Source organism: Candidatus Zixiibacteriota bacterium (assembly GCA_021159005.1).
Taxonomy (GTDB): domain Bacteria; phylum Zixibacteria; class MSB-5A5; order UBA10806; family 4484-95; genus JAGGSN01.
Window position 1 is genome coordinate 1 of sequence record JAGGSN010000085.1, and the last position, 44529, is coordinate 44529.

The following is a 44529-nucleotide window of genomic DNA, read 5'->3' on the forward strand; positions in this document are numbered from 1 at the left end:
CAGCAGCAGCAGCAGCAGCAGCCTAAGAAAGGCGAGATGTCGGAGAAAGAAGCCAAGGAATTATTAGAGGCATTCAAAGAAGATGAAAAAGAGATACAGAAAAACCTTAAAAAAGTTGTCGTCCGTTCCGGCTCGCGCCGCGATTGGTAGTATTGTAATACTACTGCTGGCATCCGGGATAGCCGGCGCGGGCGATATCGATATCAATGCCAGTGTCGATAGGACGGAAATAACGCTTGGGGAATCGATAGAGCTTACTATCTCCGTAGCCGGTCCGGTAAGACATATCGACAAGCCCGAACTGCCCGACCTTTCTAAATTTGACGTGTATTCATCGGGAACATCGTCAAATATTTCAATTGTACCCGGAGCAATAAACTACCAGACCGATTATTCCTATATTCTTATGCCAAGAAAAACCGGCACTTACACAATCCAACCGGCGCGAGTAAAATATAAAGGGAAGCGCTATTCCACAACGCCGATTATTATCAAAGTTACACGTCAGGCACAAGCAAAGCAGGCTGTTCCGTCAAAATCGCAATCAAATGCGAAAACCAGCCAGCGCTCTCAGACAACAAGCGACTTCTTCATCGAACAGGATGTAGACACAAAAAAGCCATATATCGGGCAGCAGGTAACGATGATTTTCAGATTTTATCAGGCTAAGAACTTATATGAACAGCCAACATTGCAATGGCCTGACTACAACGGGTTTTGGGTTGAGGATTTGCCCCCGCAAAAAACATATAATAAAATGATTAACGGTAAAACGTATAGAGTTACCGAAATTCGCAAAGCCCTTTTCGCTACGGTTGCCGGTAAAATTACTATTGAACCGGTAGTATTAACAATTCCCCCAAGCGCGCGTAATTCATTTTTCGACTTTGACCCTTTTAGCATGCATTCTCGTCGAAAACAAAGATCCTCAAGCAAAAACGTTTTACGCAGTAAAAAAATCATCATAGATGTTCAATCTCTGCCAATGGCAAATAAGCCCTCTGATTTTTCAGGCGCAGTCGGTTCATACAGCTGGAAAATCTCAATCGACAAGGACACCGTAGAGGTAGACCAGCCGATTACATTAAAAGCATCCGTAACAGGTTCCGGTAACATCAAAAAACTTCCGGGTGTAGAAATACCCGAATTGGAAAATTTCCGTCTTTATGATTCGGGGAGCAATGAGAATATCTCTAAGAAGAATTACAAAGTATCCGGTTCCAAGTTATTTGAATGGGTCTTAATTCCCACCGCGCCGGGCGAGTATGAACTTCCCGAATTAAGTTTCAACTTTTTTGACCCGTGGTCTAAAAAATACAAAAAACAGTCAAAAAAACCGGGCAAAGTGTATGTCAAGCCATCCTCGGTTAGTTTAATGGCTCTGGGAGACAGGCCGGTTAATGTTATACCAGCCGCTCGAACCAGTTTGAATTATATTGCAACCGAACTCTCAAGCAAATCAATTTCGACGCCGTTTTTCAAGTCTAAGTTAGTATGGATTGTTCAACTAATGCCTGTGCTCTGGCTTATTTTTCTTACTGTTCATATCAACCGACGGAAAAGACTTGAGGGTGATATCGCCTATGCCCGCCGCAAACTGGCCTCAAAAGCCGCTAAGAAAGCATTAAAAGAGGCTTATAACGGTTTGAAAAAACCGGAGTTATTTTACAGCTTAGTTTTTAATGGCATTGTTGGTTTTATATCAGATAAATTAAACGTAAAAGCCGCCGGCCTTACTAATACTCAGATAATTGAAATGCTGAAAAGTACCGGCAAATGTGATAGCATCATTGATGAATTCTCAAGTTTCTTAGATAAGTGTGATATAGGCAGGTTTTCACCGAATAGGCCAACATCCGAACAGGCGCAACAGATTTATAACAAGGCGGAAAACCTGCTGTCGGAGCTGGATAGGAACCTGAAATGAGATTAGCTTCAATACTGTTTATATGCATACTAATGCTTCCGGTTAGTTCTGCAAGCGGTTCCGATCAGGATATCTGGGAACAGGCAAATAATGCGTATGACCAAAATAATTTTAAAGAGGCTTTGGACGGCTATCTATTGCTTCTGGAACATGGGAACCGAAGCCCTTCGGTATATTATAATCTCGGCAGCGCTTATTTTAAAAATAACCAGGTTGGTATGGCAATAGCCGCCTATCGTTTATGCCTCAAGCTCGACCCATCCTTCACTAAGGCGCAAGAAAATCTCGAATATGTGCGCAGATATACTGTCGATAAGGTAGAAAAACCGCCAAAAGGATTTTTGCTGAATCTATGGTCGGGTATGGCAGGGATATTTTCTGCTGAAGAGTATTTTGTGTTTACTATAATTATTTACTGGATTTTAAGCTTGATTATAACTTTAATGATATTGGGAATCGGTAAAAAGGAGTTTTTAAGTTATTTGTTGATATTGCTTGTCGTAGTGTTTATCTTGTCGGGCGTTCAAACTCATTTTGTGATTAACGAAACAATTAATACAAAGTGGGGCGTTCTAACGGCAGCTTCAGCAGAGTTGAGAGAAGGACCGGGTGAGGATTTTGAGAAAATCTTCACTGGCCATGAGGGATTGGAATTTAAGATACTATCCCAAAGGCAAGGCTATTACTTGGTTGAACTTGCCAATGGCTTAAATGGATGGATTAAGGGAGCCACCTTGACGGAGATTTAATTTGGCTCTATTGAAGAGAAAAAGGTTTTGGGGAGCAATACTCGCTTTAATTCTTATAATCTTTTTATTCAGGGATTTTAAGTTTAAAGAAATCTGGAATATTATTATAAGTATAAACTTCTGGTATCTAATCCCGCTTTGTATAGCGGAATTCCTGATTGCTTTTGTTCGCTCTCAGCGATGGAAATATATTATCGATCCGGGCAAAAAGATCAGCTCATTGGATATATTTTCGACATTTTCAATCGGTATGATGATGAACCTTCTATTACCGGCTTTAACCGGTCAGGTTGCGCGTATTTTCCTGTTAGCTAAAAAAGAGTCAATGAAAAAAACATTTGCTTTCACCACAGTCGTTTTAGAGGTCTTATTCGATGCTATCGTGTTGTTTGGGTTATTGCTTTTTGTTTCCACATTTTATGTGTTCCCGGATTATATCAGCGGTTGGTGGCCAATTGGCGGACTGGCTGTTGCAGCGTTAGCCGGCTGGTTATATTGGTTGTCGCGCAATTATAAAGCTGCTGCTGAAAAAATCGAAAACGGCAGTTTCAATGAGGTAAAAGGCTTTGCCGAAAGATTGCTTTATCTTAAGACAACTTTTATCTATGGGCTGCAGATGCTCCACAGTTCCAAACATCTTTTCTTGGTAACCGGCTTTACTATTATTTCCTGGAGCTTTCAGGCAATAATGGTATATCTTTTAATAGGCGCATTTAGCCTTAATATAGACCTCTGGGGCGCAGTTATTATCATGATAATAAATACTATTATGGTATTAATTGTCGTAACTCCGGTCAATATCGGCACCTTTCAGCTTGCCTGTGTTTTCGCTCTTTCATTATTTGGCATAGATAAACATACCGCTCTGAGCTTTTCAATTGTATTGCACGCATTCAACTATATTCCGCCGGTTTTGTTGGGCTGGTTTTTCTCAGTTAAAGAGGGCTTAAGCTTCAAGAAACTCTACAATGAAAGGGCGCAAAAGGATAGTGATGAGATAGAGATTGAAGAAATTAAAATTAGGGAACCCATAAGATAATTAACCGCCGTATAAACCAACAGCGCTGGTGCGCGAGGACGTACACCAGCCGCGTTATAACAAGGACATACACTAACCACGTAATTTAATAACTGCTTACATACGCCAATCAAAATTAATATAATTGTTGAGATAAAAGAAATCCTTCCGATAAAAATAAATGTATAAATATAATTCCCTCTGGTTACCGAGCGGTGCTTGGCAACCAGAGCTAATGCGCTTGTCAGCGTGTTGTTTGTTATTATTTGTAGTTAGTTATACATAATGAATGAGGCAATATGAATCTAATACATCCAACAATTGTTCACCTTGCAATTGCCCTTTTTATAATGTCAATGATTTGCGAAGCGTTAAGTTTGATAACCAGCAAGAAAACCTGGCCGCAATTTGCAAAATACTATATTGGCGCATCGGCAGTAATGTCATTTATTGCCATAATAACCGGCTCAGTAGATTATAGAACTTTATGGATGACCGAGTATGGCTATATTTATCTTCAAACGCACATGATACTTGGAGTACTGGTATTTTTTATTATTCAACTTTTAGCGAATTATCGGATACTATTACAAAAGATGCTGCCAAAATCTGCTTTCACCGCCTATCTGATTCTATGCGGAATTTGTCTTGGGTTGTTATCCGGTACTGCCAGTCTTGGTAAAACCGGCGTTTATAAGTACGGTGCCGGTGTTTCTGCGGCAATGTTGAACCGTTTGGAGACTGAGGAATATCTTAAAAAGCAATACCAACTGGCAGCAATTCCCGCGCTTATCGATAAAGACTCATTAGCGGTTCTATCAGCTAATCTTACCGCCTTTTCTACTGAGGATATCCTGTATGCGCCTTCCGATTCAATGGTTCAAGATGACCGCGAACCCAATTCATCAGAGCTTGAAATGAACGAAAATCATCCCGATTCGCCTGTTATTGACGATGACCATCATGGGCATCATTAGCCGCATTCAGGTGGAAATTGCGGAAATTCTATAGCTGTCAAACAAATATCGCAATTAGTAATTGAGACAGAATATTCGACTTTGGCTTTTCCGGTCATTATTTCACGGTAAAAACACCTGCAATCAGCCGTTTAAGACAGTCATCTTTGTATTAAAACAATAATTTTTCTGGTATTATAGAATATGCTATGCTATTTTACTTTAGCAGTATTGAAATTAACCGATTGGTTAAAGATAAGAAGACAGTATTTTAGTTCAAAGGGTGATTCATGAAGGAAAATTCAAGAACTATAACATTCAAGGATTTTAAACTAACAATCAGAGCGGCAGATAAGCCTGATGCTGTCTTAGTTTTATTTCATGGCGGAACTGATGTAGATGGTTATGGCTGCGAAAGTTCAGCTGGCGACAGGAAGAAGCTTGAGGAAGATTTCAAGTTTATGTTTATACCCGCTGAGGCGCCATCCCGGAAAAAAGGCGAATATATTTTGTATTTCAGACTTCCCGGAAAAGAAGAAAAATTCTTTAACTGGGTCGATAAGCAAAAGAAAATGTATTATGGGATAGAAGATGACAGATGAATACTATTACTAAAACCGCTTTACATTCAATTAGTATTTGGATGTATTAATAATATCATTATAATAGAGAATTAAGGCAGGGATGATTATGGAAACTATAAATGCAAATAATGAAAAAGTAGCTAATATCGATATAAGTAATTTGACAACCGAACCAATTTCAATTCTACCGATACAAACTACCGTTGTATTCCCTTCTCTGGTTATGCCTCTTATGGTAGCAGAAGCGCGGTTCACAAAGCTTGTTGATGAGACATTGATGGATGGCAAGCCGTTGGGGCTTTTTACTCAGAAAGACCCGGGAAAAGAAAATATTAACTCTGATGACATATATAGGGTGGGTGTTGCCGGACATATCTTGAAAATGCTTCGTTTCCCCGATGGTTCTGTTCGTTTTTTAGTTCAGGGTATTTCACGTATCAAGATTAAAAAGTTTGTCGAGACCGAACCGTTTTTAAAAGCCGATGTTGAAGTTCCGAAGGAAATATTCGATGAATCTATTGAAACCGAAGCATTGATGCGAAATGTTTTGGAGCAATTGGCAAATGTTACCAAACTTGCTCCGTATTTGCCGGATGATTTGCAAGTTTCGGCATATAATACAAGCGAACCCTCAAAACTGGCAGATTTAATTGCCTCGAATCTTAACATTAGCATTGCTGAAAAGCAGGAAGTTTTAGAGATATTTGATGTCAAGAAGCGTTTGCTTAAAGTAAACATGATGATAAACAAAGAACTTCAGGTGCTTGAAACATCGCGAAAGATTCAGACTGATGCAGCCTCGGAAATGGGCAAATCTCAGCGCGATTATATTCTTCGCGAACAGCTTAAGGCAATCCAGAAAGAGTTGGGTGAAGCTGATGACCGGATGTTGGAAATCGAGGATATTAAAAAGAAAATCAAGACGGCTAATATGCCCGATGAGGCGCGGGAGGCATCCGAAAAGGAACTTGACAGATTGTCGAAAATGAATCCCTCGGCGGCTGAATATACTGTAAGCCGCACTTATCTCGACTGGCTGGTAAATCTGCCATGGTCGGTTAGCACTGAGGATATTCTCGATATTAAAGCCGCTCAAAAAGTATTGAATGAAGACCATTATGATCTCGATAAAGTCAAAGAACGAATACTCGAGTATTTAGCTGTCAGGAAATTAAACAGCGACTTGAAAGGACCGATACTTTGTTTTGTGGGTCCTCCCGGCGTGGGTAAAACCTCTCTGGGCATGTCTATTGCGAGAGCAATGGGTAGAAAATTTTTCAGGATGTCGTTAGGCGGTGTTCGGGATGAAGCGGAAGTCCGCGGTCATCGGCGAACATATATCGGAGCTTTGCCCGGAAGGATAATTCAGGGTATACGAAAATCAGGTTCAAACAATCCGGTTTTTATGTTGGATGAAGTCGATAAAATCGGCCAGGATTTCCGCGGTGATCCATCCTCGGCATTGCTGGAGGTGCTTGACCCGGAACAGAATTTTAGCTTTGCCGATCATTATCTTGATGTAAACTTCGATTTAACAAAGGTCATGTTTATCACCACTGCTAATATCCTCGAAACTATACCGGCAGTTCTTCTTGATCGTATGGAAGTTATTACCTTGCCCGGATATACTGATCTTGAGAAGCTGGCAATCGCCAAGAAATTTCTTATTCCGAGAAACTTAACCGACCACGGCCTAACATTGAAGAATCTGACTTTTACTGATAAAGCTATTAAAAATGTTGTATCTGATTATACCCGTGAATCCGGTTTACGCAATTTAAATAGAGAACTCGGTACTATCTGCCGCAAAGTTGCCAGAAAAGTAGCGGCTGAAGAAGTAATATACACGAATGTTACTCCAAAATTAGTTCAAGAATTCCTTGGACCAGAAAAGTATTTTCAGGATTTTGCAGAGAAAATTCCCTCAATTGGAGTTGTGCCCGGCCTGGCCTGGACATCAGCCGGCGGTGAAATTCTGTTTATCGAGGCAGCAGCCATGCCCGGCAAAAAAGACCTTAAACTGACAGGTCAGCTTGGCGATGTCATGAAAGAATCCGTGATGACAGCGTTGTCATATTTGAGATCGATTTCGGATCAACTGGGAATCGAGCAATCATATTTCACTACTCATGATTTTCATGTGCATGTACCGGCAGGCGCTACCCCAAAAGACGGACCTTCTGCCGGAGTAACTATGTTCACAGCATTAGCTTCCTTGGCAACCAATACTCCAATCGCTCCTTATATGGCTATGACCGGCGAGATTACGCTGCGCGGCGATGTGCTGCCGATTGGAGGTCTCAAACAAAAAGCATTAGCCGCTTTCAGGGCAGGGATAAAAACAATTCTATTCCCCAAAAAGAATAAGCGGGACTTGATTGAAATTCCTAAGGAGATTACAAACAAGATAACATTCGTGCCAGTAGAGAATATTGATGATATTTTGGAAAACGCGCTGGGGTTGAAATTAAAAAAAGTTGCTTCCAAAGAGAAAAAAATCAAAACAACTTCCAAAAAGCTTAAAAAGAAATCAACAAAAAAGGCGGCTAAGAAAAAACGCTAACCTGCATTTTTCACAAATATTAGCATGTGATGACATGCGCCATAGGCGAATTTTTCTGTTGGAACTGTCGGAAGTAACTTCCGACAGCACAAAAAATGACGAATAAAAGTTTATAAACAATCTAGTTTTAAGTGATAGCCGGTAAATCCTAAACTAACGTACAGCTATTCCTTTTTCTGCTTATCCTGCTTTTTGAGAATCTCAGATAATAATTCCCGTTTTGCCTCTAATCGGATAATCTGAGATTGAAGATGCTGTCGCTTGCTTTCATCTTTAATCTGTTCAAGTTGGTTATTGAGTTCCAAAAGTTCTTTGCCGGTTTTATCATAAGATTCGCGAATATTTTCAATTTTTGCTGCCTGTTCAGCTTTATCGAAAACGATACTTTCCGGTGGCTTGGCGCTGATAGTTTTATCAACTTTACCGCTGACTGCGCTTCTTTTCGGAACATACTGCTTTGTATCGGGATAAGTCCGCGTATTCATCAAAGTCGGGGAGGCTATTTCGATATTAGCCTCGTTAAATATATCTAAAATCATCTCGTTAAGGCGCGACCGGGCAGATATAACCTGCTTGATATCCTCAAGAAATCCTGCCGCGCGGTATGTTGCCGAAAAATCACCAAGTTTAAGAATATAAATGAAAGGGTCCCGTAATTCCGCTTTTTGGGCGGCTTTTAAAAGCAGACTTTCTATTTTCGTTCGGGGGATATCATAGCCAAGCGATACCTGAGCAGTAATAAATGTCCCGGAGGCTCGTACTACTTTCACGGGATTGTTAACAAGGTACAGGTTTGGCAGAGTCATCAAGTCGCTATCCTCGTTTTGAATTTCAATATGGAAAAGCCCTCGTTCGGATACTCGCCCAAAATATTCGCCCACACGAATATAATCACCAGGTTTAAAACTTTGAATAATCCGAAGCATAAAGCCAGCCATTGCATTGCCCAGTATAGTCGTTGATGATAAGGCTATGGCGGCGCTGAGAAGGATACCAAGCAGGCTTAAAAGCTGGCCGCGGGAGCTATCGCTAATCGGCAATGCCATTATAATAACCAGCAAACCGGCAAATACTAATGCCAGCATTATCATCTGGAGATGAAAGCGGCGCCCGGATGATACCGTATAGCGTCTGTTGAGCACATAGTAAGCGGCAAAAAGAAATATAACTACTCCAGCCATAACAGCGGCATTTGGCAAGAATGACAATATATTGTTAATAAAGTTATTCAGCAAATCCATAACAATGATTTCTTAATATAGAAATACTTGATGTGTCAAGTTTTTAGATTATCGATAGTTCCCGAAACACTGCATTTATCGATTGAATGTCCGGCAAGCCAGCCTGTCGAAAACGCCGCCTGCAAATTATAGCCGCCGGTATCGGCATCAATATCGAGCGTCTCGCCGGCAAAATAAAGACCTTTTACCAAACGTGAAGCCATCGTGCGGGGATCAACTTCTCGAGTGCTCACTCCTCCGGCGGTTATAATCGCCTCAGCAAGCGGACGATAGCCGGTTATCTCAAGGCGGAAATCTTTCAGCCAGGTTTTCAATCGCTTTCGTTCGGAAGCCGTAATCTGATTGTTAAGTTTGTCCGGAGCTATGTCCATTAAATTTAAACATACGGGTATCAGCTTGCTGGGAAGCAGTCCCTTAAGAAGCGATTTGAATATTTTCTTTCCATAGGTGTTAATATCACGTATAAGGCGGGCTTCCAGCTTATGCTCATCGAGGGCGGGTTTGAGATCGATAGAGACAGCAACCTTGCCGCCGCGGTTTAGCGCATCGACAACCTGTTTGCTTAATGTCAGGATAATCGGGCCGGAAATGCCAAAATGCGTGAATATCATTTCTCCGAATTCTTCCGCTCGTTTTTTCCTGTCGATAAACACTTTAGCCATTACATTTTTAAGCTGTAGTCCTTGAAGTTTTGGAGCTGTATCACCTGCGGTTTCCAGGGGAATCAAGGCTGGTCTTATTGGCACAATAGTATGTCCGACTGCTTCTGCCAATCGGAAGCCATCTCCTGTCGAACCGGTGCCCGGATATGATGCTCCGCCGGCGGCAATTATCACGGCATCAGCGTTATACTCATGCTTTTTTAAGCGTTTGCTTCCTTTTGTGCTTGTAGACGTTTTTAACGCCTCAACTCCAATTACCTGATTATTCTCTATCAACAATCGTTGTACAGGCGATTTTGTTTGCAGAGCTGCGCCGCACTCGATAGCCCATCGCGTTAAGGCATTAACTATATCATTGGCGTCATCGCTAACCGGAAATACTCGTCCGCCTCGTTCGGTTACAGTTGGAACGCCAAGTTTTTCAAAAAATTCGATAAGCTCAGGTGCGTAAAATCTCGAGAATGCCTGACGGAGAAAATTACCATTGCGCCCGAAACGAGCAATGAATTCGGACTGTTTTGCAATATTGGTAAGATTGCATCGCCCTTTGCCGGTTATACTAAGCTTGCAGCCAGGCGAACCTTTCTTTTCCAAAATAAGCGTTTTAGCTCCGGATAATGCGGACTGTCCGGCGGCCATCAATCCGGCAGCACCGGCTCCGATTACGATTACTCTGTTTTTTATCATAATATGCCGCACTTTATGCTATCGGGCGCTCCTACTCAACAGTATTTGTTCAGCGATGATACGGTGTCAGGTGCAAAGACCTGTCAGCACCTGCAATTATTTACATGCAGATGAATTTGAGGATTTTTTAATGGCAAGTCAACCTTTAAGATATCTATTTAGGAGCGTATAATTATTTCTGCGAAAAGCTATCAGAATTAAATCGCTTTTTTAAATCGCTTGGCAAATATGCAGATTGCAGCGCCTTATTAAAATAAACCATTTGAAAGCGCTTAAATGAAGCCTATAAAGCCAATGAAGTCCATAATAAAGAATTAAAAACATTTTTTATTAATTAATGTTAGTTAACTTTTTAATCTAAAAGACGATACTAATTTTGTAATAACAAAGAAAGGCATCAAACAAAACTTGACACATGTTTAGACTAATAATACAATTAGAAAAGTTGAAAACTAAGTGTAAATATTAAGAGGCAAATATGGCCTTCGGTAAAAAATCAAAACTAGCTGCAGGATTGGATGTAGGCACTAATTCAATTAAGCTGATAAAGCTTAGGAAAAAAGGCGATAGTTACATACTCAAGGCGCTGGCAATCAAAGAGCTTCCTTTGGGTGTTATATCCGATGAAGAAATTAAGGATCGGGATGCTGTAATATTCGATATCCAGAGTTTGGTAGACCAAACAGATCCCAAATTAAAAGAGATTGTTTTATCAATTTCGGGACATGGAGTAATCACCGATAAAATAGTGATTGACAGAAAATCCGGAGCAGAGGCAGAACAGGCGATATTATTTGAGGCGGAACAGCGGTCTCCTTTTGATGTTGAGGATGTTACCTTAGATTATCATATAATCTCAGAGGATGTCGAAACTAACAAGATGGAGGTATTGCTTGTTGCGGCGAGAAATGAATTCTTAAAAAGTTATCTTGATATGATAATCGACGCCGGTTTGAAACCTGTTATAGTAGATACGGATGCTTTTGCTATTTTAAATGCCTATAAAATCAATTACGATATCGACCCCTCGCGAGTTACCGCATTAATCGATATGGGGTTTGATGTAACCAATATGATTTTTCTTAAAGATGGGCTGTATCATTCTACTCGCGATGTCTCAAATGGCGTTAGAATCATTTTTGATGCCATATCGAAAGAGTTTCGCCTTAACCAAGAGTTAACCGCAAAGGCGATTCGCGGAGAGATGGACGGTTCAATCGATCAGGATATGTTTAAGGCCACAATAGTTACCGCATCTGAGGAGCTTGTGGCCGGACTTGAAGTAGCTATATCATATTTTAAAAACTCATCGGGGGCTGAACAGGTAGATTGGATTGTGCTTTCCGGAGGCGGCGCTTTGATTCCGTTTTTGCCGGAAATGCTTCAGGCAAAATTGTCAACCCCGATTGAAATTTGCAATCCATTGCGAAATATCGAATATGACCCGGATATGTTTATTGAATTCCAACCGGAAAAAGTGGCTCCGCTTCTGGCGGTACCGGTAGGGTTAGCGGCAAGGAATATTTAAATGATAGAAATTAATCTTTTACCAAAAATATACCAAAAGAAAAAATTTGGTATAAAACTGGATAAAAACACCCTATACGTAATAGGCGGCGGCATTGGGGTGCTTGTTTTATTATTCGCCTATTCATTAATATTCCAGATAATGCCGGCAAATAGCCTTAGTGAGAAAATCAAAACCGCTCGCATTGAAGCGGCTCAATATGATTCGGAAATCGCTTTGATTAAGGAATTAAAAAGCAAAAAGAACCTGATTCTATCCAGGATTAGCACAATCGAAGTGCTTGATCGCGACCGAGATGCTTGGATAAATGTAATTTCTGATCTTGGTTCTCGGGTGCCAAACTATTTATGGTTAACGGGTTTCGAGCAAGCTTCAGGTGGAACTCAAGAAGGAGAACCTGCAAAAACTACTATTAACGGCAGGTCATTTTCGATAAACAGCCTGGCAACATTCCTTATCAAACTGAAAAAATCTCCTTATCTAAAGAATATTGAAATTTCTACGATTGCATTAGAAGAGGAGATGGATGTTGAATCATATACTTTTACTATTAATTGCGATCTTATGTTAACTGGTTTTGAGGATATGATAGATTCAGAAAAAACCTTAATTGCAGGAAAGCAGGCGGCTGGTTCTGAATTTTAAGCGATACCCATGCAGGCGTCTTTGTGAACCTGCAGGAGGAATATATGGATTTAAGAGACCCTAAAAATCAAATTCTATCTGTAATAGTTGCTGGCTTTATTATTCTATTCTATATCTGGTATTCACAATTCTATTCAGCTTATGAAATTGAATTGAACGAAAAGAAAGCCCAAAATCAACAATTAGAGCAGCAATTATTTTCTGTTAGACAGCAAGCTAAAAGCCTGGATGCATTACAAGAGGAATATAATGAACTACTGAACCGATATGAGAAAGTTAAGCTATGGCTGCCAGAGGTAAAAGAAGATGAGGCTTTCCTGGCTCAGATGCATATAGCCGCCCAACTCGCAAACTCAACTATTATAAGCGTTACGCCGCAGGTAACGGTATCTCATGATTATTATAGCGCTAATTCTTATCTGGTTGAGGTTGAATCAACATATCATAATCTCGGTAGTTTTTATGCTAAGATTGTTAATTTCCCGTTTATAGTAACTATTTCTGATGTGAAATTGAAGAGTATTGAAGAGGGAAAAGGTTTGGATATCGGTAATACGCTAAAACAAAATGACCATACCGTTTCATCAACATTTAAGCTCACATCATACAACTCCAATCAAGGAGGTCAAACGCAATGAGAATATTTATGTGTTTAATCATTGTGTTTATGATATTTTCTACCAGTCAGGCGGAAATATATTTGAAGGATATAAATGTTTCTAAGCATGGTGATTCTGTTTGTGTAGAAATCACAACCTCGAAGCCATGTCTTTATGAACATTTTATGATTAAAAAAGCGCCTGAAAAAATTGTGGTAGATATCCAGGATGTTGTTAATAATTGGCCGCGTAAAAGCTTTGGGAAACTGCCTTTTAAGTCTATCGAAAAAATAAGAACCAGTCAGTTTCAAATAACTCCCAATTTAATAACGCGGGTTGTGCTTGATGTTAATAGACCGATAGGATACAAAGTCGAACAACTGCCGCTGGGTCTCAAAATAACAATACCAGTGATTACAGGTGAACAAGCATTTATACCCTGGAGTGCCAATAAGCAATTACCGGCAATTGCTCAGGCAGTTAAAAAAACTCCGAGCAATAAAACTGCAGCCAAACCGGCAAAAGCAAAAAAGAAAACATCACAAAAAAGGAAATCCGGAATAAAAATTGAGTCATTCCCTAAACGGAAGCTTGTTAAATATAAAGTTGGCAGTCATCGCGACCCATTTAAACCTTTAGTTGGAAACCGCGGAAGTTTAATCGCTGGCGATATGCCAGCTATTGAAAACTTATCATTAGTTGGAGTTTTCGATGAAGAGGCAGGGGAAAAAGCTTTATTTGAAGATACTGAAGGTAATGGCTTTCTTTTCAAGCCCGGCGATAGAGTTCAGAATGGTTATTTAGTTTCCGTACGAAAGAATAAGGCTATTTTCCAGGTAACGGAATATGGATGGACCAGAACCGTAGCCCTTAAACTGCAAATGACTGAGATAAAATAGGAGATTATGTTATGAAAAATATCAGGGTTGTAGCGGCAATTTTATCAGCAGTTTTAGGGATGGGTTTATTCCTGTCCGGAGGCGGTATCCTTCTAAGCCAAGAACCGGACTCGACAGACGCGCTTATTGCTGAAAAACCGCAAATAATTAAAACGATATCTTTGACTAATGCGGACATTAGGTCAGTTATGATGTATTTATCGTCATTTTCTGATGCCAACATCGTGGTTGCCCCTCAAATTGAAGCCGAAATCACGGTAAAATTAAAAAATGTAACTTGGAGACAAGCTCTTGATATTCTCTTGGACACATATGGTCTTGTCGGAGTCGAATCGGATAATTATATCAGAGTTGTTAAAGCTGATGACTATTATGCTGAAAAGAGGGCTTTGGAACAATATAACGCCGAACAGGCAACCTTGAAAAACCTTCGGACGCGAATCATAAAAATCAAATATAATGTCGCCGAAGAGATTACCAAGGCTGTTGTTGGCTTGCTGTCCAAAAGAGGTTCTGTTGCTACTGATGAGAGAACCAATTCGCTGGTGCTCCGCGACCTTCCCGACAACCTCGACAGGATGGAGGAATTGGTTACAGTCCTGGATAAGGAAACAAAACAGGTAAAAATATCAGCCCAACTGCTGGAAATTGAAAGCAGAACTCTTAGAGAAATGGGTTTTGATTTCCAGGCTTTGGATGGCACCGGTATTACCTGGTATGATCCGTATTCTACGGCAGATCCTCCTGAAGTGCTTGATTACTGGCCGCACGGCAATGATCAGATAAATACATCCCAGAATATGGCCACTGATGCAATCGGTGATTTTATATATGCCACCAAAGAAGGCGACTGGGGACTTAAGGCTATGCTAAAAATAGCCGAGTCATCCAATAAAGTCAAAGTCATTGCCCATCCCGAGATAACTACTGTCGATAATGTTGAGGCTTTCATTCAGATGGGACAGAAAATTCCTATCAAACAATTTGATCCCTCAGGCAATACGATTATTACTTTTTATGATGTTGGTGTCCAGCTAAAAGTAACTCCGCATATCACCTCCGAAAACCGGATTTTATTGAAACTGAAACCAGAACGCAGCTCATACCAGTTCGACCCGAATGGCGTTATTATCAATACTCAGAATGCCGAAACTAATGTTGTTGTTGATAATGGCCAAACAACGGTTATCGCCGGATTAACCAAACAGGAAAATTTGAAGCTTCGAGCTGGCATTCCAATCTTGAAAGATATTCCGCTTTTGGGCTATTTATTTAGTTATGATAAAAAAGAAATACAGAGTCAGGATCTGGTAATTTTCGTAACGCCCACTATTATCGATTGAATAATATCTGAATATTAGAATACGTTAAGTCGTCGGGTCGATGTATCCGACGACTTTTTTTGTCCCGGATATCAATATCCTACTGCCTGGCAACCCTAAACAAATGATACGACAGCGCAATAAATATCAGCCCGGCAAATATCATACTGAATATTTCCCCGGATGCAAAACTATCCCAAAAATTACCAAACAAGCCGCGCATTGAATCCAGTAAATATATAGGCTCACCAACGCCGTCTGAGCCGATTTTTATTACCGCTGTCGCCGCCAAAAGTACGCCAACTAAGCCAAAACCGGCTACCAGTCCCGATGAATAGAGCACGCCCTTGTCGGAATCTGATGGCTTTCCATCGGTAAGCTTATCGCGGTAGAAACGCAGCATACCGCCGATAAAAATCGGTGTAGTGGTTTCCAGGGGCAGATAAAGCCCCACTGCTGCCGGTAATGAAGGCACTTTAAAGATTTCAAATATTGCCGCTATCGCCGCGCCTATCCCAACTAATATCCAAGGGATATTCTGATCAATTACGCCCCTAACAACAAAACTCATCAAAGTTGCCTGCGGCGCCGCAAGTTCAGTTTTGCCGTTAAACGGCGATGGCGCCTCGGCAAAGCCATAAGCATTATACAATGCTATCAGCGTAAAACCCAATACTGCCGCTGATGATAACACTCCGATAAACTCCCCGATTTGCTGCTTGCGCGGCGTTGCGCCAATCAGGAAACCGGTTTTTAAATCCTGTGAGGTATCGCCGGATGTGCAAGCCGCCATACACACTACCGCGCCTATGGTCAAGGCTGTTATCTTGGCTCCGGGTCCCGTTAAGCCGAACATGACGAATATTATCGATGTACCCAGCAAGGTGGCAATAGTCATGCCTGATACCGGTGATGATGTCGAACCGACTAAACCGACAATACGAGAAGCTACGGTAACAAAGAAAAATGAAAATATAACCACCAACAAAGAAGATAGCGCCGCCATGCCAAATGTCATGTTCTCCAGACCGATAGCCATAGCTGCTGCCAGGAAGATTATTACAATGATTGATATCCAGAGGACTATTTTTATTGGCAGGTCGCGGTTGGTTCTCTTAATTCCGGATGAATCAGCGCCTTTCATCATCTGCCGAGCGCCAAGCCTGAACGATTCGATAATTGTCGGTATAGCTCTAATAAGCGTGATTATACCGCCGAAAGCGACAGCGCCCGCTCCGATAAACCGTATGAAATAATGCCAAATATCCCAAGCCGGCATTTCGGCAATACTGGAAATGCCGTTGGCTTTTTTTACAGCATCTAAAAAGCTGAGACTATCGCCGAAATATGCCAATAATGGTATCAATAAAAACCAGGAGACAGCGCCCCCCGCAACCATTATTGTCGAAATGCGGCGTTTCAATATATAGCCAACGCCAAGCAGGGCCGGATTTACCTCTAATGAAACTATCATTTTGCGAACAACAACTGTGGGAAATTCGATTGTGCCGGCAAACATATAAAATCCCTTACGGGCTAATTCCACAAGTGCCCCAATTCCCAAACCTACAAATACATACTTGGCTGATGCGCCGCCAATATCCGCCGATTTAATAACCTCGGCGCAGGCTGTGCCCTCCGGATATGGCAGAGTGTTGTGTTCTTTTTTAATAAGATATTGACGCAATGGTATCATAAAAGCGACACCTAAAACTCCTCCAATAGCCGCGATAATAGTAATTGTAATTACCTGCATCCCATAGTCGACATCCCAGCCAAGCATGAACATTGCCGGAATCGTAAATATAACTCCGGCGGCTAATGATTCCCCTGCCGAGCCGATTGTCTGCGCCATGTTCGTTTCCAGAGGACTTCCTTTTTTGACATTAAAAAACTTGTGGATGGCAGAGAATATAGCCACCGACATTACCGAAACGGGAATTGATGCCGAAATAGTCAAGCCGGAAATTAAGCCAACATAGGCATTAGCCCAGGAAAATAGAATGCCCAGGCTGGTTCCGATTATTATCGCTTTCCAGGTAAATTCAGCGGGAGTTTCCGAGTGCTTAATATAGGGTTCAAATTCCTTAGTCTTATCAGCCATAAAACCTCCGTTATTGCTGGGGGATATTAGTGAAGGTAGCCATAGTTTAGTTTATTATTTATTCGGTTGTACAGTCAAGTAAAAATGGAAGTGTTGCTTCGTAAGCGTTAGAATGCAAATCAGTCTTTACAGGCAACAGCCTGACGTTTGCAGCATTATTTCCTTAAAAAAAATGGTTTTTCAAGCTAAAATAAAATATCAAAGAAGCTTCCGAATCTCATATCATAAGCTAAACAGCATAGCCTATTCGCCGATAATATTATTAAGGATAATATTTCCTTTAATGTTATGGATATTGCAACAATAATCGGATTAATAGTTGGCATCAGCGCTGTTATTATCGCCTTCCTTATGGAGGGCGGTCATCTGTCGGCGTTGTTCCATATACCGGCATTGATATTAGTTGTTTTCGGTACAATAGGCGCAGCAACAGTTACGACATCAATAAGGACGGTTTTAAATGTTCCGGCGCTGCTCAGAGTTGCTTTTACTGATCATTCTGAAGATTTAATTGCCTTAATAAATAAAATCGTGTCCTTAGCCGAAAAAGCTCGACGGGAAGGTATTTTAGGTCTTGAGGACAATATCGCCCGCGAGAAAAATCCGGTTTTCAAAAAAGCCGTGCAATTGGTAATCGATGGAACTGAGGCAACGCTTTTCCGCAATATCATCGAGACAGAGATTGCCTATATCAGTCAGCGCCACGGTGCCGGCATCCTGTTTTTCCAAAAGCTGGGCGGTTTTTCTCCAACTCTGGGGATAGTCGGAACGGTGCTTGGCTTGATACATGCTCTTTCACAAATAGAGGATGCCTCAAAAATAGCCGTCGCTATCGCCGGCGCTTTTGTCGCCACCTTATGGGGTATCTCATTGGCTAATCTCTGCTATTTGCCCATTGCGGATAAATTGAGATTTAACCATCAGGAAGAAACCAAGCAGCTCGAATTAATTTTAGAAGGAATGCTCTCGATTCAATCAGGAGAAAATCCGAAATTTATACGAAATAAGCTGCTCTCATATATCACGCCTCAAAAACGAAATGAACTGTAGGTGAGATAATGTTGTTTCAGCGCAATAAAAGCGCCTTTGAGGATAATGAAAACCTCGACCGCTGGCTATTGACCTACGCCGATTTAATCACGCTTCTATTGGCCTTTTTTGTGATTCTATACTCAATGTCGCGAGTTGACGCCGGTAAATTCAATAATATATCAGGAGCGTTAAGCGGCGTTTTTAAAGGCGATGAAGAGTTAGGAAAGAAATTTACCGAACAGTTATCATCAAAACTTGTTGTTAACAAATTATTAAAACGAGGCAATCTGATTGTGCTTAAAGATCAGGTTGATAAAATCTCTCAGCAATTTAAGCTCGGCTCTATTATAAACACAGAAATTCAAACACGAGGATTAGTAATCCATTTAAGCGAATCTGCATTTTACGATCCGGGTAAAGCCGATTTAAAACAGGATGCCAAAAAAATCCTCGATTTATTATCAGTTCAATTGTTAAAAATCCCCAACCATATCAGGGTGGAAGGACATACCGACAACCTGCCAATACATACTGCGCGGTTCCCGTCAAATTGGGAGCTTTCTACAACCAGAGCAACAAACTGCTTGAGATATTTTTTGGAAAAGTATCCTTTCCCGGCGGCAAGAATATCGGCTTTGGGCTATGCCGAATATCGTCCTATCACCAACAACGATACTGCCGAAGGACGAGCTAAAAACCGCCGCGTGGATATCATAATTTTAAATATAGAGGATTCATATATCGAACCGGAAAACCTAACCGGTGAGCCTGTAAATACCTTGCCAGATACAACACTTGATGGCAATTCAGATTCGAATACTAAAACCGCCGGAGCTTAGCATTCAGAATATTTTATAAGCATATCAATATTTTTAAGAACATTTTATATTCCGAAACAGGAAAACATTTCCCCCCTTATAAAAAAAATGAATCGTTTCAACGTGGAACAAAACAGCTAAAGCATTCTAACACACGGTAAAACAACGTGTTAGCAATATTTCTGCTGTATTTTAAACGTTTGGCATGGTCATTGCAATATGATTAGCAGATTAAAGTGTTAATGTTGTCTGAAAATAGCGGAGGATGTCGGCTTTAAATAAGATTAATAATAAAAACAAGCTGAGTAAATTATGATTATTAAAGATCAAATACTAAACAAATCGGGAGTGCCGCTTTTTAAAAACCTGTTGCGGGTTGTTTCCAGTTCTCAGAAACTAACCGCCGCTAATGTCGCTAATGTTTCGCTTCCGGGCTACCAGTCGAAGTCAATTGATTTTAAGCAAGAGATGGCAAAAGCTGTCAGAAAACAAAAAATCACTTTAAATGTTACTAACGAGCGGCATATACCACCGCCGGGTAGAATGAGGTCAATAAAAGTGATAAAGAATATTGATGATACCAATGAATCCGGAGTCAACAATGTTGATATTGACAAAGAAATGGCTCGTCTGGCGGAAAACCAGATTCTGTATACCTACGGTACAAAGGCATTGGCAAAGAAATTTTATACGTTAAAAACAGTAATTAGAGGCAGGAGTTAATCATGACAGGTTTATTCTCAATTATTGATATTAGCGCCTCAGGCTTATCGGCTCAACGGAAAAAATTAAATACCGTGGCGCAAAATATAGCTAATGTCGAAACCACGAAAACTCTGGACGGAACGCCTTATAAAAGAAAAAGAGTAGTCTTTTCTGAAAATCCGCGGAAAGCCAGTTTTATTGATTCATTGCAAAGCTCAATAAAAACTCTGACAAGAACACATCGAAAGCACTTGGCAAGCAGAGATTCCTACAATACCAAAGATGGGGTTATACCTTTTGTGGCTGGAAATGAAAAAGTAGTTGAGCCGGCTAATTTTAAAATTGTTCATGATCCCGGGCATCCCGATGCCGATGAAGAGGGGAATGTTTTAATGCCGGATATTAACATAATTTCAGAGATGGTTGACATGATGTCGGCCTCCCGGGCTTATGAGGCGAATGTTACAGTTGTTCAATCTGCTAAGAATATGGCTAAGGATGCTTTGGATATATAACTGTCAGACATGAAAGCAGCCAATGAAAATAGCTTTGGAGGAATATTTTACCGGCGTTTGAAGTAAGGAGTTTATCATGATGAATATTAATTCAATTGGTATTTATACCGACAAAGGAGTGGTTCAGGGCAGCATTTCTCATGCTGCTAATGGTCGGATAGCTGAATCGGAACAGGGGAATCATCCGGATTATCAAAACCAGGGAAAGTCGAACCAAAAAACGAGATCCCGGGATATGCAGCATCAATTTGCCAAATCTAATTTTGCCAAATCTCATCAGAATGCAAAACAAGGCAAGTCGATAAATAAAACACTATCAAAAGCGGAAAGCAGTCGAATAACAGATTTATTTGGACGGTTTGATATGGATGATTTAAGCCAGGTAAGTCAAGGGTCAGAATCAGAAAACCGTCCCGGACGTATCATTAACATTGTGGTGTAAAGATGACTAAAATTTTACCAGGATATGCAAGACAAGTATTGCCGGATTTTTCTGCTTTAGTCAAGAATGAAAATTCCGAGTATAATGACAAGGAAACGCAGAAACTTGGTTTCCCTCAGGTATTCAAAGAGATGATTAATAACACAAACGAGCTTCAACATTCTGCCGCCGACATCGCCGAACAATTTGCCCTTGGCGAAATTACGGATATTCATGATGTTATGATAGCCGCCGAAGAGGCTGGAGTGGCTTTGGAACTGGTAATGGAAATCAGAAACAAGCTGATTGAGGCTTACCAGGGATTAATGCGGATGCCAGTTTAATTGCTTATGTTAGACACGCTTAAAGAATATTTTGAACAGCTTAAAACTAAGATTGCGCCTTGGTGGTCCGACTTATCCAAAGCTAAGCAGATAATATTTACCGGCTTAGGCGGATTAGCGCTAATAATAATAATTACGCTTCTAAGCCAGGTGGTTAAAATAGATTATCAAGCTCTATATCGCAATCTTGAACCAGCTGAGGCGGGAGAGGTTGTTGATTATTTAGCCAACAACAATATACCCTATCGGTTGTCTCAAGGCGGTACGGCTGTTTATATCCCGGGAAATAAAATTCAAAAAGTCAGGTTGGAACTCGCAGCCTCGGGTTTGCCAAAACAGGGACAGGTAGGCTATGAGATTTTCGATAAAACAAACCTGGGGATGACTGATTTTTTACAAAAGATTAATTTTCGCCGTGCGCTTGAAGGGGAATTGGCAAAAACAATTTCCCAACTCGAGGCGATTAGATCTTCTCGCATTCATCTCGTTATCCCGGAAAAAAGACTTTTTAAAGAAGATGTAAAAGAACCCAGCGCTTCGGTAGTATTGTATCTTAATCGTAATGGTTCATTATCTCAAAAGCAAATAGAGGGTATTATACACCTTATTGCTTCATCTGTAGAGGGGCTTTCGCATGAAAATATAACCGTCCTTGATTCATCGGGCAAATTATTATCAGTCGGTCAAAAACAGGATAGATTAGCAAGATTATCATCAAACCAGCTTGAATTGAAAAAAAATGTAGAGATGTATCTTGAAGATAAAGCGCAATCGATGTTGGATGCTGTTCTTGGTTTCGATAAGTCTATTGTTAGGGTTAGCGCCGATTTGAATTTCAATCAAGTTGAACACACTAAAGAAACTTATGATCCTGATAATCTTTCTGTAAGGTCGGAGGAAATAATGGAGGAAAACCAATCCGAATCAGATTCACAAGTGCCGGAGAAGATAAGAGATTCATCCAATTCCAGGAAAAATACTATCAGAAACTATGAAATTAATAAAACTATTGAACATTTAGTGAATGAAATAGGCAATCTATCCCGATTGCATGTGGCGGTTTCGTTGGATGGCATCTATGAGATGGTTAAGGGGCCGGATGGAAAAATGGTACGCCAGTATAATCCCAGGCCGCAGGAGGAAGTCAGCAAATTAGTATCTTTGGTTAAGGGGGCGGTTGGTTTTTCCGAAAAAAGAAATGATATAATGGAAATCGCTAATATTCCATTTGAAACAATCAAGGATGACTGGAATGAAAAACAGCGTATTCTTCGGGATGATCAAATTAAATTCTGGATAAAAACAGGCTGGCAAATTCTGGCTTTGGCTATTATCGTTTTTATTCTCTGGAAATTCCGCAAAAAATACAGCGAATACAGAGCTAAGCGAATATCGCATAAACGATTCCAGGAAGCCCAGGCTGAAATAAGAAGAAAAGCAGTGGATATTATTCCGAAAATATCTAAAGAACCAAAATTAATTGATCATGTTCGTAAAATAGCGGATGATAATCCCGCTGAAATCGCAAAAGCTATAAAAACAATGTTGGCTGAATAAAATGGCAGATAATGCATTTGAAGATTTAAACGGAGCCCAAAAAGCGGCAATTTTAATCATCGGTTTGGGACAGGAGATTTCAACGAGAGTAATGCAAGAGCTAAGCGATGTCGAACTCGAAAAGATTACTATCGAAATTGCCAACCTCCGAGATGTCTCCTCAAAACTGGAGGAACAGGTTGTCAAAGAAGTTTCTCAATTAATCATGGCTCAGCAGTATATTAATCAGGGCGGCGTTGAGTATGCCAAAAGCCTCCTTGAAACCGCTGTCGGGTCTACCAAAGCGGTCGAAATTTTAAAAAGACTTGAAGGTTCTCTAAAGGCAACCGGTTTTGCCCGCATTAAACATATTGACCCCAAGCAGCTGATTAACTTTATCCAAAACGAGCATCCGCAAACTATTGCTCTAATTTTAGCCCAGCTTGCTCATGGCCAAGCTGCCCAGATACTTGCAGATTTAGACCCCGAACTTCAGGCTGAAGTATCAATGAGAATGGCTACGATGGAAAAAATCTCGCCGGAGATTATAAGCGAATTAGAAGGCGTTCTTGAGGGACAATTCGAAGAAGTCGGCAGCCGCGACCTGTCAATATCAGGCGGAACTAAAACTGTAGCCGAAATCCTTAACCTTATTGAGTCATCAACCGAGAAAGCTATTCTCGAAACCATGGAAGCCGAAGACCCGGAATTAGCCGCCGAAATTAAAAATCTGATGTTTGTATTTGAAGATATGGTCGTTCTCGATGACCGTTCAATACAAAGAGTATTGAAAGATGTGGAAACTAAAGACCTTGCAGTTGCGCTTAAAGCCGCCAGCGATGAAGTTAAGGAAAAAGTATTCAAGAATGTATCCGAAAGAGTTGGCGGAATGATTCAGGAGGAAATCGAATTCATGGGACCGATGAGGCTTTCCGATGTGGAATTGGCTCAGCAGAGAATCGTTGAAGTAATCAGAAGGCTTCAGGATGAAGGACAAATTATTATCGCCGGACGCGGAGGCAAGGAAGAACTTGTTGTATAGTAAATTAATAAAAAGATATAAGTACAATACCTCGAAGGAACAGAAAGTTGTTAAAAAGCAACAAATACTGAAAAGGACAATGCTTGAACATGACATATTACATGAGTCGCCTGAAATCACATTTCGCAACGTGTTGAAAAAAGGACAATTTCAGGAGTTGGATTTATCCTTATTCAATTCTAATAAAACGGATAGTCAAAAAAAAAAGGCCGATGCGAAATCATCTTCCCCCAATAAACTTAATGAAACTAAAGCCCGAACTTCTGTCGGCGCATTAAAAAAAGATTCCCCCAAAAATAATTCGACTAACGTGCAGGCGAGCAGTTTGAATATTGGTGACAGTAAAGCCAATTTAAATAATGCTAATCGCCGCTCCATAGAAGACGTTTTAAAAAAGGAACATGAAGCTCGCCTAAAAAAGGAAACCGAAAAATCATATAAAATAGGTTTTAGGGATGGCCATAAGAATGGTTTGGATGAAGCTGGCTCGAAGACAGACCAAATCAATCGGGTTTTGAATACTATTACAGAAGAGCTTAATGAAAAAAGTCAGAATTTCTTTAATGAAGTTGAAGATATAGTAATGGATTTATCGGTTCATCTCGCTAAGAAAATTATCTTTGGGGCGGTGGATATGGTCCCGGATATTGTTAAGGCGAATGTTGAGAACTGCGTTAAACTTTTAGCTGGAGCAGGCCAGGTTATTATAAAAATTAATCCCGCAGATTATGATATAATAAAAGAATATATACCCGGTTTAGACCAGAAACATGAAGGGAAATTCTCCTTTGTTATTGAACCCGACAATAGTATAACTCGCGGCGGCTGTCTTATTGAACTTAATGGTTCTGTAGTTGACGGTCGTATTGAGACCCAGTTCGAGAAATTAAAACAACATATGGAAATGCTTGTATAATGTTAGCTGTTGGTGAAAAAGCGGCAAAGATCAAAGGAATATTAGATTCAGTTCAATTTGTCAGCCAAAAAGGTGTGGTTAAGCGTGTTGTAGGCATTGTAATCGAGGCGACCGGACCCGCTCTTAAAGTAGGCGATCAGGTTTCGGTTGATACTCCCAACGGCGCTATACCCGGAGAGGTTGTAGGTTTTAGGGATGGCAGCATCTATTTGATGCCTTTGGGAGAAATGACAGGCATAGGTCCCGGAGCTGTTGTAACCGCAAGCGGCAAAACTTTGACCGTCCAGGTCGGTACTGAACTGCTTGGCCGGGTTGTTGACGGGCTTGGCAGACCTATAGACAACGGGCCGCCTTTTCTGTGCCGGGAAAACAGACCACTGAACGCTTCTGCGCCCCATCCTCTTGAAAGACAGAGAATCACCAAACCATTAACGACTGGTATCAGAGCTATCGATAGTTTTCTTACAATGGGACAGGGGCAGAGAATCGGCATATTTGCCGGTTCGGGAGTCGGTAAAAGCGTGCTTTTAGGGATGATTGCCAGGTCTACATCCGCTGATGTTAATGTCATTGGTCTGGTTGGGGAAAGAGGCAGAGAAGTGAGAGATTTCATCGAAAAAGACCTTGGCGAAGAAGGTCTTAAAAAATCCGTAATCGTTGCGGTAACCTCGGATGAATCCCCCCTGCTTCGAATTAAAGGACTTATGGTGGCAACAACAATCGCCGAATACTTCCGTGATCAGGGAAATAATGTAGCTTTAATGGTAGATTCATTAACAAGAGTAGCTATGGGACAGCGCGAGATAGGTCTTTCTATCGGCGAACCGCCAACAACAAGAGGCTATACACCGTCGGTATTTTCCTTGTTCCCAAAACTTCTGGAGCGGGCAGGACAATCAAAAAACGGAAATATCACCGCTTTTTATACCGTGCTGGTCGAGGGCGATGATTTATCCGAACCGATAAGCGATATAACAAGGTCAATCCTCGATGGACATATTGTTCTTTCACGCAACCTGGCATCTAAATTCCACTACCCGGCAATTGATGTGCTGGAATCTATTAGCAGGCTTATGCCAGATGTTTGCGATAAGGAACATCTTGAGATCGCCAGCAAATGCAGAACCATACTAGCTGATTATCGAGATGCAGAGGATTTAATCAACATTGGCGCTTATGTCAAAGGCTCATCCGCAAAAATCGATTATACTATTGAAAGAATAGATGCTCTCAACGAGTTTTTAAATCAGTCAGTTGGAGAAAAAAGCGATTTCGAACAATCGCTTAACAGACTCCGGCAAATTTTAATAGGTCCTCAGGATAATGAAAAAGTTTAATTTCAGGCTGGAAAAAATCAGAAAATATAAAGAACAACTCGAGCAAAATAAAAAATTGAAATTAGCTTCCGAGCAAGCCCGTCATCTTGTTGAACAAAACAAATTGTCGGATATAATTTATACTAAAGGCAAATACTATCTAATGTATGGCATACGTAAACCCGGAAAGATTAATATTTATAATCTGCTTGTTGCTAAAAGATACATTGATAAACTCAGCCAGGATATAGTTGTTCAAACAGAGGTAGTAACTTCTGTTGAAAAAAATGTTTCCAAAGCCCAACAGGAACTTTTAAACGCTTCACGTGAAAAGAAGAAATATGAGAAGCTAAAAGAGAAACATCTTCAAAACTTTAATAAAGATATGCTGCGTTTGGAAACCAGGGAATTGGATGAGTTCGGCAGCAGGGACAACAGAACAAAACAGCTGATTTAACAGCAAACAGAAATTACGCCCGGATTGCATTTGAATTATTTTATAGCCCCCAGGATAATCCGTCTTAAGCGGATAACATCCTGAGGGTAATACAATCTACTATTTTTGCTTAGGCGGTTTGACCGCTTTTTTATCAATTTCGCAGGGAATAATCATAATATCGAGTTTTCCAGGTTTAAGTACTGATATATTTGCGGGTATGCTTGCCGGCGGAACATCCGGACACCAACGCAAAGTGTCGCTTTGACCCTTAAAATATCTTATCATATAAGTAATATCAGAACCCAAAAAACTGCAGCTGGCGTTAACATCACAGGCAGCATAGAGCCATGATTCATCGGGAAGCTGACAGCTATCCGGCGGCGTATTGCCGGTACCCCTGAAATAGTTGACTCCATAAATCACATCGGAGGCAATAACTATGCCATCGCCGTTTATATCGCCCGGCAAATAATCACAGCTCGAAGGAATAATTACATGCAGAGCCGCTTCAATCTCGATAATACTGTCAACTGGATCATTAGAAACAACAGTAATTGTGCCCGTATAATCGCCTTCGATTAATCCCGATGCGTTCACGGTAATATTAATCGTATCAGGAGCTTCACCCTCAGCAGCCGCGCCGTTATCGGGATTCTCGGAAAGCCATGATCTGTTATCGGTGATACTGTATGTAAGCGTGCCGCTGCCGTTGTTGCCTATGGTTATCTCAACAGCAGTAACACTATCCTCATAAATAGTCTCTTCGATTGAATCCACGCTTATATCGATGACCGGTACGGTTTCAATCTCGACAGTTAGATTAACAGGTATGTCGATTTCCGGCTGAGCCGGGTCATTCGAGCTAACGGTTATTGTGTCGGAATAGCTGCCCTCATCAAGAGCCGCCGCATCTAAGGTTATGGTTATCGTATCAGTCATTGAGGGAGATACCCTGCCGCTGTCGGGAGATTCTGAAATCCAGTCGCTGTTATCGCTGAGATTATAATCCAAATCTGCCGTGCCGACATTGATAATGATAAGCTCAATATCAGTTGATTGACCGACATATACGGTATCATCGATTTCGAAAAGACTAAGGTCTATTATAGGTCCCGGTTCACCGCCAACCGTTAAGGTTACGGGAATATCAACATCAGGTTCGGCAGGGTCGTTGCTCATTAAATTAATATTGCCGGTATAAACGCCAACATCAAGCTCGGAAGCATCAAAAGTAACGGTTGCATTATAGTATTCATGCGGCGGAACTGTCCCGATTTCCGGGTAAACAGACAGCCAGATCGGGTCAGCGGATATTTCTACTGCCAGGTTGTTGTGAACATAAGCGGCATTATAGACAACCTCAAGACCAATTGTCGAGTTTTCATTTTGGATACCCAGAGTCGTCGAGTTATCGGGAGAGTTAATATCCTGATACTGGAAAATTATTTTACCGCCGCTTAAAAGAATTATCTGGAATGAATACGGACCGCCGGAACTGTAATGAGGGACATCTACCCATGAGATAACAAGGCTGTCGCTGTTGTTCGTGTAGTAATAAGCCGAACCGCCATTTCTGAAATCAAGATCATCCCAGAACGGCGCAATTATATTGTATGGTTCGCTATTGGAGGGAATTGAAAGATTAGTACAGGATGTATATATGGAGGTGAAAGATATAAAACCATTGGTAGAAAATCTGAATGAGTTAAAATTATTGCCGTAGAAATTGAAATTAAATCCGAACGAGAACGGACCAACGTTAGTGTCATCGCCAATACCTGTAATCTGTGTTCCTGTTGATGTTATATCAACCCATGAATATACCGGACCGCTCGGTTCATCAGAATCAATCCAGCAATAGCCGTAATCATCAGGACCGCCGTGGTCGGTAATTAAAGGCGGATAGTATGGTTCTCTTTTTGCGCCTTTCTTATCGCTGAGCGGGTGATAACCGAGAAGTTCTGTTTTTTGCGGAGATATAGCTGCCGGTAAAGTTTGACCGTTAACAAGAGTAAGAAGGCTGTAAATTTCGGTAGATAAGTTGTAGCTTAAGGAACCATCGCCATCATTTGTTAATGTCAGGTTGCTGTTCTGGGTATTTCCCGGTTGTATAAGGATATTATACGATGACGGATTGTATGACATATCCGGCGGCACCGGAGGCTGTGCGCCTACCACAACGACATCATCAATATACCAGCCTGCTCTCGCAACAGAGCCGTCCGTGCCGAATCTCCAGCGGAATATAACATTTTGATTATAGCAGCTTGAGATATCGAATACGGCATGTATCCAACCATTGCTTGAGTTAGTATAACCCGGCTCTAAATAACCAAATGCCGAAATATCAGGATCGGGATAACCGCCATCCGGTGTTAGCAATGTCCAGTTTGCGCCGCCATTAGTAGAGATAGAAACATTGCCCCCATCATAACTGTTTTCGATATCATACCAATGATAGAATTCCAATCTTGCGTTAGGGTCAGAAATGAAATGTTCCGAGCTTGTTAAGTAATCATCAACATTATTTGGATATGTCCCCCCAAGAACAGTGCCCCAGACTTTCGCCCCCGACCAGGCGCTGGCTGGTCCGTATGTGGGTTCGCCCCATTCCCAGACGCCGCTTCCCGAATAACCGCCATTGTTTGCTTCAAATGATTCAGCCGGCCAAAGTGTAAAATCTAAAATGTTAGTCTGGCCATCCTGAACAAATATTGAATCTAACCCATGGCTGCAGCCGATTGCTTTAACCTGCACATCATAGGTGCTTCCCGATGGAATTGACGGGAATTGATAATAGCCATTGACATCTGTTGTTTCCGGCGGAACAGGCGTATTGAGTATTGTAATCTCGGCATTAGGTATTGAGTCGCCGACAACAGAGGTAACCGTTCCCTCCAGAACCGCCGTTGGAGCTAAGGCAAGGGAGAAATCCTGTGATACTGTATCATCAAGAGCTGCATAAACAGACTGCTGTTGGGGAAGGTATCCGAAATAGGACGCTTCCAACATGAAAGTCGTATCTGCAGGCAAGCCGATAAAATAATAGCCTGATGCATTAGCGTTTGTTTCAACCTGCATGTCAACAACGCTGACTTTTCCGGGAATAGGCGCAGAAGTGCCGGCATCGGTGATATAACCATCAACAAAACCAAAACCCTGCGCAAAAAGTACCGCCTGGTAAAGATTAATAAGGCCATGCCCGAACGTGTTCTCCTCGCCATCAGGAGATGCAAGCGGCAAATCTACTGCTGTAGCCATCAGAATTTCTTTTATTGTATTAGCATCAAGGTTGGGGTTTGCCTGACGGATAACCGCAACCGCGCCGGTAACATGAGGCGATGCCATAGAGGTACCGCTTTTCGTGCCATAACCGCCGCCCGGGATAGAGCTTCGAATATCACTCCCCGGAGCGACGACTTCCGGTTTGATAGCCAAATCGCCGCTGGCGCATTCTGTCGGACCCAGAGCCGAGAAATAAGATATTGGATATGAAGGATCATTGGCATCGATAGAACCAACCGAAAAACAGTTATAATATGTCGTTGCCCTATCGGCTGGCGAGCGCAGTCCGTTTGAACTTTCATTGCCGGCGGAAAAAATAACCACCGTACCGGCAGCCTCGCAATTATCGATAGCGACCCAGAAAGTCGTATCGCAATCAGGATAGCCGATGCCATCAGGGATGCCCCATGAGTTGCCGCAGGCATCGGGGTTGTCTTGGGTTAACGGGTCGCCGTCAGGGTCGGCAATCCATTGAAAAGATAAAAGGATATCGGATATTGTCCTCTCAATAGTACTTCTATCTACTGGAGCAGCGGCAATCCAGGTAGCGTCAATCGCCACGCCGATAGTATCGCCGGCGGCTGAACGGCCGCAGATTGTGCCCATCGTATGAGTGCCATGCGTGCCTGAATCTTGAGGAAAATCCCAGTTAGTATCATACGGGTCATACCAGCTTTCGTCAACGTCGCCGTCATCATCAACATCGCCGCGAAAACGGTCTGCCAGCGCCGGATGAGTACCGTCAACGCCGGTATCAAGATTAGAAACTACGCGGCCAAGTCCGGTATAGCCAAGCGCCCACGTTTCCGGAGCATGAATAGCGATTAATCCCTGCTCAATGCCCTTAGCGAGAATATCAGGCTCTGCCGGTTTAGGGTTTTCTATCGGCTCAATAAGCTCGACAGCAAAATCGATGGTTATTTTACCAACCTCATCCATCATAGCAAGCGTATTAATAGACTTGGCGGTTCCCTCAAAAAATATCATATTAGCCAGCCACAAGGCTTTGACATTTTTTATCTCGCCTCTGGCAGACAGGTCGTCTATCATTGCCAAAACCGACGGCTGAGTTTGAGTGGCTTTCTCCTGAAGCGTAGTAATAACCTGATAATTTCTGTGAGCTAAGGTTGCCTTTTCTAAGATTAATTGATGGTCTATTTCATAGATATTAGCCTGGTCAGCCATAACTAATATCACTTTGTGAGTCCCCTCCGGATTTGTGTTTTCAATTTGTGCTTGAAGCTGCGGGCTTATTGACCCAGCCATAACAAGTGCTGGAATACAAAGCAACATACAGCCTATCACTGCTGCTCGAAATAACTTCATAATACTCTCTTTCTTTGAAGGATTATCAATGATTTATCGTACAATTTCCATTTTTCAAGTTAATGACAAACGCCTGAATATATAGTAGCTAAATAATATTGAAAATTTACTATAAAATCAAGTTAAATATGGCTTAAGGCTGTCAAAGGTTAAAACCCCGGTTATTAAAAGTCGGGCTTTTTAGCAGCTTTCGTTTAAAGGAAAATTATGCTCATAAGCTCAGGAAATATTTTCTTAATATAAACATCAGATGATTTGCAAAAGACCTTTTTGCTGCATGTAATTAATTGAACTGCAACATGTTGTTATAAATTAAGTTCTCCGGCATGCTCATTGCTTTGTTATAAGGCGGGAAAGTATATGAGTATTGTTTTTAAAATATTCGGTTATCTGGCAGCAGTTGTATTTGGTCTGGCGGTTTATATGGTAGTCTTTTTAGCCGCCCTTGGCTTAAAGCCGGATATTAGTATGGCATACGCCAAATACAAGTTAACTCATCTAAAAGAAAGCGCTGCAGACATTAGTTATGATGACTTATTCACTGCTGAAGAGCGGGAAGCTATAATGCCTTATTATGTGAAAGAAGAAATAGCATCTGCAAGACTGAAAATTGATGTCGAGCGTGATGAGATGCAAAGCCAAATAGACTCGCTGGCGGCAGAGAGAATCAAGCTTGAAAACCTGAAAAGAGAAATTGAATTGCTAATTGAGAAAAAAACAAGGGTTGAAGATAAGAAAATGACTGAGCTGGCACAGCTTTATGATAAAATGGATTTAAAAAGAGTAGCTGAAGTTTTACATCAAATGGACGATTCTCTTATTGTAGAGATATTACCCAGAATGAAGTCTGCTAACGCCAGTCAGGTATTAGAATATATGTCGCCGGTAAAATCGGCTGAGATATCTCAATTGCTGTTGGAGGGAAAAATAAAATGAATCAGATATTGTTTGATATAACAGCTCTGACAGATTTCTTCATAGATCAAAATGAAATACCGGTTATCCAAAATACCGGCGCCAATTCAGATTTTAAAAATATCCTGACAACATCGATTATTAATGATAAAATCAGGCAGGAATGCCAAAATAAAACTGATATTGATCTTGTTTATTCTATTTTAAGCAATATTCCCGCTATTGTAATTAATACAGATATAATCCCCAATCTGTCATTCAATAAGTATCTAACGAATGAAAATCTTATTGGTGATACCCTCGTTCAAGCTAACCGGGAATCAATATGTTATCCTCAGATAGAAACGCTTACGCCTGAATCAATGGCTGTTTGCGATTTAAAAAGCCTTATTGAAGCTCAGGCAATTCCACTGACATTAAACCTTAATAGAGTTAATGCTGATGTTGTTGACTGGGCAGACCCGCATAAGTTTCAGAATGTTATAAGTACTGAGACTAAAGGTGTTCAGAATGATCTATTCGGCGGTCAATCTAAGGGAAATGTATTGCCTGATAATGCGCTGCTAATGGATGATTCAAAGAGCAATGCTATTAAGCCGGACCTGGTTCAAACTGCAAATTCCGGTTATATGACGGAAGGCAAAGCCCAGTATTCAAAAATAATTTTCACTGTCGATCAGATTTTTGATAATTCGCAGGATGAAGTTCCGGTGAAAGTTCTTGATGACAGCAATAGTGTTTCCGACATGAAGATTGCCGTATCAAAGTTAATAGAGTTGGTGAAGAATTATCCCGATAAAATCATCGTCGAGGTTAAAACTACTCCGGCAGATACCCGGTTGATGGCTGATGTTGGCGTTATAAATACACCGCAAACAATAATGCCGGCTGCTTCTGATGTTCATACTGAAGCCGGATTCGCAAAACCACCATCAGAGAAATTTGTTATTTTTAATTTGAATTCTCTTTTATCACATGATGGTTCTGAGAAAATCAATGTTGTGCAAAAAACACTAAGCGATAGTCCGCAAGCTTACGTTAACTCAAAAAATCAACATCCCTATTTGCCCGAAACCAGATTTATTACAAATATAAATCATGAAATAAAATTTGTTCCAAGTATTAATTCTTCCTCTACGGTTGAAATCGCCGCTAATGAACAGCCGGCAATGAATCAAAAACAGGAAATGCTTTCGTCTGTTAGCAATTCACCGCCCGAAAATGTTAAATCGAATAATCAGGAAACTGCAGTCAAGCAAACATCGCAGGAACATTTAACAGAAAAGGATGACAACTTGAAAAACATAAATGATCTCGATTTAAAACGTAAGGATAATCGACAAGCCGCAAGTTTTAGCAGAGATAATGTAAATAAATTAACCGATAGTAATAGTACTAAAAATAATCAGGATGCAAAAACCTTAACGACATCCGAGCATAGCTCATCAACAAATAAAGTTCCAATACAACCGTCTCAAGCGGATACTATACAAACGCAATCGTCTCAAACTCAGGATACTCAACAACAGGCATCACAATTACAATCAGCGCATAGGTCAAGTATTCAACCCAGTATTCAGCCGGATGCTCCTGCTGCCGAGAGTCGTATTTCTGCGAGGCAAGCTGATACAACTGAAAATATAATCAACCAGATAAAATCAAAGATGGTTGTTGCTCATGATAATACTCGCATGACCATACAACTTAAACCGGAAAGTCTGGGCAAAATATTAATTGATTTCAAGTATAATGGGCATAAGCTGGAGGTTTTATTCAGGGTTGATAATCTCGATGTAAAACAGGCGCTCGATTTAGAGATGCCGAAACTAAAAGCCGATTGGAAAATTGACGATTTCCGCGTGGCGATGAATAATAGCGAACAACAACCTAATCTAAGCGAAAACAATCAGCGTTCATCCGGAATGGCTAATCAGAAATCATCATCCGGTAATAATTCGGTCAATAATGTTATAAATGCAGATAACGATGTATTGCCAATTGAGCGCAATAGCAGAAATCCTGCTAATGTGTATGGCGGTGTAATAGATATAGTAGCTTAAGAAAGGAGGTGAATAATGACTTATATTTCAGATTTGCAATTCTATAACCCTCTTTATGATGGGTACGATGCTTCAACCAGCAGAGATCTTGCCAAGGATGATTTCCTTCAGCTTTTGGTAACACAGCTTAAATACCAGGACCCGCTTGAACCGATGAAGGATCAAGAATTTGTGGCTCAGCTGGCTCAATTTTCCCAACTTGAACAGTTGGAAAACATGAGCGAATCCCTGGATGTGAGTACTCAGGTCGACTATTTAATGGGTCAAACTATTGCCAATACAATGGCTACGACGCTTATCGGGAAAACAGTGGTTGCCGAGGGTTGTGACTTCACATTAACGCCGGGTGAGGATACTAATCTGGGCTACCATCTGGGCACAGATGCCGCCAATGTTGATATCAATATATACAACGAGGGCGGAGCATTGGTCAGAACTGTCCATTTGGATGATGTTAGCGAAGGCAATAACACGTTTGCCTGGGATGGCCGGGATGATAACGATAGTCCGCTTGGTCCGGGTCTATATTCCTATGAAGTGTCGGGTACAACAACAGCCGGCGAAACAGTAACGACTCAAAAGCGCGTTATCGGTATGGTCAACTCGGTCAAGTATATTGATGGTAAGGCGTATTTATTTGTTGGCGGCGGTTTTCAAGTAGATATATCAACTATTATTGAAATCGAACAATCGGATAATCCGATGTCAAATTATGAAGGTTAATCAATGACTATGGAAGGAGGTGAAAAGATGACTGTACAAGGCGTTGGTAAAAGCTCGGCAGTCCGATCGGATGATCAAATCAGGCCAGGTTATAATGTGCCTGACGAATCGGGGGATTTTAAAAAGACTTTGTCGGAGGTTTTGTCAAATAAGACCAATTTGAAGTTTTCCAATCATGCTATCGACAGGTTGTCGGATAGAGGTGTTTATATCGACAACAACACTGTCGACCGGCTGGATAAAGCGATTACAGCTGCCGGAAAGAAAGGTGCAGACCAATCGCTGGTTTTGCTGGATGAGATGGCTTATTTAGTATCAGTAAAGAATAAAACCATCATCACGGCAATGGAAACAAAAAACATGAAAGAAGGCGTAATCACAAAAATCGATAGCGCTATAATAGGTTAATTTCAAACAGAGCTGGACCCCATAAGGGGAGGCTCTTGATTCGGCCTGATTGGTCGAACCAGAGAAGGAGAATTTTGTTATGATGGCATCACTTTTTGCCGGTGTGTCCGGTTTGAGAAACCATCAGGTTAAAATGAATGTAGTTGGCGATAACATCGCCAATGTAAATACAATCGGATTTAAGCTTGGAAGAGTTACGTTCCAGGAAGCGTTAGTCCAAACTCTTAAGGGAGCAACAAGACCTACGACTACGGCAGGTGGTTCTAATCCCCTGCAATTAGGTTTGGGCATGTCTTTATCGACAATCGATAATATTTTTCAACAGGGCGGCTTGGAATCTACCGGTCAGGTAACAGATTTGGCGATACAGGGAAGCGGTTTCTTTGTTCTCTCTGACGGCCAGCAGGAATATTATACCCGCGCCGGTAATTTCAGTTTCGATTCCGAATCAAATATGATAAACCCCTCCAATGGATTCATCCTTCAGGGGAAAATGGCTGATGCCACCGGTGTAATTCCCGCCAGCACGCCAGTCGGAAATATAGTAATGCCGTTTGGCCAGCAGGATCCAGCCAGCGCCACAACAGAAATCGGATTGGTGGCAAATCTCGATGCTATGGCTACCGATTCGGAAGCCTCGCTGACAACAGCCGGCGCTACTAATATAACAACCGTATCCGGCGAAGCTATTAACGGCTCCGGCGGTATCCATTCAATTCAGATAACAGGCAATAATGCCTCTTTTTCGCAGCTTTCAGGTGTGCATGCCAAAGAGCTTGACGATCTTGGGGCAGGCGATGTTACTACAGCTGATAATTTGGATGGCGCGGGAGTGCTTGCTCCCGGAACAAATTATTTCTATACAGTAGTAGCTGTTAATGGCATAGGCCAATCGACGGGAGTTGAATTCAGTCACACTCTGGGCGCTGGGCAGGATTCGATTGTTCTTGACTGGTCCGGTTATCCCGATTTGGCTGATGCCGACCAAGTCTTTATTTACAGGTCTACTACCTCCGGCGATTACACCGGCGGCAATGACGGTTTGATTGCTATTGAAAATGTAGGCGCTCCGGATACATTCACGGACTTGGGAACGGCGCCGCTGTCCAATACCAATCCGCCAACTATCAATTCCACGTTAAGTCTTACCGGCAGCGAACTGCTGTCCGCTCTTGGCATAACAGATGTATCCGATTTCCAGATAAGCGTTGATAATGGAAGCTTTACTACAATCACAGGCTTAACAACCGCGTCAACCGTTGATGATTTAATCGCAGCGATTAATTCAAATGCGCCCGGCGTTACTGCCTCAATCCAAAATGGTCAGATTGAGTTAAAGCGCGATTATGCCGGTGCTGGCGGCACCTATAATGTTGTAGTGCAGGATGAAGCGGCTTCCGGCTGTGATGTATGCTTGCAGTTATTCGGAAATGCAACCTTCACTGTTAATAACGGAATCGGCGCAACGCTTATGGCTACCGATACGTTTACGCCGAATGTTACAGGCGTAGCTCTGACTCCGGAAACGCTTGGATTAATAACTGATTCTACCACAGGCATTGTTACCGGCATTGAAGGTTTAGCCGGCGGCGGTATTACAGTTGGAGCTAATCAGAATGGTTTAGCTGCTGGAACTGCCGTAATTGAAACCGAAGATACCCAGCATGCCACCAGTATTACAACCTATGATTCCCAGGGCGGCAAGCATACGGTTACTATTCAGTTTACAAAAAGCTATCTTGAAAACGAATGGAGTTGGGAAGCTTTAGTTGGCGGACAGGAGATTATTCGATCGGGCGGTTCGGGAATGGTTAATTTCAACTCGGATGGTTCCTTGGCCTCGTTTACTTTTGACGGCACCGCTAATTCTCTTATTATCGACCCAAACAACGGCGCCCAGCAGATGGATATTGATTTGACGACCGGCACACCTGCCGGTTTCGATGGTTTGACCAGTTTCTCCGCTCAATCCACAGCCGCCGCGCGTTCCCAAGATGGTTACGGACTCGGCGTATTATCGAATATTTCAATCGATGCCGCCGGCAACATTTCAGGCTTGTTTACTAATGGCGTCTCAAGGCTTCTGGCGCAAATATATATCGCCGAATTCAACAATCCCGGCGGCTTATTGAAAGCTGGCCGAAATCAGTATTCATCATCGGCTAATTCAGGCGATGCGATTATCACCAGAGCCGATGTATCTGCCTCGACTACTATTACATCAGGAGCCTTAGAGATTTCTAATGTCGATATGGCGCAGGAATTTACAAACATGATTGTAGCTCAGAGAGGATTTCAGGCTAATGCCAGGGTGATTACAACATCCGATGAGATGCTGAACGAACTGGTTAATATCAAACGATAGACCGATAATTATAGGGGGAGGATAGCCTCCCCCTATTATAAGGTGATGTTATGATTAAAGCGACAAGGCTAAACGATTCGGAACTGGTGATTAATGCCGATATGATTGAATTTATCGAATCGATTCCCGATACAATCATTAGCCTGACAACTGGGAAAAAGATCATGGTTAAAGAAACAGTCGATGAATTAATCGAAAAAGTTGAAAGCTATAAAAGAAGAATACATCAGTTAGAAATCAATAACAATGCGAGGTAAGCATGGCTGAAGTTGAGGAAATTGAAGTTCCGGAATTAGAACCGTCCGTGAAGAAAAAGTCAGCCGGGAAATCTGGCAAGAAGAAAAGCGGTTTGCCAATTAATCTTATTATCATATTCGCAGCGCAATTATTACTGGCTTTTGCCGGGTTTTACTTTGTTAGCAATTTTATTCAACCCGACCCGGCGCTGCAAAAGGTTCTAGTGGAATATGGTAAACAGGAAGAAATAATAAAAAGCGAAACTTCTGAAACAACCGAAGGAGTAAAAGAAGGTCCCAAAGAAATCTATTTGTTGGAGGATATAATTGTCAATCCCGCCGGTACGCGGGGAAGCCGTTATCTATCCATCTCGGTTGGTATCGAAATGAACGCTGCCGAAGAAGAAGAGGGTGGCGGCGGACACGGCGGTGGCGGTGAAAAAAGCACTCCGCTTGACAAGAAAAAACTGCAACTGAAAGATGCACTGATAAATATCCTGTCGGCGAAAACAATAGTACAACTAACATCTGTAGAGGAAAAAGAACTAATCAGAAACGAAATACTGGAAAAATTCGGAGAGATTTTAGACCCTCTTCCTGTTTATCAAATCTATTTCGTTGATTTTGTTTTGCAGTAATAATTATGGCTAAGATTTTATCACAAAATGAGATTGATGCTTTATTAAATCAGGTCTCCGCAAGCGATGAAAAAACGTCGGCAGCGGATAGTCTTGAATTATCTGAGATGTCACGCAAAGCAATTGCCTATGATTTCAAACACCCCAATCGCGTCTCGAAAGATCAGATGAGAACATTAGAATCACTGCATTCTAACTTCGCCGGACACTTCGGGTCGGCCCTTTCGGGTATAACTCGATCAGTAATAGATATCGATCTTTTATCTGTTGATCAGATTACCTACTCAGAATTTATCATGTCTCTGGTTTCACCATCCTGCACTTACGTGTTTTCATTAGCGCCGCTTGAAGGTGGAGGAATTCTTGACTTCAATCCCTCGGTAGTGTTCTCGTTCGTAGATAGAATGTTTGGCGGATTGGGAAAATCTCTATCTACCGAAAGAGAACTCACGGGTATCGAGAAAGCGTTAATGACCAAAATTTCGAATAGAGGATTTAAGGAACTTGAAAAAGCATGGGCGCATATTCAATCCCTGCAAATCAAGATGTCGGCTCTTGAATCAAACCCGCAATTTATTCAAATTGTGCCCCCTGGCGAAACAGTAATTGTCATCTCGCTTCAGATGAAAATGCAGGCAACTTCCGGTATTATGACCATTTGTTATCCCTATCTTACTTTAGAAAGCATTGTCGGCAAACTTTCTGCTCAAAATTGGATCGACAAGAATAAAAAAATGATGGGTGAGGATGACAGCAACCTAAATAAAAAACGACTGGCGCCGGTTACGACTGATATTAAAGCAATACTCGGCAATTCATCTGTCTCTATTCGAGATCTTCTAAGTCTCGAAGAGGGCGATGTTTTGAGAATCAATAAGCATGCAAAAAGCAGCATTGACATTTATATTGGTGATAAAATAAAATTTCAGGGGAAACCGGGAAAAGCTGGAAAACAAATGGCAGTAAAAATTAATAGTGTTTTTTGAGGTATTATTATGGATGAGGAAAAACAAATTCCATTAGATGATGATTCTGAAACTAAGCCGGCTGATATGTCATCCGAACCGCAGGATGCAGCAGCCGATGAGGAATCATCAAAAAGTGACGACTTATCAATGCCGGATATGGATTTGCCAAATAAGGAAAGCGATGAACAATCTGCGCAAACCGAAACTGACGGACAAGCCGCAGAGGCTGATACCGGCGACCAAGCTGAGCAGGAGATAAAAGCAGATTCGAGCAGCGAACCTGAAAAAGCCAATCCTGATGATTGGGGCGAAGATGACGCCGAAGCCGCAATGCTCAAAATGATGGAAAAAGAAGCCGCAGAAGCTGAAAAACCATCCGAATTGTCCGCTGATGATTCACAGCCAATAGTCCAGAAAGCAGCCTTCGAGAATCTTAAACCCGAAAATCAGGCCGAAACACAAAATCTTGATTTGCTTTTGGATGTTACTCTGCCTATTTCAATAGAGCTTGGGCGAACATCGATGGCTATTGAAAATATCCTTAATCTCAGCCCCGGATCCGTTATCGAGCTTGACAAACTGGCCGGCGAACCGGTCGACCTTCTGGTTAATAACAAGCTTCTTGCCAAAGGTGAAGTTGTAGTAATCGATGAAAATTTTGGCGTTCGAATCACAAGCATGATATCCCCGAAGGATAGAATCAGGAACCTGCAATGAAGCTCATAACAGTATTGTCTGTAGTTTTAATGCTGCCAGGCTTAGTTATGGCGCAGGATACAACACAAGTTATCCCAAAGCCGCCTCAAATAGATTATAACCCCGGTATCGCCGGAATCTTGCTCAAACTATTTATATCGCTGATTATTGTAGTTGGCTTGATTTATCTATCAATATTCCTGCTTAAGAAAATCAACAATAAAACTTATGCTAGCAGCAATCAGTTGATTAGTATAATTGGAAAATCATATCTTGCGCCCAAGCAAAGTCTCTATATTGTTAAGATGGGTTTATCATATGCGGTTTTGGGAGTATGTGAAAATTCTATTAACCTAATAAAAGAATTAGCTCCGAAAGAAGTGGAAAGTTTGCAAAAATATCCTGAAAAGAATAAAGGCTTTCAGAATATTTTTAAATCAGTTTTAAACAAATGAAGTATTTTAAAGTAGTAATTTTAGTATTAATTTTTTTAGCTATCGTCGGCAATTCAGCATCGGCTCAAACATTGCCAAAAATTACCTTGGGAGTCGAGGACGGTAAAGATGCCAAGGACTTTTCGGTTACCCTTCAAATCCTTTTACTGTTAACAATATTAACATTAGCACCATCAATTATTATAATGCTGACCTCTTTTATAAGAATAATCGTAATTTTTTCATTTATGCGTCATGCAATAGGCACACATCAAATGCCGCCAAATCAATTACTGGTCGGGTTGGCAATTATACTGACAGCTTTTATCATGGCGCCTACAATCACTAAAGTTAATGAAACAGCGCTTCAGCCGTATCTTAACGATGAAATAACTCAAAAGGAAGCTTACGATATCGGCATTAAACCAATCCGGGAGTTTATGCTAAAACAGGTGCGCGAAAAGGACCTGGCGCTGTTTGTTTCGCTGTCCGGCATACCAAAACCAGACTCGCCTGCTGATTTGCCCACTTATCTAATTATACCGGGATTTGTTATATCAGAATTGAGAATTGCTTTCCAAATAAGCTTTATTATTTTTATACCGTTTCTAATTATCGATATGGTGGTAGCGTCCGTTCTGATGTCTATGGGTATGCTAATGCTGCCTCCGATTATGGTATCACTGCCGTTTAAAATATTATTATTTGTGTTGGTTGATGGGTGGTACTTGATAATAAAATCGGTAGTTTCAAGTTTTCACTGACGGTTGACTGCCCGTCGAGGACAGGTAAGTATTTAGAGGTATAGTTATGGATATGCAATATGTAATTTCATTGGGACGCGCCGCTATTTATACCACATTGATGGTTGCTTCACCGATGCTGTTATTATCTTTAGCGGTTGGTCTGGTTATTGCAATTTTGCAGGGCGTAACCCAGATTCAGGAGATGACTTTAACATTTATTCCCAAGATTCTCGCCGTCGCGGTAGCTTTAGTAGTTTTCTTACCTTGGATGCTTAATATGCTTTTAAGTTTCACAGACCAGCTTTTTTCGATTATTCCAACGTTGGCGCGCTGATTTGATAGTTATCTTGTAAACTGTAAATCAAATTCTATTACCTATAGCCTTCAGAAAATATAAGATTGGTCGGTGCACGTCCTCATGCACCAACATTTAAGGTGGTTGGTGTATGTCCTCATGCACCAACATTTTATTATTCCCCTCTTGAGAGGGACTAAGGATGTGTTTTAAACGCTAAACGTTCAACATAATTTAGCTCCGGCTGCCAAGCGACGTCCTGAGATACATCCGTGATTGGCAACCAGGGTAATTCCGATTATTTTAATGTATTTATAGTTCTACTGCAAAATATGGGTTTATAACCCGGATTATTCATAACCTCCAGCAAAAGATACTACAATAGCATGGCTATAATATTTTTGAATAATCCAAGATAAAATGCTTAGATATTTTGTGAGATACTCTATTAACCGTCAATCATTCATCCGATGAGTCGTCATCGATATTGCCGGAAATTGGAATAGTTATTCTCGAATTAGGTTTCTCTTCCATCTCGATGGAAATAGAGGTCAGGAATTTACCGGGTTCAAGGTTTTTTAGAAGCGTTAAGGTTAGCTCGGTTGTATCCCCGGGTTTCAATTTACTCTTTTTCAGGCTGGTTTTAATAAAAGCATCTGATGGTTTTACCGGCATCACGATTTTTACTTTTTCATCAGCCATATTAGTCAAGCTAACTATAACCTGTTTTTCGGTTCCGCGAGGAACAGTTTCAAAATCAATTTGAAGTGGAGAAAACTCAAGCAATTGCGACGGGTTATTTATTATTGCCTTAAATCTGAGTTCTATATATGGGTTTACCGGGTCGTTAGTTTCAAGCTTAATCGATTTAGTGATTTTGCCATTGTATTTCCCCGAATAGAAAACAATATCAATACTCGAACGTTCTCCCGGCGCAACATCAATATCGGATAAACGAGTTGATGTACAGCCGCAGGTTGGCTTGATTTTAGAGATTATCAGGGTATCTGTTCCGGTGTTTGAAAACCAATAATTATGAGTAACATTTGAACCTTTGGTTATCGAGCCAAAATTAAATATGGTTTGCTCAAAGACAATTCGGGCATTTGATTTGGATAATCTGATGCTTGGATTAATAGGTTGGCCGTAACTTGCAGTTGTTATTAAACATATAATCGAGAACGCGATTAACGGTAATTTTATTGTTTTCATACCTAAGTCTCCTTTATCTATTTTATAAAATATCTTTTATTATAAAATGTCAAGCAATTTCCCCAATGCGTTTCAAATGTTGTCAAGTAGGGGCGCTCGACAGCTCTGGCAGAAAAAAAACACATGTTATAATTTACGAATAATGCGAATTAGATGCAATGAAAGTCCTGCTTGTAACAATAGCAAGTGTTTCAAGTTGAATGCAAGGAAACTAAATTTTTGTCGATAAAAGATATAATCAGGCAAAATTAATCAAGGAGGATATTATGTTTGGCAATTATGATCAACTTTTCGGCTTATTGCATGGAAGTTATAAGCTCCCTAACCTCGAATATTTACTACATCTGAATAAAGGACAAAAACACAACATGATGAGAAGCAACGGCAAGCATAACAGATTGCCAGGCTTGCAATCATCAAAAACTGCTCCGCTCCCGAGCGTTGAACCCGGAAGTGATGCGATAACCATTAATATGCAAAAACCATCCCCAATGGATAATCGATTACTTAATATGTTATACAAACCTGATAATATTATGAAAAACCATCCGGGGAAAGCGCCCGAAATTGAAAACCAACCATCACCATCAACCCAAACTCAAACAGAACTAACAGAACAAAAATTTCTGAATATGGTCAACTTAAATCTTGATTTCAATATAGAAGATTTCGAAAAAGTTCTAACTACAATAGTCGAAGATGCTCAAGATGGGAATTTTGAGGTAGCCGCTATAAACAATATTGACATCGGCCTTAATGTAGATTTTCAAGCAAAAGCTAAAATGACAGAAACATACAGAATTGATGGCAATAATGCTGATGCTAAAGGAATCGAGTTTGAACGCAATAAAACACAGCAAATGCGGGAGCTAAAAGCCTTAATGAAAACACGGGAATTTGAAGCAAATTTATTCTATCGGGAAAACCTTAAAGCCAACTACAGCAGTAAAAAACATTACGCCGATGGCTTTATCCGTGTGTCTCGCAAGCTTGCCATACGCTATACTCAGGATATCTCTTTAAATCTAAAATCCCTTAATATGTATAATGAGCAGGCAAGAGACTTGACTGATGATGAAGACATTAAAAATTATCTAAGCAATACAGAAACAATGGTCGATAATCCGGAAATATCAGGCGAGCTGATTGGTCAATTTTTCGAGACAGTACAGCTTTACATTGACAAGGCGGAAAACAATCTTATCGAAAAGGTTAATAGTTATTTTAATAATCTGACTCAGCAGCTTGGAGTAAATCCGGAATATCTCGGGGATACTAAAGAAAGGTTATTAGAGAGCGTTTCAGTCTTTTTCGATAAGGTCGACCAGACGGTTAACTCTTTCAGAAATAATCATATTGCGGATGAACAAACAACCGAACAAATAACTGAACCTGAGACTGCGGCTGATAATACCACAGAACCTGTTGAACAAACTGCGGTTGCATAATTTGTAAACGCATCCCGCATCATTCATAAATTTTAGCATGTGCTGACATCCGGCAAGCTGCCGGATGTCTCTGCCAGAATTGTCGAAAGCAGCTTCCGACAACATAAAAAATATTATCCTAAATTTTGCAGTTGAACAATAAATAAACTATTCGGAATTATGTTTAATATTTATTACACTACTGTCCGGCCTTTTGTTCGCCTTAG

Annotated in this window: 40 protein-coding genes; 35 read left to right on the forward strand and 5 right to left on the reverse strand. The window is 41.1% G+C overall.

Going from position 1 to position 44529, the window contains the following annotated elements:
* The first annotated feature begins 82 nt into the window (after window positions 1-82).
* From J7K40_05595 to lon, 6 genes are all read left to right on the forward strand, one after another.
* Window positions 83-1927 carry a protein BatD gene (locus tag J7K40_05595; protein ID MCD6161871.1) on the forward strand — a complete coding sequence of 615 codons (1845 nt, stop codon included), beginning with the start codon at window positions 83-85 and terminating at the stop codon, window positions 1925-1927.
* The gene (locus J7K40_05600; protein ID MCD6161872.1) at window positions 1924-2676 is read left to right on the forward strand and encodes a tetratricopeptide repeat protein; all 753 of its coding nucleotides are present in this window, start codon (window positions 1924-1926) and stop codon (window positions 2674-2676) included. Before J7K40_05595 ends, J7K40_05600 begins: the two co-directional genes overlap by 4 nt.
* Window position 2677: 1 nt before the next feature.
* Window positions 2678-3715, forward strand: a complete 1038-nt coding sequence (locus J7K40_05605) for a flippase-like domain-containing protein (GenBank protein MCD6161873.1) — start codon at window positions 2678-2680, stop codon at window positions 3713-3715.
* A 278-nt stretch (window positions 3716-3993) separates the two neighbouring features.
* Complete coding sequence (locus J7K40_05610) at window positions 3994-4671, forward strand: DUF2231 domain-containing protein (protein ID MCD6161874.1); 678 nt, start codon at window positions 3994-3996, stop codon at window positions 4669-4671.
* Between the two features lie 269 nt (window positions 4672-4940).
* Window positions 4941-5252: a hypothetical protein gene (locus tag J7K40_05615; GenBank protein MCD6161875.1), complete on the forward strand. Its 312-nt coding sequence runs from the start codon at window positions 4941-4943 to the stop codon at window positions 5250-5252.
* An 88-nt stretch (window positions 5253-5340) separates the two neighbouring features.
* Window positions 5341-7797, forward strand: a complete 2457-nt coding sequence (gene lon, locus J7K40_05620; protein MCD6161876.1) for an endopeptidase La — start codon at window positions 5341-5343, stop codon at window positions 7795-7797.
* Between the two features lie 164 nt (window positions 7798-7961).
* On the opposite strand, the gene J7K40_05625 is transcribed toward lon, so the two are convergent.
* Both J7K40_05625 and J7K40_05630 read right to left on the reverse strand, forming a co-directional pair.
* Complete coding sequence (locus J7K40_05625) at window positions 7962-8978, reverse strand: mechanosensitive ion channel (protein ID MCD6161877.1); 1017 nt, start codon at window positions 8976-8978, stop codon at window positions 7962-7964.
* Window positions 8979-9073: 95 nt separating this feature from the next.
* On the reverse strand, window positions 9074-10387 hold the full coding sequence (locus J7K40_05630; GenBank protein ID MCD6161878.1) for an NAD(P)/FAD-dependent oxidoreductase: 1314 nt from the start codon (window positions 10385-10387) through the stop codon (window positions 9074-9076).
* A 478-nt stretch (window positions 10388-10865) separates the two neighbouring features.
* On the opposite strand from J7K40_05630, the gene pilM reads away from it, so the two are divergent.
* The 5 genes from pilM to pilQ are packed head-to-tail and all read left to right on the forward strand — an operon-like array spanning window position 10866 to window position 15401.
* Window positions 10866-11915, forward strand: a complete 1050-nt coding sequence (gene pilM / locus J7K40_05635) for a type IV pilus assembly protein PilM (GenBank protein ID MCD6161879.1) — start codon at window positions 10866-10868, stop codon at window positions 11913-11915.
* Window positions 11916-12560, forward strand: a complete 645-nt coding sequence (locus J7K40_05640) for a PilN domain-containing protein (protein ID MCD6161880.1) — start codon at window positions 11916-11918, stop codon at window positions 12558-12560.
* A 44-nt stretch (window positions 12561-12604) separates the two neighbouring features.
* Complete coding sequence (gene pilO / locus J7K40_05645) at window positions 12605-13198, forward strand: type 4a pilus biogenesis protein PilO (protein ID MCD6161881.1); 594 nt, start codon at window positions 12605-12607, stop codon at window positions 13196-13198.
* A complete protein-coding gene (locus J7K40_05650) occupies window positions 13195-14058 on the forward strand; it encodes an AMIN domain-containing protein (GenBank protein MCD6161882.1) in 864 nt (287 codons plus the stop codon). The genes pilO and J7K40_05650 overlap by 4 nt, the downstream gene beginning before the upstream one ends.
* Before the next feature lie 11 nt (window positions 14059-14069).
* Entirely contained in the window at window positions 14070-15401 is a 1332-nt protein-coding gene (gene pilQ, locus J7K40_05655; protein ID MCD6161883.1) for a type IV pilus secretin PilQ, read from the forward strand.
* Window positions 15402-15480: 79 nt separating this feature from the next.
* Here pilQ and J7K40_05660 read toward each other — a convergent pair whose 3' ends face one another.
* On the reverse strand, window positions 15481-17484 hold the full coding sequence (locus tag J7K40_05660; GenBank protein ID MCD6161884.1) for an oligopeptide transporter, OPT family: 2004 nt from the start codon (window positions 17482-17484) through the stop codon (window positions 15481-15483).
* A gap of 288 nt (window positions 17485-17772) precedes the next feature.
* Here J7K40_05660 and J7K40_05665 point away from each other — a divergent pair, with 288 nt between their 5' ends.
* From J7K40_05665 to fliJ, 11 genes are all read left to right on the forward strand, one after another.
* Window positions 17773-18534: a motility protein A gene (locus J7K40_05665; GenBank protein MCD6161885.1), complete on the forward strand. Its 762-nt coding sequence runs from the start codon at window positions 17773-17775 to the stop codon at window positions 18532-18534.
* Window positions 18535-18542: 8 nt separating this feature from the next.
* The gene (locus tag J7K40_05670) at window positions 18543-19355 is read left to right on the forward strand and encodes an OmpA family protein (protein ID MCD6161886.1); all 813 of its coding nucleotides are present in this window, start codon (window positions 18543-18545) and stop codon (window positions 19353-19355) included.
* 291 nt (window positions 19356-19646) lie between these two features.
* A complete protein-coding gene (gene flgB, locus J7K40_05675; protein MCD6161887.1) occupies window positions 19647-20057 on the forward strand; it encodes a flagellar basal body rod protein FlgB in 411 nt (136 codons plus the stop codon).
* 2 nt (window positions 20058-20059) lie between these two features.
* Window positions 20060-20554: a flagellar basal body rod protein FlgC gene (gene flgC, locus J7K40_05680; protein MCD6161888.1), complete on the forward strand. Its 495-nt coding sequence runs from the start codon at window positions 20060-20062 to the stop codon at window positions 20552-20554.
* Window positions 20555-20630: 76 nt separating this feature from the next.
* Entirely contained in the window at window positions 20631-20996 is a 366-nt protein-coding gene (locus tag J7K40_05685; protein MCD6161889.1) for a hypothetical protein, read from the forward strand.
* A gap of 2 nt (window positions 20997-20998) precedes the next feature.
* A complete protein-coding gene (gene fliE, locus J7K40_05690) occupies window positions 20999-21319 on the forward strand; it encodes a flagellar hook-basal body complex protein FliE (GenBank protein MCD6161890.1) in 321 nt (106 codons plus the stop codon).
* Window positions 21320-21325: 6 nt separating this feature from the next.
* Window positions 21326-22876 carry a flagellar M-ring protein FliF gene (fliF, locus tag J7K40_05695; GenBank protein ID MCD6161891.1) on the forward strand — a complete coding sequence of 517 codons (1551 nt, stop codon included), beginning with the start codon at window positions 21326-21328 and terminating at the stop codon, window positions 22874-22876.
* A 1-nt stretch (window position 22877) separates the two neighbouring features.
* Window positions 22878-23897: a flagellar motor switch protein FliG gene (fliG, locus tag J7K40_05700; protein ID MCD6161892.1), complete on the forward strand. Its 1020-nt coding sequence runs from the start codon at window positions 22878-22880 to the stop codon at window positions 23895-23897.
* Complete coding sequence (locus J7K40_05705; protein ID MCD6161893.1) at window positions 23890-24813, forward strand: hypothetical protein; 924 nt, start codon at window positions 23890-23892, stop codon at window positions 24811-24813. Before fliG ends, J7K40_05705 begins: the two co-directional genes overlap by 8 nt.
* Window positions 24813-26150: a FliI/YscN family ATPase gene (locus J7K40_05710; protein ID MCD6161894.1), complete on the forward strand. Its 1338-nt coding sequence runs from the start codon at window positions 24813-24815 to the stop codon at window positions 26148-26150. Before J7K40_05705 ends, J7K40_05710 begins: the two co-directional genes overlap by 1 nt.
* Window positions 26137-26586 (forward strand): flagellar export protein FliJ, encoded by a 450-nt coding sequence (fliJ, locus tag J7K40_05715; protein MCD6161895.1) that lies wholly within the window; start codon window positions 26137-26139, stop codon window positions 26584-26586. Before J7K40_05710 ends, fliJ begins: the two co-directional genes overlap by 14 nt.
* Window positions 26587-26685: 99 nt before the next feature.
* Here the strand turns inward: fliJ and J7K40_05720 are convergent, their stop codons facing one another.
* The gene (locus tag J7K40_05720; GenBank protein MCD6161896.1) at window positions 26686-31179 is read right to left on the reverse strand and encodes a S8 family serine peptidase; all 4494 of its coding nucleotides are present in this window, start codon (window positions 31177-31179) and stop codon (window positions 26686-26688) included.
* A gap of 360 nt (window positions 31180-31539) precedes the next feature.
* Between J7K40_05720 and J7K40_05725 the strand changes: the two genes are divergently transcribed.
* The 12 genes from J7K40_05725 to fliQ all read left to right on the forward strand — a co-directional run bounded on the left by J7K40_05725 (window position 31540) and on the right by fliQ (window position 41702).
* Window positions 31540-32115, forward strand: a complete 576-nt coding sequence (locus J7K40_05725; GenBank protein ID MCD6161897.1) for a hypothetical protein — start codon at window positions 31540-31542, stop codon at window positions 32113-32115.
* Window positions 32112-34154 carry a flagellar hook-length control protein FliK gene (locus tag J7K40_05730; GenBank protein MCD6161898.1) on the forward strand — a complete coding sequence of 681 codons (2043 nt, stop codon included), beginning with the start codon at window positions 32112-32114 and terminating at the stop codon, window positions 34152-34154. Before J7K40_05725 ends, J7K40_05730 begins: the two co-directional genes overlap by 4 nt.
* A gap of 15 nt (window positions 34155-34169) precedes the next feature.
* Complete coding sequence (locus tag J7K40_05735) at window positions 34170-34877, forward strand: flagellar hook assembly protein FlgD (GenBank protein MCD6161899.1); 708 nt, start codon at window positions 34170-34172, stop codon at window positions 34875-34877.
* Between the two features lie 27 nt (window positions 34878-34904).
* Window positions 34905-35285 (forward strand): flagellar protein, encoded by a 381-nt coding sequence (locus J7K40_05740; protein MCD6161900.1) that lies wholly within the window; start codon window positions 34905-34907, stop codon window positions 35283-35285.
* 79 nt (window positions 35286-35364) lie between these two features.
* A complete protein-coding gene (locus tag J7K40_05745) occupies window positions 35365-37650 on the forward strand; it encodes a flagellar hook-basal body complex protein (protein MCD6161901.1) in 2286 nt (761 codons plus the stop codon).
* Between the two features lie 50 nt (window positions 37651-37700).
* Complete coding sequence (locus J7K40_05750; GenBank protein MCD6161902.1) at window positions 37701-37907, forward strand: flagellar FlbD family protein; 207 nt, start codon at window positions 37701-37703, stop codon at window positions 37905-37907.
* Window positions 37908-37909: 2 nt separating this feature from the next.
* Window positions 37910-38524, forward strand: a complete 615-nt coding sequence (locus J7K40_05755; GenBank protein ID MCD6161903.1) for a flagellar basal body-associated FliL family protein — start codon at window positions 37910-37912, stop codon at window positions 38522-38524.
* A 5-nt stretch (window positions 38525-38529) separates the two neighbouring features.
* Window positions 38530-39510 carry a flagellar motor switch protein FliM gene (fliM, locus tag J7K40_05760; protein ID MCD6161904.1) on the forward strand — a complete coding sequence of 327 codons (981 nt, stop codon included), beginning with the start codon at window positions 38530-38532 and terminating at the stop codon, window positions 39508-39510.
* A 9-nt stretch (window positions 39511-39519) separates the two neighbouring features.
* Window positions 39520-40209, forward strand: a complete 690-nt coding sequence (gene fliN, locus J7K40_05765; protein ID MCD6161905.1) for a flagellar motor switch protein FliN — start codon at window positions 39520-39522, stop codon at window positions 40207-40209.
* On the forward strand, window positions 40206-40643 hold the full coding sequence (gene fliO, locus J7K40_05770; GenBank protein MCD6161906.1) for a flagellar biosynthetic protein FliO: 438 nt from the start codon (window positions 40206-40208) through the stop codon (window positions 40641-40643). The genes fliN and fliO overlap by 4 nt, the downstream gene beginning before the upstream one ends.
* A complete protein-coding gene (gene fliP, locus J7K40_05775) occupies window positions 40640-41386 on the forward strand; it encodes a flagellar type III secretion system pore protein FliP (GenBank protein MCD6161907.1) in 747 nt (248 codons plus the stop codon). Before fliO ends, fliP begins: the two co-directional genes overlap by 4 nt.
* A gap of 46 nt (window positions 41387-41432) precedes the next feature.
* Entirely contained in the window at window positions 41433-41702 is a 270-nt protein-coding gene (fliQ, locus tag J7K40_05780) for a flagellar biosynthesis protein FliQ (GenBank protein MCD6161908.1), read from the forward strand.
* A gap of 420 nt (window positions 41703-42122) precedes the next feature.
* Here the strand turns inward: fliQ and J7K40_05785 are convergent, their stop codons facing one another.
* Window positions 42123-42875: a DUF1573 domain-containing protein gene (locus tag J7K40_05785; GenBank protein ID MCD6161909.1), complete on the reverse strand. Its 753-nt coding sequence runs from the start codon at window positions 42873-42875 to the stop codon at window positions 42123-42125.
* Window positions 42876-43141: 266 nt separating this feature from the next.
* Here J7K40_05785 and J7K40_05790 point away from each other — a divergent pair, with 266 nt between their 5' ends.
* Window positions 43142-44323 (forward strand): hypothetical protein, encoded by a 1182-nt coding sequence (locus tag J7K40_05790; protein MCD6161910.1) that lies wholly within the window; start codon window positions 43142-43144, stop codon window positions 44321-44323.
* The last annotated feature ends 206 nt before the right edge of the window (window positions 44324-44529 follow it).

Excerpts from the sequence above, each read along its gene's own strand:
- pilQ (MCD6161883.1), top strand. The coding sequence starts at position 14,070 with ATGAAAAATATCAGGGTTGTAGCGGCAATTTTATCAGCAGTTTTAGGG.
- J7K40_05735 (MCD6161899.1), top strand. The coding sequence starts at position 34,170 with ATGACTTATATTTCAGATTTGCAATTCTATAACCCTCTTTATGATGGG.
- J7K40_05720 (MCD6161896.1), bottom strand. The coding sequence starts at position 31,179 with ATGAAGTTATTTCGAGCAGCAGTGATAGGCTGTATGTTGCTTTGTATT.
- pilM (MCD6161879.1), top strand. The coding sequence starts at position 10,866 with ATGGCCTTCGGTAAAAAATCAAAACTAGCTGCAGGATTGGATGTAGGC.
- fliG (MCD6161892.1), top strand. The coding sequence starts at position 22,878 with ATGGCAGATAATGCATTTGAAGATTTAAACGGAGCCCAAAAAGCGGCA.
- fliN (MCD6161905.1), top strand. The coding sequence starts at position 39,520 with ATGGATGAGGAAAAACAAATTCCATTAGATGATGATTCTGAAACTAAG.
- J7K40_05785 (MCD6161909.1), bottom strand. The coding sequence starts at position 42,875 with ATGAAAACAATAAAATTACCGTTAATCGCGTTCTCGATTATATGTTTA.
- J7K40_05730 (MCD6161898.1), top strand. The coding sequence starts at position 32,112 with ATGAATCAGATATTGTTTGATATAACAGCTCTGACAGATTTCTTCATA.
- J7K40_05745 (MCD6161901.1), top strand. The coding sequence starts at position 35,365 with ATGATGGCATCACTTTTTGCCGGTGTGTCCGGTTTGAGAAACCATCAG.
- J7K40_05755 (MCD6161903.1), top strand. The coding sequence starts at position 37,910 with ATGGCTGAAGTTGAGGAAATTGAAGTTCCGGAATTAGAACCGTCCGTG.
- J7K40_05790 (MCD6161910.1), top strand. The coding sequence starts at position 43,142 with ATGTTTGGCAATTATGATCAACTTTTCGGCTTATTGCATGGAAGTTAT.
- J7K40_05625 (MCD6161877.1), bottom strand. The coding sequence starts at position 8,978 with ATGGCTGGAGTAGTTATATTTCTTTTTGCCGCTTACTATGTGCTCAAC.
- J7K40_05630 (MCD6161878.1), bottom strand. The coding sequence starts at position 10,387 with ATGATAAAAAACAGAGTAATCGTAATCGGAGCCGGTGCTGCCGGATTG.
- J7K40_05685 (MCD6161889.1), top strand. The coding sequence starts at position 20,631 with ATGATGAATATTAATTCAATTGGTATTTATACCGACAAAGGAGTGGTT.
- J7K40_05595 (MCD6161871.1), top strand. The coding sequence starts at position 83 with ATGAAAAAGAGATACAGAAAAACCTTAAAAAAGTTGTCGTCCGTTCCG.
- J7K40_05665 (MCD6161885.1), top strand. The coding sequence starts at position 17,773 with ATGGATATTGCAACAATAATCGGATTAATAGTTGGCATCAGCGCTGTT.
- fliM (MCD6161904.1), top strand. The coding sequence starts at position 38,530 with ATGGCTAAGATTTTATCACAAAATGAGATTGATGCTTTATTAAATCAG.
- fliF (MCD6161891.1), top strand. The coding sequence starts at position 21,326 with ATGTTAGACACGCTTAAAGAATATTTTGAACAGCTTAAAACTAAGATT.
- pilO (MCD6161881.1), top strand. The coding sequence starts at position 12,605 with ATGGATTTAAGAGACCCTAAAAATCAAATTCTATCTGTAATAGTTGCT.
- J7K40_05610 (MCD6161874.1), top strand. The coding sequence starts at position 3,994 with ATGAATCTAATACATCCAACAATTGTTCACCTTGCAATTGCCCTTTTT.
- J7K40_05750 (MCD6161902.1), top strand. The coding sequence starts at position 37,701 with ATGATTAAAGCGACAAGGCTAAACGATTCGGAACTGGTGATTAATGCC.
- J7K40_05600 (MCD6161872.1), top strand. The coding sequence starts at position 1,924 with ATGAGATTAGCTTCAATACTGTTTATATGCATACTAATGCTTCCGGTT.
- fliE (MCD6161890.1), top strand. The coding sequence starts at position 20,999 with ATGACTAAAATTTTACCAGGATATGCAAGACAAGTATTGCCGGATTTT.
- lon (MCD6161876.1), top strand. The coding sequence starts at position 5,341 with ATGGAAACTATAAATGCAAATAATGAAAAAGTAGCTAATATCGATATA.
- fliJ (MCD6161895.1), top strand. The coding sequence starts at position 26,137 with ATGAAAAAGTTTAATTTCAGGCTGGAAAAAATCAGAAAATATAAAGAA.
- J7K40_05725 (MCD6161897.1), top strand. The coding sequence starts at position 31,540 with ATGAGTATTGTTTTTAAAATATTCGGTTATCTGGCAGCAGTTGTATTT.
- J7K40_05640 (MCD6161880.1), top strand. The coding sequence starts at position 11,916 with ATGATAGAAATTAATCTTTTACCAAAAATATACCAAAAGAAAAAATTT.
- J7K40_05740 (MCD6161900.1), top strand. The coding sequence starts at position 34,905 with ATGACTGTACAAGGCGTTGGTAAAAGCTCGGCAGTCCGATCGGATGAT.
- J7K40_05650 (MCD6161882.1), top strand. The coding sequence starts at position 13,195 with ATGAGAATATTTATGTGTTTAATCATTGTGTTTATGATATTTTCTACC.
- flgC (MCD6161888.1), top strand. The coding sequence starts at position 20,060 with ATGACAGGTTTATTCTCAATTATTGATATTAGCGCCTCAGGCTTATCG.
- fliP (MCD6161907.1), top strand. The coding sequence starts at position 40,640 with ATGAAGTATTTTAAAGTAGTAATTTTAGTATTAATTTTTTTAGCTATC.
- fliO (MCD6161906.1), top strand. The coding sequence starts at position 40,206 with ATGAAGCTCATAACAGTATTGTCTGTAGTTTTAATGCTGCCAGGCTTA.
- J7K40_05710 (MCD6161894.1), top strand. The coding sequence starts at position 24,813 with ATGTTAGCTGTTGGTGAAAAAGCGGCAAAGATCAAAGGAATATTAGAT.
- J7K40_05615 (MCD6161875.1), top strand. The coding sequence starts at position 4,941 with ATGAAGGAAAATTCAAGAACTATAACATTCAAGGATTTTAAACTAACA.
- J7K40_05670 (MCD6161886.1), top strand. The coding sequence starts at position 18,543 with ATGTTGTTTCAGCGCAATAAAAGCGCCTTTGAGGATAATGAAAACCTC.
- J7K40_05660 (MCD6161884.1), bottom strand. The coding sequence starts at position 17,484 with ATGGCTGATAAGACTAAGGAATTTGAACCCTATATTAAGCACTCGGAA.
- flgB (MCD6161887.1), top strand. The coding sequence starts at position 19,647 with ATGATTATTAAAGATCAAATACTAAACAAATCGGGAGTGCCGCTTTTT.
- fliQ (MCD6161908.1), top strand. The coding sequence starts at position 41,433 with ATGGATATGCAATATGTAATTTCATTGGGACGCGCCGCTATTTATACC.